Raw genomic sequence first — 57671 nt, 5'->3', positions numbered from 1 at the left:
GGGCGGTGTGGAATGCTCGGGGAATGGAATCCGGAGAGCTCATCGACCTGGACATCACCGCGGTCGCGCACGGCGGCGTCTTCGTCGGGCGCATCGACGACGAGGACGGAGGCCGGGGACGGGTCGTCTTCGTCCCGGACACCATGCCGGGAGAGCGCGTGCGCGTTCGGCTGACGGACGTCAGCAAGCCGTCGTTCTGGCGGGGTGAGGCGCTCGAGGTGCTCGATGCCTCGCCGCATCGGCGCCCGCACGTCTGGCGTGCCGCCGACATCGACATCGCGCCCGACCGTCGCCCGGGCGGAGCGGACTTCGGCCACATCGACCTCGCGCACCAGCGCGCGCTCAAGCACGACGTTCTGCGTGACGCGCTCGAGAGGATCGGCAGGCTCCAGGTGGGCAGCACCATCCAGACCGCCCGGGAGACCAGTGCCGACGACGGGTCGGCGCCCATCGAGAACTCCGACGGCACCGGCTGGCGCACGCGCCTCAGCCTGCACGTCGACGAGAACGGCGCCGTCGGCCCGTTCGCCGCTCGATCGCATCGCGTCATCCCGGTCGAAGACCACCCGCTGGCGACCGACGCGATCGCGCGCGCCGCGCGGGACCTGAGGGGCGACGGCGTGGGTCGGATCGATCTGGTGCAGCCGTCCGACGGGCGCGTGCGCGTGATCGCGCGTGCCGAGCCTCCGCGTGGCCGCGCCCGCGGGCGTCGACGCCCTGCACCCGTCGAGCCCGCGACGGCTCGCGAGGTCGTCCTCGAGACCGTCGCCGGACGCGATTTCCGCGTGGACGCGGGGGGCTTCTGGCAGGTGCACCGGCTGGCCGCCTACACGCTGAGCGAGCAGGTGAAGGCCGGCCTCCGCGCTCTCCGGCCCACAGGGCCGGCCATCGATCCGGATGCCTCGCACCTGGACCTCTACGGCGGGGTCGGGCTCTTCGCGGCCGCGCTGGGAGACCTCGCCGGTCGGTCGGCGCGCATCACGTCCGTCGAATCTGACGAACGCGCCACCGAGCACGCCGGCGAGAACCTCGCCGAGTGGGTCGGAGCGCGCGCCGAGACGGCGCGGGTCGATCGCTACCTCGCGCGCCTCCGAGCCGAGGCATCCGCCGTCGAGCGGGAACGGATCTCGCGCGGCGTCACGGTGCTCGACCCGCCGAGGGCGGGTGCAGGGCGCGAAGTCGTGGAAAGCCTGATCGAGCTGGCACCCGCGCGCGTCGTGTACGTCGCGTGCGATCCGGTGGCGCTGGCGCGCGACCTCGCGACCTTCCGTGCGGGTGGCTACGACGTCGCCGCCGACATCGCCGCCTTCGACATCTTCCCGAACTCCCACCATGTCGAAGCGGTGGCGGTACTCACGCGCGACGGTGCGCCTGACTAGGCTGACGGCATGACACGCGTGGCACTCATCGATGATCACGAATCGGTGCGGCTCGGGCTGGCCGCCGCGTGTGCCCGCGCCGAAGAAGAGGTCGTCTTCTCGGGAGCCGGTGTCGCCCAGTACCTCCAGTGGCGCAAGACCACGGACTCCGCGCCGGCTGACGTCGTGGTGCTTGACCTCACGCTCGGTGACGGGTCGACCGTCACCGAGAACGTTTCGCGCCTCGTGCGCAACGGCTCCAGCGTCATCATCCACTCCGTGGCCGATCGCCCGGCGGCGGTGCGCGAGGCGCTCTCGGCCGGGGCCGCGGGCGTGGTCAGCAAGGCCTCGCCCATCGACGACGTGATCGCCGCCGTCGGCACGGTCGCGCGCGGCGAACTCCTGAACAACGTCGAATGGGCGAGCGCCGTCGAAGGCGACCGCGCCTTCGGCGACGCGCAGCTGTCGGTGCGCGAACGGGAAGTCCTGCGCCTGTATGCCGCGGGACTTCCGCTCAAGGTCGTCGCCGATCGGCTGGGGATCGCGTTCTCCACGGCGAAGGAGAACATCACCCGTGTGCGCGTGAAGTATGTCGAGGTGGGTCGCCCGGCGCCCACGAAGGTCGATCTGCTCAAGCGCGCGATGGAGGACGGCATCGTCTCGGAATCGGGTGATGATCACGGTGGCCGCTGACGGCGACAGCACTGTCCTCGATGAGGCCTGGGGGCACATCTCGCAGTCGCGCGAGATCAACACGGGTCTGGGCTCGTTCACCCGCCAGCGGATCGAGCGGATCATCTCGCTCGCCGCGGGTGTCGGGTCACTCGCACTCGGCGTGCAGGCCTTCCTCAACGCCCTGGGCCCGGGGGACGAGAGGCCTGGATGGCATGTCTCGCTCGTCCTCATCACCTTCGTGCCCCTGGCCGCGATGATCGTCGCGTGCGCGATCGGCCGCGGTGTGCGGATCGCTGCCGGCGTGTTCGCGATCCTCTATGTCGGCGCACTCGCTCTTTGGCCCCTCGCCACCGCCGGAGTCGTCCCCGCGACGCAGAACCAGCCGTGGATCTGGTACCTCGTCAACATCGCCACGCTGGCCGCGGTGCTCGCGTTCTCGTTCCCGCTCCAGATCATCTGGACGGCGGTCGCACCCCTCCTGTTCGGCGTCGTCAGGCTCATCCAGGGCGGACTGAACGGCGACTACCGCGCCCTCATCCTCGACGTCTCGTTCGCGCTCATCCTCGGCGCGATCCTGCTCACCCTCGGCTGGCTGTTCCGCTCCGTCGCCGAGAACGTCGACGAAACCCGCGGCCGCGCGGTCGCCTCCTACGCGAACGCGGCGGCGGCGGATGCCGCCGAATCGGAGCGCATCGCGGTGGCGGCACTGATGCACGACAGCGTGCTGGCCGCCCTCATCTCGGCCGAGCGCGCGGACACCCCGAGGGAGCACACGCTGGCCGTGGCCATGGCCCGCGAAGCGCTGACCCGGTTGGCCAACGCGGAGCGCGATTCGGGCGAGGGGAGCGACGTCCCGCGCCCGGCCACGGCGATCGCCGATGAGATCGAGAACGACGCGGGAGACATGGGCGTCGACCTGAACGTCCGGCGTCGCATCGCGGACGGCACACCCGACCTCCCCGGCCGGGTCGCCCGCGCTCTCGTGCTCGCGTCGACCCAGGCCATCGCCAACGCGATCCAGCACGCCGAAGGACGAGGCCTGCGCGTCGAGGTGTCCGGATCGGCGGACCCCGCCGGCGTCCGCATCGTCGTCAGCGACACGGGGGGCGGGTTCGACATGGACCGCGTGCCCGAGGACCGCCTCGGGATCCGCGCCTCGATCATCGCCCGCATCGCCGCGGTGGGCGGCACGGCCACGGTCACGCCGGACGGGCACGGCACGACGGTCTCGCTGCAGTGGGAACACCGGGAGGCGTCATGAGCGTCCGTCAGGTGCTCAGCGGCCTCGCCATCGCGTTCATGGTGTACTTCGCCGCACGGGCGGTGCTCTGGACTCCGAGCGACGTCATGATGCCGTGGCTCATCTACCTCACTCTGGTGGTCTTCCTCGGGATCTGCGCCGTCTGCCTCTTCTGGACGCGTCAGCCCACCGAACACCATGAGCGTGAGCGGGCGTCCGATCCTGCCCGGGGTCTGCGGGGGCCGGCACCCCTGCCCGGCTGGGCGTGCGCCCTCGCTCTGTTCGCCTCGGCCGCCGTGCCCAACGCGATCGCGTACGCGGTGGGCCCGGATTCGCGCACGGCGAGCTACTCCACCTGGACCATCGGCGGCATCGGCGTGCTCATGGTGATCGTGATGGTGCGCCGCCGCGCGTGGGTGGCCTGGGTGGGCACGGCGATCATGGGTCTCTCGGCGATGTTCTGGTTCGGACCGCTGAACGCACTCGCCCTCGGCCTTGTGGGTTCGATCGTGTGGGTGGTCATCGCGCAGCTGCTGGTCCGCTCCATGGGCAAGGCGGCGCGCGACACGACACGTCTCGCAGAGCTGCAGCGGGCGGCATCCGCATGGCAGGCCTCCCAATCGGTCCGCCAACGCGAGCGCCGCGTGCAGGTGCAGCGCGCACTCCTCGTCGCCGGGCCGGTGCTGATGGCCACGGTCGCCTCGGGCGGAGCCCTCGACCCCGCTCAGCGGCTGGAGGCGCGGATCGCAGAAGGGCAGCTGCGTGACGAGATGCGCGGGCCGCGACTGATCGACGACGCGGTACGCGCCGAGATCGGCGCCGCCCGCCGTCGCGGCGCCACCGTCACGGTGCTCGACGAGGGCGGCCTCGACGAGCTCAGCGAGATCGCATTGCGCTCCATTCGCGCCGAGCTCGCCGAGACGCTGCGCAACGCCACGTCGGCGCGGCTGTACATCCGCACATCTCCGCACGAGCGCGTGGCGATCACGGTGGTGGGTCGTGCGGCGTCGTCGGCGGGACTCAGCGATGAGGATTCGGTCGATCTGTGGCGGGAGATCTCCCACCCCGACGCCCGCGAGTCCTGACGGACGCGTCGCGACGCCTCGCGTCCTGACCTTCCGGCGTGACACCTCGTCGCTCGCGCCGGGTTCGCCCAGGTCTCCGCAACGTCCCGCGGACCCGGACGATCGGGTCTTCTCCGACGAGCGGGCGCCGGTCGCCGACGTCCTCCGGCGGGGACGGAGATGAAGGAGGCGAGGGGGGCGGCTGAGCCGCACACCCCTCGCCCAGCGAAACGGTTACCCGAAAACCGCTCGCATGGTCAGAACCTGAGATCTCATCGCAGGACGACAGACCAGGCCGACCGAACGCAGAAGCGTTCCAGCAGAATCAGTATGTCGGGTTTCCGTGAGGAACGTATGTAGGTACTTTGGGGGACATTTTCCGCTCAGCTCGCCCAGTCGCTCCACGCGGAGCTTCCGCGGGTGAGGGGCTGGCGCAGACCGCGGCGCCGACGGTCCCACGCCGACCGCGATCCGCGGTCGTCGGCCACGGCATCGGCGGCCTCGCGGGCGTACGCCTCGCTCACGACGGCGATCAGCGCGGCGAGTTCCTCGGGCGTCGGATCCCCCCGCAGCACCTCGATCGACAGCGGCCTTTCCGACGCGTTCGCAGCGGCTGCGGCATCCGTCGCGCGTGCGTTCCCCCCGGTCATAGCGGGATGTTACCGTGCTTCTTCGCGGGCATGCTGGCGCGCTTCCCTCGCAGTGAGCGCAGTGCTTTCGCGATCGCGACACGGGTCTGCGCGGGCTCGATGATGCCGTCCAGCTCGCCTCTCTCGGCGGCGAGGAAAGGGGATGCCACGTTGTACGTGTATTCGTTCGCGAGGCGCATCCGCACCGCCGCGACGTCCTCGCCGGCTTCCTCCGCCTTCTTGATCTCACCCCGGTACAGGATGTTCACCGCGCCCTGACCGCCCATGACGGCGATCTCCGCGGTCGGCCACGCCAGGTTGATGTCAGCGCCGAGCTGCTTCGAGCCCATCACGATGTACGCGCCGCCGTAGGCCTTGCGGAGGATGACCGTCACGAGGGGGACGGTCGCCTCGGCGTAGGCGTAGAGCAGCTTGGCGCCGCGCCGGATGACGCCGGTCCACTCCTGGTCGGTGCCGGGAAGGTAGCCCGGGACGTCGACCAGCGTGACGATCGGAATCGAGAACGCGTCGCAGAAGCGGACGAAGCGGCTGGACTTCTCGCCCGCCTCGATGTTGAGGGTGCCCGCCATCTGCGAGGGCTGGTTCGCGATGATGCCGACGGACCGTCCGTCGATGCGGCCGAAGCCGATGACGATGTTCGGGGCGAACAACGGCTGCACCTCGAGGAAGTCCTCGTTGTCGACGAGGTGACGGATCACGCCGTGGATGTCGTAGGGCTGATTGGCCGAATCGGGGATGATCAAGTTCAGTTCGCGGTCCGCGTCTGTGGTCTCCCACTCGAACGCCGACTCGTAGACCGGGATCTCGGCCATGTTGTTGTCGGGCAGGAAGCCGACGAGCGCGCGCACGTAGTCGAGCGCGTCGTCCTCGTCCTCCGCGAGGTAGTGCGCCACGCCGGAGCGGGTGTTGTGCGTGTAGGCGCCGCCCAGCTCCTCCATCCCGACGTCCTCGCCGGTGACGGTCTTGATGACATCCGGTCCGGTGACGAACATCTGGCTCGTCTTGTCGACCATCACGACGAAGTCGGTGAGGGCGGGGGAGTAGACGGCGCCGCCCGCCGCAGGGCCCATGATGATCGAGATCTGCGGGATGACACCCGAGGCGGCGGTGTTCAGACGGAAGATCTCTCCGTACTTGCCGAGGGCGACGACACCCTCTTGGATACGGGCTCCGCCGGAGTCCAGCATCCCGATGCAGGGCATCCCGCCCCGCAGGGCGTACTCCATGATCTTGATGATCTTGTCACCGGCCACTTCGCCGAGAGAGCCCCCGAACGTCGAGAAGTCCTGGGCGTAGACCGCGACCGCCCGGCCGTGGATCGTGCCCACGCCGGTGACGACCGAGTCGCCGTACGGGCGGCTGCGGTCCATGCCGAAAGCGGTCGTGCGATGACGCACGTACTCGTCGAATTCGACGAAGGTGCCGGGGTCGACCAGCAGCGCGATGCGCTGACGTGCCGTGAGCTTGCCCTTCGCACCCTGCTTCGCGCGGGCGGTCTCCTCGGCGGCGACGACGGCTTCGTCGTAGCGCTCGCGGAGGTCGGCGATCTTGCCGGCGGTCGTGGAGAGGTCGGGCTGATCGGTCACGCCATCCACACTAGCGAGCGCCGTGATCGTCTGGTTGGAGGGTGCGTACAAGTCGACGACGGATCCGCTGTCGATACGGCGCAACGCCGCGCGGGCCGGCGGACGGCGGATGCTGCGCCCGAGCCGCACGCGTAGGGTGAGTTCATGCCGATCCCCGCCCAGGGCTATCCCCTCTCCGCCGCGGTGAGTCCGCGGGTGCACATCGTCGAGACGACGGGTTCGACCAACGCGGATCTGGTGGCCGCCGTGGCCGCCGGCGCCGGCGATTGGCCGCACCTGTCCGTGCTGCTGACCACCGACCAGCGCTCGGGCCGCGGCCGACTCGACCGTTCCTGGACGACGCCCGCGGGGACGGCGCTCGCGGTGTCGGTCGTGGTCGAGGTCGGTGAGCTCCCGACGCCGTCTCGGGGCTGGATTCCGTTGATCGCGGGGGCGGCCATGACCCGCGCCGTCTCCGCACAGCTCCTCGGCACCGGCAACATGGCGGGTCTCAAGTGGCCGAACGACGTCCTCGTGGATGGCACGAAGATCTGCGGGATCCTCGCCGAAGCCGTGCCCGGGCACCCGGAGTCGGTGGTGATCGGCGCCGGCGTGAACACACGCATGACACAGGCCGACCTGCCGGTGGCGACGGCCACCTCTTTCGCCGTGCTCGGACGGGAGGTCGACGAGGACCGGCTCCTCGCGGATTACCTCCGCGCGTTGGACGAACAGCTGACGGCGCTGGACGCGAGCGGCGGTGACGCGGCGGCGTCAGGTGTGCTCGGCGAGGTGGAGGCCCTGTGCACGACCCTGGGGTCGGATGTGCGGGTCGCCCTGCCGGACGGGTCGAGCCTGACGGGGCGCGCCCAGCGCATCGATCCCGCGGGGCGACTGGTGGTGGCGTCGGGCGACATCGAGACGCCCGTCGCGGCCGGGGATGTCGTCCACGTCCGCTGAATCGATGACCGCGTCCCTGCGCGTGGGGTGAGCTCGCTGTCCGCACTGCGCGCCACAATGGAGGGGTGACGCAGCCGACGACCTACGGGGGGCGCCCGATCATGCCCGCCCCCGGTGCGCCGACGCCCGAGATGCGCATCGCGCGCTTCCACACCCACGGGCGCCGCCTGGTGTGGTCTGCTCTCGTCCTGATCGCTGTCTCGGGAGCGGTGGGTTACTTCTACGACAACCTGCCGGCGCCTTTCGAGAACTGGATGCTGCTGGCTGCGGCATCCGTCGTCGTCTTCTTCCTCGTGCTCCTCCCGTTCCTGAGCTGGTGGAGCCACACCTACACGATCACCACGCGTCGTGCGATAGAGCGGTCGGGCGTCTTCCGGGCGCGTCGTCGCGAGCTGTCGCACGTGCGCGGCTACTCGATCGCCGAACGGCGCGGACCCATCCAGAGACTGTGGGGTGCGGGCACGCTCACGCTGTCCAACGGCGTCGATGAGCCGGTGCGCATGGCGAATGTGCCGAGCGTCGCACTGGTCCACGAAGCGCTCGTCGATCAGGTCGAGGTCAACCAGATCCTCGCCCACCGCGACGCCCAGTCGTACCCGACACCGCCGCCGCTTCCTTCCGCACGCTGACAGGCGCGCACGCTGCGGCAGGCCGGTGTCGTGCGAGAGGATGGGATCGTCGGAAGGAACGCCATGTCGTTGCGCGTCGGAATCGTCGGAGGGGGCCAACTGGCCCGCATGATGATCGCTCCTGCGGTCGAACTGGGCATCGAGGTGCGTGTGCTCGCGGAGCAGCCCGGAATGTCCGCGGCGCTCGCGGCCACCGCCGTGGGCGATTACCACGACGCCGCCACCGTGCTGCCGTTCGCGCGGGACGTGGACGTGCTCACCTTCGACCACGAGCACGTACCGCAAGAGGTTCTGGCGACACTGGTGGCCGCAGGAGTCTCGGTGCATCCCGGTCCCGACGCGCTGCGCTACGCGCAGGACAAGCTCCTCATGAGGGCGCGCCTGGAGGAGCTGGGGATGCCGCAGCCGGACTGGGCGGCCGTCGATGACGCGTCGGCCCTGCAGGACTTCATCGAAGGGCACGGCGGGCGCGCGGTCGTGAAGACCCCCCGCGGGGGCTACGACGGCAAGGGCGTCCGCGTCGTCCGCGCCGGCACCGAGGCGGACGACTGGTTCGCAGCGCTCGCCGAGGACGGACGCGGCGGGTCGCTGCTGGTGGAGGAACTCGTCGATTTCACGCGGGAGCTCGCCCAGCAGGTCGCCCGGCGACCCTCGGGCGAAATCCGGACGTACCCGGTGGTCGAGACCGTGCAGCGCGACGGTGTCTGCGCCGAGGTGCTGGCCCCGGCGCCACGCGGCGGCGAACGGCTGACGAAGGTCGCTGCGGAAATCGGCGTCGCGATCGCGGAAGGCCTCGGCGTCACGGGGATGCTGGCGGTGGAGCTGTTCGAGACGACGGACGAGCGGGTGCTGATCAACGAACTCGCCATGCGGCCGCACAACAGCGGTCACTGGACCCAGGACGGCGCCGTCACGAGCCAGTTCGAGCAGCACCTGCGTGCCGTGCTCGATCTGCCGCTCGGAGACACCTCGGCATCCGCGCCCTGGTCGGTGATGGTGAACATCCTCGGTGGGCCCGAAGACGGGGGTCTGGACGATCGTTTCGCGGCGGCGATGGCCGCGCACCCCGGCGCGAAGATCCACACGTACGGCAAGGCTCCCCGCCCGGGACGCAAGGTCGGGCACGTGACCGCGGTCGGAGACGACCTCGACGACGTCGCCTATCAGGCTCGGGCCGCGGCATCCGTCTTCCTCGGCTGAGGCGCCGGCCGGACAAGTGGGCTGCGCGCCGTTGCGGGGATCTTCCAGCCTCGCGGCCTAGCCTGGTGCAGTGACCCGGCCTGTGAATTCTTCCGACGCGCCCGTGGTCGGTGTGGTGATGGGCTCCGACTCCGACTGGCGCGTGATGAGCGACGCCTCGAAGGCGCTGACGGAATTCGGCATCGCCCATGAGGTCGAGGTCGTCTCCGCGCACCGCACGCCCGACAAGCTGCTGAGCTACGGCCGCGAGGCGCGCTCGCGGGGCCTGAAAGTGATCATCGCCGGTGCCGGCGGCGCGGCGCACCTGCCGGGCATGCTCGCCTCGCTCACCGCGCTTCCCGTCATCGGTGTGCCGGTGCCCCTCGCCACGCTGGACGGCATGGATTCGCTGCTGAGCATCGTCCAGATGCCCGCCGGGATCCCGGTCGCGACGGTCGCCATCGGAGGCGCGAAGAACGCAGGGCTGCTGGCGGCCCGCATCCTGGGTACCGCGGATGCCGCGATCGCCGACCGTGTCGAGTCCTACGCGCGCGACCTCGAGGCGCAGGTCGAAGAGAAGAATCGCCGCCTGAAGGAGTCGCTGTGAGCGTGACGAGCCCGCCCCGACCTCCGCAGCCGCGTGCGAGTCCGCGCATCACCGAGGGATGGATCCTCGAGGAGAGGCCGCTGCGCCACCCCGACCACTCGTCGCGTCAGGTCATGGCCCGCCGCGGATGGTGGCTCGTGGGCATGAACTTCCTCATCCCCGGCTCGGCCCAGATCCTCGCCGGAAGTCGCAAGCTGGGTCGGTTCGGGCTCGGTTCCACGCTGCTGCTGTGGGTGCTGGTGATTCTGACCGGCTTGTGCGCGCTGCTCTGGCAGCCGCTGCTCTTCACGCTCGCGACCAACTGGTTCGTCCTCCTCCTCGCGCAGGCACTGCTCATCGGCTACGCGGCGCTCTGGGCCTTCCTCGCCGTCGATACGATCCGTCTCGTCCGTCTGGTGAAGGTCGGTCCTGCGGCGAAGGTGGGCATCGCCGGACTGGCCGTCGTCCTGACGGTGCTCGCGAGCGGCACCGCGGCGTACGGCGCCCAGATCACCGGGGTCGTGCGCGACACGCTCGGATCGATCTTCGGCGCCAGCGCAGCGTCCGTCCCGCCCTCCGACGGGTACTACAACATCCTCCTCCTGGGCGCAGACAGCGGCGAGGGCCGCGACTCGATGCGCTACGACAGCATCTCGGTCGTCTCGGTGAACGCCACCAGCGGGGCGGTGACCATCACCGGGATCCCCCGGGACATGGTGCATGCGCCCTTCGCGGACGGAAGTCCGATGCAGGAGCTCTACCCCGACGGCTTCCAGGGCAAGAGCTCGTCGAGCTGCGGCTGGGGGAGCGGCATCAACCAGCTCACGAATGCCGTGCAGAACTGCCGCGACGACAAGGGCGCCGGCCTGTACCCCGATGCGGAGACCAACGGTTCCACCCCCGCGATCGAGGCGACGAAAGATGCCGCCGAGGGCATGCTGGGCATCAGCATCCCCTACTACGTCTTCATCGACATGGACGGCTTCGCCTCCCTCGTCGACGCACTCGGCGGAGTCGACATGAATGTCACCGAGCGTCTCCCCGAGGGGGGCGGACCCGCATACGAGGGTCAGCCCGCCGAGGATTGGGCGACCGGCTGGATCGAGGTCGGCCAACAGCACATGGACGGCGACACCGCGCAGTGGTACGCCCGTTCGCGCTACACGACCAGCGACTGGGACCGCATGAAGCGTCAGCGCGAGCTGCAGACGGCCATCCTGTCGCAGTTCACCCCCACCAATGTGCTCACCCGGTTCCAGGATGTCGCTGCTGCGGGTCGCGACCTGCTGCAGACCGATCTGCCCCAGTCCCTGCTGCCGTTCCTCTCGGACCTCGCACTCAAGGCCAAGGAGCAGCCCGTGACGACGATCGAGCTCACTCCGGAGCACGGCGTCGATCCCGATCGCCCCGATTACGCGTACGTGCACGAGATGGTCGCCGATTCGCTGCACCCGGCGACGGCGACGCCGGCGCCGGCGGGCTGAGAAGCCCGTGACCGCGACCCTGCGCGTCGTCCTCGATCAGCTCGTCCACCCGACCGAGCCCGATCTCGCGACGGCCACGCGCGAGCTCGCCCGCGCCCTCGTCGCAAGAGCGCCGTCCGATTGCGAGGTCGCGGGCATCATCCCCGCGGTGACGACCGACCGGAGGGATGCCGCGACCGACGCCGTGCCGGGGCTGGCCGAGATGCGCGCCCTCCCGCTGGCCCGGCGCGAGCTGGCCGGCGCATGGCAGCTGGGAGTGCCCTCGGGGGTGGGTGGGGGGCTCATCCACTCACCGACGCTGTTCGCCCCGCTCGTGCGGCACGATCGGGTGCACGATCACGACCAGACCGTCGTCACGGTGTGGGATCTGCGCGCGTGGGAGTCGCCCGACGAGTTGTCGCGCGGCATGATCACGTGGCAGAAGGGCATGCTGAAGCGCGCCGTGAAGTTCGCCGACGCCGTCGTCGTCCCGACGCATGGGATGGCCGACCGATTGAGTGAGCTGTCGAAGCTCGGCGACCGCATCCGGGTCATCTCGGGCGCCGCGCCCTCGGGTTTCTCGGTGCCCACCGACGAGGTGGGCCGGCGGCGCGATCTCGACCTCGTCGAAGGGTTCGTGTTGCTCTCCGGCTCCTCGGCGCCTTCGGACGCGCTCGCGGAAGGCTTCCGTGCGGTCGCGCGTCAGGGCGGCGATCTGCCCGTCGTCGTGATCGATGCGCCCGAGGGCGATGAGGCTGCGATTGTGGAACTGGCCGCTGCCGCGGGCATCCCCGAGCGGCGGATGCACGTCCGCGGGGCACTCGACGTGGGTGACCGCGGCGCTGTCTTCGGTGCCGCGGTGGCCTATCTCGCACCGTCGCGCCGGATGGTCTTTCCGTGGCGCGTCGTCGAGGCGCTCGCCGTGGGAGTGCCCGTCATCGCGGTCGACTCGCGCGTGCACCGCGACATGATCCTCGACGGGGGACTGCTCGTCGGTGGTGCCGAACGCACGGACGACGACGCCGAGGCGCTCGCTGCGGCCCTCGCGAGCGGACTCGGGTCCGCAGCATCCGTCGAGAAGCTCTCCGTGCTCGCGGCCGATCGCGGCCGGGCGTTCTCCTGGCGGGAAGCCGCCGAGCGCGTCTGGCAACTGCACGCCGACCTCTGAGTCGCGGAGATCGGCCAGGCCTTTCGTGTCTTCGGCGTGTCGTAACACGGATCTCACAAGAAACTTTGGTAATCAGCAGTAACATCCGCCACACTGGGCACATGACAGCCCTCTTCCCCAGGAGAGCTCGAACGCGGTTCGCCGCCTTCAGCAGCATCTTCCTCACCGTGGCCGCCCTGGTGATCGGTGTGGGTGTCCAACCTGCCGCGGCCGATCTGAACAGCGCGCGGCCTGTGGCGTCGTTGTCGTCGGCGGGCGTCGCGACCGACATCGTCAAGACGGCGGATCTGTCGAAGTTCCAGGCCGGCAACATCATCAGCGACGCGGTGTTCTTCAACAGCTCGACGATGAGTGCGGAACAGATCCAAGCATTCCTGCAAGCACGGGTGCCTTCGTGCCAGTCCGGTTACACGTGCCTGAAGGACTGGTACGACACCTCTCGAACGACGACCCCGGACGCGATGTGCGGCGCATACTCGGGCGGAACGCGGGAGCGCGCTTCGACGATCATCTACAAAGTGGCGCAAGCCTGCGGCATCAATCCCCAGGTCCTGATCGCAACGCTTCAGAAAGAGCAGTCGCTCATCACGGACGCGAACCCGAGCAGTCTCCAGTACAAGATCGCCATGGGGCAGGGATGCCCCGACACAGCCGCATGCGACAGCCGATACTTCGGATTCTTCAACCAGGTGTACGGCGCCGCCTGGCAGTTCAAACGCTACGCCAACCCTCCTGGCACGAGTCAGTACTTCACCTGGTACGCCCCGGGCAAGACGTGGAACATCCGGTGGAGCCCTAACGCGGCGTGCGGGTCCTCGCCCGTGTACATCCAGAATCAAGCCACGGCGAACCTGTACTACTACACCCCGTATCAGCCCAATGCATCGGCCATCCGTGCGGGCTACGGGATCGGAGACGCGTGCGGAGCGTACGGCAACCGAAACTTCTATCAGTACTTCACCGACTGGTTCGGGTCGGGTCAGGGAGAGCTGCTGGAGGTGCTGCAGGTGTCCGGGACCTCGGAGCGTTACCTCGTCAGCCAGGGCGGGCGATGGCGCCTCGGGACGCCGGAAGTCGCGGCACAGTTCACGTGGATCTCCGCGGTGCGAGACGTGAGCAGGTCGGAGATCGAGACATACCAGGACCGTGGCGCAGCCGATCGCGCCGTACGGACGAACACCGGGATCGTGTACGCCCTCGACAGTGGCCGGCGGCTGCGCCTGCGCGACGCGGCGCAGGTGTCTGACTTCGGGTGGGACTACGCAGCCCTGCCGGTAGCCAGTGATGCCCAGGTAGCACGTTACGGCGATGGCGGCTGGCTCGAGCGTGTCGTCAGCTCGAACGGAGCCTCGTGGCTCGTGCAGAGCGGTTCGCGCAGGCAGGTGGTCGATCTCGGGCTGCTCTCGCGGTACGGCATTCTCGCGCTGTCGACGAGCATCTCTGCTGCCATGGTCGCCGACTACCCGACGTCATCCCCCGTCATCGGTGCGGGGGTGTACCGGAATGGGACGAACTACCGGCTGCAGACGGACGGCGGCACCTACGTCCTGCCCGATGCAGCGAGCGGCACGGCACTTGCGCAGAACGCGTGGGAGCTCACTGCCGAATCCTTCGCCTATCTGCGAGCGAAAGCTCCGATGCCCGTGCGGATGACCGCGGGCGGCACGTCGTATGTGATGCTCGAGGGTGGCTGGCTGGAGGTGTCGGCGGCAGAGTACCCAGCCGGATTGACCTACGCGACACTCCCGGCGGGAGCGACCACGGGGCTCCCATCCGCGGGGCGGGTGACCGGACCACACTTCATCCGCGAACGATCGGACACTCAGACCTATCTTGTTTCGGGCGGCAGCATCCAGGCCGTCTCGGCCTCGGATCAGACGTGGATCACCCGGACGTTCGGAGTCAATCCGCGCGTGTGGGTCGGTCTGGACGGCACGATCGGCGACGTCACGACGCCGGAAGGTCTGGTGCGCACGAGCGCAGGACTCTTCTACCTCCTCGACGGAGCACGCGTCTATCGTCTCCGTGACTGCGCTCAGGTGTCGTCGTGGGGTGGGAACTGCGCCTCGCTCCCTCTCGTCAGCGATACGAAACTCGCCGGCTACGCGAACGCGGGCACCCTGCAGGCGCTGGTGCGAACTCCTGCCGGGACGATCTGGCTCGCTCAGGGCGGCCGGCTTCGGCAGGTGCTGGACCCCTCGATCCTCGCGGTGTACGGCATCCCGTCATCGACAAGCGCCGTCTCCGCAGCCACCGTCGCGAAGATCCCGGTAGGAGAACCCGTCCTGGGGGCCGGGGTCTACTCCGATGGGGCGTCGGCTCGCCTCGTCGGAACTCCTGCGGGAGAATACACGCTGACTGTCGAGCAGTTCGTCGGTTCGGTCGCGAGTGGCGTCCGTGCGCTCACGGCCGCCAGCTACGCGAAGGTCACCGTCGAGGGCGCCCTGCCGTCACGTCTGCGCAGCGATGGGAGGTCGTTCGTGCTCACCCGGGAGGGTTGGCTCGAAGTGTCCGCGGCGGCGTACGGCGGGGACGCGATGTTCACGCAGCTGCCATCCAAAGCGTGGTCGGGGATCACGGTGGCTGCGAACGAGCAGCGCCCGCACTTCGTGAAAGACGACGCGAGCGGGCAGGAGTACCTGGTGTCCGGCGGCGCTGCTCAGCCCGTGTCCGGTGCATCGGAGCGAGCGACCATCACATCCGTCTACGGTGTGCCGCCCAAGGTGTGGACTCTCGTCAGCGGAGCGCTGTCCGGTATCAAGATCAATCACGACATGATCGTGCGGGACGCGGTGGGCGCGGTGTACCTGATCGACGGAGCCACCCGCTTCCGCATGAGCGGGTGCGGTGCGGTGCCAGATTTCGGCAAGGACTGCGCCACGCTGCGGACGCTTTCGGCAGCGCAGCTCGGAGCACTCGCCGATGGTGGCGCTCTCGCTCCGCTCCTGCGGTCCGCTGATGGATTCGTGTGGCTGGTACAGAGCGGTACGCGGCGCGAGGTACCCGATCCCCGGGTGCTCGCGGTGTACGGCATCGGCGGTGCGGCGACATCCGTATCGACCCAGCTCCTTGCGCAGCTTCGAATCGGACCCCCGGTCGCGGTCGCCGGGGTATACGACGACCGGGCGGGTGATGTGCGCGTGGTCACCGGCGACGGGCGCGCGTTCACCGTCCCCCCGGCGAGTCGCGTCGGCGCCGTGATCTCCGCCGCCTGGGCGATCTCACCCGCGTCGGTGGACCTCCTGACGAGTCAAGGCGATCTCCCGACACGGATATCGACGGGGTCTCAGTCTTTCGTGCTGACCACCGAGGGATGGCTTGCGATCAACGCCGCCGACTATGCCCCGCGGGCCTTCGTCGCTATCGGCCCCCGGGGATCCGAAGGTCTGCCGTCTGCCGGATCGGAGTCACGACCTCACTTCGTCCGCGAGCAGTCCGACTCTCAGGTCTACCTCGTGTCGGGGGGGCTGTCTCCGGTCGCAGACGATGCCACTCGTGCATGGATCTCAGCGGCTTACGGTGTTCCGCCGAAGGTCTGGGTGGTTCCCAACGGCACACTCGGGTGAGGTGAGAGGGACCACTTCGCGGAGTACGTGCGTTCCGCCATCGGCGGCGGCCACGTTCAGGCCGACCGGCACGTTCCTCCGGTTCGAGCGAAAGGGAGTCAGGCGATCGGCGTCACATCTGCGAGACGCGGATGCTGGCGGTCCTTGTCCGAGAGATCGGCTTGGTCGAGCGGGATCGGCCACGGCACCGCGGTCGTCTCATCGGCGAGATTCAGGAACGTGTATCGCGCCTGCGGCGTCCAATGGTCGTTCACGAGGTAGGTGTATGCCGTGTCGGGTTCGAGGGTCTGGAATGAATTGCCCACACCACGGGGAACGAAGATGGCCTTCGACGGATCGATCTCCGTGGTGAACACGCGGCCGAAGCCGTCGCCCGCGCGCAGGTCCACCCAGGCGCCGAACACGCGTCCGGTCGCTACCGAGATGAACTTGTCCCACGGCTCGGCGTGAATGCCGCGAGTGGTCCCCACGTTGCGATTGAACGAGATGTTGTTCTGGACCGGCCCGAGATCTGGCAGACCGAGTGTCATCATCTTCTCCCGCTGCCAGTTCTCCTTGAACCAGCCGCGGTTGTCGCCGTGCACGGGGAGATCGAAGAGGAGGAGGCCGGGAATCGTCGTCTCATGGGCGGCGAGCGCCTTACCGTACTCCATGCTCACTGCCCCACGATCGCGTACTTGGCCTCAGCTTCGGCCTTCTGCGGCCGCCACCACGATTCGTTGTCGCGGTACCAGGCGACCGTCGCCTCCAGACCCGCGCCGAAGTCGCGGAACTCGGGCTCCCAATCCAGCTCGTCGCGCAGCTTCGTCCAGTCGATGGCATAGCGGCGATCGTGGCCGGGGCGATCCACGACGAGGTCGTACGCGTCAGACGGCTGACCCATAGTGGAGAGGATCATCTCCACGACGTCTCGGTTGGACTTCTCCCCGTCGGCGCCGATGAGGTAGGTATCTCCGATCGTCCCGCGCTCGAGGATGCGCAAGACCGCCGACGAGTGATCGTCCGCGTGGATCCAGTCGCGGACGTTGCGGCCGTCCCCGTACAACCGTGGGCGGACACCATCGATCACGTTGGTGATCTGACGCGGAATGAATTTCTCGACGTGCTGGCGCGGACCGTAGTTGTTGGAGCAGTTGCTGATCGTCGCCTGCACCCCGAACGACCGAACCCACGCGCGCACGAGGAGATCGGAGCCCGCCTTCGTCGATGAGTACGGGCTCGACGGGTTGTAGGGAGTGTGTTCCGTGAATCTTTCGGGGTCATCGAGATCGAGGTCGCCGTACACCTCATCGGTGGAGATGTGGTGGTAGCGGACGCCCGTCGCCCGGGCGGCTTCGAGCAGGGTGAAGGTGCCGACGAGGTTGGTCTGCACGAACGGCGCAGGACCGCTGAGCGAGTTGTCGTTGTGCGATTCCGCGGCGTAGTGGACCACGGCATCATGCTCAGCGAACAATGCGTTCACAAGTTCCGCGTCGCATATGTCGCCCTGGACGAAGCGGAACCGATCCTCGGGGAGGCCCTCGAGCGAAGCGAGGCTGCCGGCGTAGGTGAGTTTGTCCAGGACGGTAACGGCACTATCGGTGTTGGCGAGCACGTAGTGCACGAAGTCCGATCCGATGAAACCCGCGCCGCCGGTCACAAGAAGGTTATCCATTCCGCGGAGTTTACCCGGTGCCGCGCTCGTTTCCCGCCGGGAAGCGCGTCCGGCCCCGCGGGGCGTGCGGGCTCGCCGCGGGCGGCTGACTTGTCTCGATGCGCCCGATCGATGAGACTGGCTTCATGCGCGGCATCGTTCTTGCGGGGGGCACCGGCTCTCGCCTCCACCCGATCACACTCGGCATTTCCAAACAGCTCGTGCCGGTGTACGACAAGCCGATGATCTATTACCCGTTGACGACGCTGATGCTTGCGGGCATCCGCGACATCCTGATCATCACGACGCCGCAGGACGCGGAGCAGTTCCAGAGACTTTTGGGAGACGGCTCGCAATTCGGGATCTCGCTCACCTACACGCAGCAGCCGTCACCGGACGGATTGGCTCAGGCATTCACGCTCGGAGCCGACCACATCGGTAACGACTCGGTGGCGCTGGTCCTGGGGGACAACATCTTCTACGGCCCTGGAATGGGGTCGCATCTCAGGGAGTATTCGGATCTCAGCGGTGCTGCCGTGTTCGGATACTGGGTAGCGGATCCCACGGCGTACGGTGTGGTCGAGTTCGACGCACAGGGGAAAGCGCTGTCGATCGAGGAGAAGCCCTCTCAGCCGAAGAGCAACTACGCCATCCCCGGTCTCTACTTCTACGACAGTGACGTCGTCGAGATCGCGAAGAACCTCCGCCCCTCGGCTCGCGGTGAGTTGGAGATCACGGACCTCAACCGCGTCTACCTGGAAAGAGGCGATCTGAAGGTCCAGATCCTCCCTCGGGGAACGGCCTGGCTCGACACAGGGACGTTCGACTCCCTGAACGAGGCCACGGAGTTCGTCCGCACCGTGCAGAAGCGTCAGGGCCTTTCGATCGGATCTCCGGAGGAAGTCGCCTGGCGGATGGGGTTCCTCAGCGACGACGAGTTGCGGGAACGCGCGCGTCCGCTGGTGAAGAGCGGATACGGCAAGTACCTGCTCGAGATCGTCGAGCGCGGCGCGATCCGCTGACGAGCGGACGGGACTTCAGCCCCTCGCCATCACCTCGTCGATGACCGTTGCGTCTCCCCAAACTCCGGGAGAGTCGTAAGGACGGTCGGGAAAGGCTCCGTACTCGAGAGAGAGCGGGAGGTCGTTGTCCCTGATGAACTCCTCCACCTTGTCCGCAAGAGAGACCGGCACGCCGGAGCAGCAGTTCAGCGTGCCGACGACATCGGGGGCGTCCGTGAGCGCCGCTATCTGACGCCCCAGCTCCTCGACGCGGATGAAGTCGTACAGGTTCTTGCCGGAGGTGAACGGGAACACCGTCTTTCCCGCGTCCGCGGCTTCCAACAGCTTTCTGAAGATGGAGTTGCTCCGGCGGTCGTCGCCGTAGATGTAGTACGCCCTCGCCCAGGCGAGACTCGTGGCTGAGGGAACGGCGAGGGGCAGGGCGCGCCGAAGGGCGTCCTTGGCGATTCCGTACGAGGACGACGGGCTGGTGGGCGTGGTCGCGTCGATCGCTCCCTCCCAGTAGCCGACCTCATGCATCGTGCCCAGGGCGACGATCCGCGGGCATCCCGCCGCCGCTGCTGCGGTGAGAAATCGGTAATGAGCGGAGAGTTGGCCCAGGTGTGCCGGCGAATTGTGCACGAACCCGTCCTGCCAGGCCAGGTGGACGATCGCCTCCGCAGATCCCCACGTGCTCGCATCGAAGTCGGGGGACAGGAAGTCGATCTCGACACGTGCGGCGCGAGGATCCGTCGCTGCGGAAGAACCCGGGCGGACAACCGCGAGCACGTCGTGCCCGCGGTCGATCAGCGCCTTCACCACATGAGGACCGAGGTAGCCACCGGCGCCGGTGACCACGACGCCAGAGCGAGAGGGGTTTGTCAACGCTTCACCATTTCCATCGCGCGTCCATCGGACTGCGGACGTCGGTGCGAGGATATCCGATTCCCGGAGCGCGACCCCCATGGGCGATCTGTCAGACGCCCTGTATTAGGGTGAGCAGGTTGGCTGAAAGACGTGGGAGCGCGGTGGATACGAAACCTCGATACGAGCGGCTGGCCGCTACGCAGTTCACGCGCACGGATGCGTCCGGGCTGAAGCTGGACGTGGCCGGCGGCAAGATCAGAGAGCTGTTCCAGCGGCGTGAGCTCCTGTCTCTGCTCGTGCGCCGAGACCTTCAAGCGCGCTATCGGGATAGCGTCCTCGGTTTTCTGTGGACGGTGATCCGTCCGATCATCGTCTTCCTCATGTATTACGTGGTGTTGGGGAAGTTTCTGCGCGCGGCAGAAGGCGTGCCCAACTTCGCTGTCTACCTGTTCGCGGGGCTGACGCTCTACGGGCTGTTCGCTGAGATGGTGGTGGGTTCCACCGGCTCCATCCTCGGCAACTCCGGGCTGGTCAAGAAGATCTACCTCCCACGCGAGATCTTCCCGCTCGCCAGCATCGGTGGCGCCGGCTTCATGTTCCTGGTGCAGTGTCTCGTGCTCCTCGCCGCGGCCGCCATCTTCCGCGCGCTTCCGTCCAACCTGTGGGACATGCTGTGGTTCTTCCCGTCCGTGGCCCTGATCTTCGTCTACGGACTGGCTATCGGGCTGTTCCTCTCGGCGGTCAACGTCTATCTCCGAGACGTGCAGTACTTACTGGACCTCGTCGTGATGCTCGCCATGTGGGCCTCGCCGATCGTCTACTCATGGCAGATGGTGAAGAGCGCGTTCGCGAGCTTCGATCTGCCCGCCTGGGTATTCGAGATCTACCAGAACAACCCGATCACGCTCGGCGTTCTCGGCTTCCATCGCGCCTTCTGGTCCGGTGGCACTGTTGATGACTACCCGGCCAACCTCGGGCTCCGCATGCTCATCGCGTTTCTCATCGGGGTCGTGCTCGTCTTTCTCGCCCATCGAGTGTTCAAGCGCTTGCAGGGTAACTTCGCGCAGGAGATGTGATGGTCGTCGCCAACAAGCCGGGCCCCGTCGTCGTACGGGTGGAAGATGTGTCCAAGACGTTCCAGGTCCGCAAAGACAACACCCTCAAGGATCGCGTTGTCCACCTCGGCAGACTGGGGCGAGAGCATCGAGAGCGGTTCACCGCGGTCGATCACGTCTCGCTCGATATTCAGGCCGGTACCACGGTGGGGCTGCTCGGCGCCAACGGTTCAGGCAAGAGCACGCTGCTGAAGCTGATCGGTGGCATCCTGGCCCCGACGACGGGCACCATCTCCAGCCGCGGGCGCACGGCTGCCTTGCTGGAGCTGGGTGCTGGTTTCCATCCGGATCTCAGCGGACGCGAGAACGTGTACCTGAATGCGGCCATCCTGGGACTGAGCCGCGAACAGGTCGATCATCAATTCGATGCCATTCATGAGTTCAGCGGCATCGGCGACTTCATCGACACGCAGGTCAAGTTCTATTCGTCGGGGATGTTCGTCCGCCTCGCCTTCGCGGTCGCCATCCACACCGATCCGGACGTCTTGCTGGTCGACGAGGTGCTCGCGGTCGGTGACGAGGCGTTCCAGCGGAAATGCATGGAGCGTATCGCCCAGTTCAGGTCTGAAGGGCGCACGATCATCCTGGTCTCACATTCCGCATCACAGGTGCAGGAACTCTGTGACCGGGCCGTGGTGCTCAAGGACGGTCATATCGTGTTCGACGGCGATGTCAATCAGGGCGTCGCGGCGCTCCGCGATGTTCTCGAGGGCCGAAGGCTCGGAGAACTGCACGAGCGCGCAGCCGAGAGGATGATCGAGGTGACGGCCATCACCTTGCACGACGACCGAGGGCACGAGGTCGTTGGAGTCGGCGTGGGGGAGCCGCTGACGCTGCGGATCCACGTGCATGCTCACCAGGCGATGCCACGCTGGGCGGCGGGGTTCAGCATCGATACGGTGACGGGTCAGATGACCATCGCCTCGAATACGGAGCGACTCGGCATCAGCTTGCCGGCAATCGATGAAGGCGACTCCCACGTCGACTTCAGGATAGAGAACGTCTATCTGGGTGCAGGTCAGTACTACATCAATGCCAACGTGTCCGAGGTCATCGACATCAACTCGCACGTCCTCATGCAGGGGCGGATGTTCACGGTCCATTCCGACACGACCACCCTCGGCTCCGTCGCGGCCCGGATCACCGCCGCGAGCTGAAGTTCAGCGGCCGCGGCGCACTCGCGATCTGAGCCGTCCGACGATCCGCACCGGTGCCGACAGCCGCCATGACGTGCTCTCGCGGACGCTGTCCAACTCGTCGCGGGTGCTCACGAGTTTGTCGCGCACAGCCCCGAGCCTGTCGCGCACGGTTCCCAGTTGCCTGTCGAGCTCGAGGGTCTTCGCCTCGAGCATCTCGATGTGCTGGACCCGTCCCACCTCCAGCGGGTCGACACCTGACGTCGGATGGTCCGCGGCGCGCTTCGGATCCACGCAGAACCTGATCAGCGGCTCAAGCGCGACATCCCACTGATAGCGCTCCCCGAACGCTCTCACGTTCGCGCGGAGCTTCTCGGTGTCGCTGTTGAACAGGGTCCGTTCCAAAGCCGCGGCGAGTGCATCCACGTCTTCCGCAGCGACGACTTCGCCGAGGTTGTTGTCGCGGATGAGCGGCGCGAATCCATCGCCGTCGGTCGCGACGATGGGCAGACCAGCCCAGAGATAATCGAGGATTCGCGTGCGGAAGCTCAGAGCGGTTTCCACGTGACTGAAATGAGTACTGACGCCCACGTCGGCGTCCAGCAGGTAGTTGATCCGGTCGTCGTAGTCCGTCCAGCCCATGTTGAAGAAGACATGGGTGTCTGTGAGGCCGAGCTCCTCCGAAAGACTCAATGCCTGTGCCGCCATCTTCGAATCCTGCACAGCCGCGTTGGGATAGGTCATCCCCAGGAAATACAGCTTCACCTCGGGGTGGGACTGCGAAAGCTGGCGCACCGCTCTGATCAGGGTCAGCGGGTCGAACCAGTTGTAGACGCCACCGCCCCAGAGGATGATCTTGTCGTCGGGGCCGATTCCGTCCACCGCCCCGCGGATGCCGTGTCGAGTCTGGCTCGGGACATCGTCCGATACACCGAACGGCACGACATCGATCAGGGTGCGCAGGCTGTGGTCCGCATCGTAGACAGCCGGATTGATCCGCTCGATAGCGCCGAGATGTCCGAGCCAGAAATCGCGCTGCTTCTCAGAGGCGCACATCACGAAGTCCGCGCGGCGCAACTGGGTCGTCAGCATATCCACGCAGTACTTGGTGAGGAAGCTGCGTCCCTCCGGAGTTTCGTCTTTGGCGGACTCCAGCACCTCGAGGTGGAGCGGGTCGTAGACATCGGCGACGATCACGACGTCGGTTTCCGCCAGCCAGGGATTCAGCGCGAACACCTCGCCCTGGGCGATGACGACGTCGGCCCACTCCACCTGTCGACGCAACTCGTCGCCGTCGACGGCGAGCACCTCGAAGTCATCGTTTGACAGAGACGCCTCTCTGATCGAGACGAGTCGGACTTCGGTGACCGCTGAAAGCCGCTTCGCCATCTCCCAGGCGCGGATCGCGGGCCCACCCATCTTGCGACCGAAGGTATCGGGACTGACGATCAGGATGCGTCGGGGCCCGTTCGAGGGGGAGGGCTGAGTGGGCACATGCATGGACGATTCTCCCGGTTCGAGGTGGCATGACACGACTGTGTGCCGGGGTGCGGGAGACGCGTTCCGGGACAAGCCACAGGCGAACACGATCCTATCCGGCGCTGTGGCGCCAGGCACGAGGGCGCGCGTGTCGGGGAGTCGAGCAGACGGGGTGCCTGCAGGTGCGACGGTTATACTCGTGCGGAATGTCCAGGCCGTGAGGAGCCCCGTGAAGCGCATCGCCTTTTACCTGTTCTGGGAAAAGGAAGGGGTCGTCGACCGCTACATCCCATACTGCCTGGAAAAGCTCCGCGAGCACGTCGAGCAAGTGATCGTCATCTCCAACGGACCCGTATCGCCGAGCGGCCGTGTCGAGTTGGAGCGAGTAGCCGACGAGGTATGGGAACGGGAGAACATCGGCTTCGATGTCTGGGGTTACAAAGAAGCCCTGGAGCGCTTCGGTTTCGAGCGGCTCGAGGAGTATGACGAGGTCATCCTCCTGAACTACACACTGTTCGGGCCGGTCTACCCCTTCTCCGAGATGTTCGAGAAGACGGATTCCTGGGACGTCGACTTCTGGGGTATCACCGAGCACGGCGAGGTCGATCCGCACTACTTCGCGACGGGAGGTGTGCTGCCTCGTCACATCCAATCGCACTGGCTCGCGGTACGCAGGTCGCTCCTGGTCTCGCCCGCATTCCGCCACTATTGGGCGACGATGCCGATGATCACGAGCTACGAGCAGTCCGTCGACCGGCACGAAGCACGCTTTGCGAAGTACTTCGAGGAACGCGGATTCAGCTGGGATGTGGTGTACCGCTGGACCGATTTCCCTGGTGACAATCCGGTCCTGGACGACGTCGTGCAACTGACTGCGGAACGATGCCCCATCGTGAAGCGGCGCACATTTTTCCACGACCCGCTCTACATGTCCGACCATGCGATCATCGGTCGGGACGTCATCGACATCCTGGAGAAGACCTCGGATTACCCGCTGGAGCTGATCTGGGAGAACGTCGCTCGCACGATGGAGCCGCGAGTCGCCGCGACCAACTTCTCTCTGCATCGGATCTACTCCGACGCCCTCGAGGTCACAGAGGAACAGCACGCACGCACCCGCGAAATGCACGCGCTGGTTGCGATCCACTGTTTCTACGCGGACATGATCGACGAGCTCATGGACTACGCGGAGCGACTGCCGTGTCGGCGTCATGTCGTCGTCACGACGGATACGGAGCAGAAGCGCGCGCTGCTGGAGACGGCGCTCTCTGCGCGTGAGGTGCCGTCTTTCGAAGTCCGAGTGACGGAGTCCAACGCCGGTCGGGATGTGTCCGCCTTCCTGCTCGGCTGCGCGGACCTCCTGCGCAGCGACGACTACGACATCGTCGTGAAGTTGCATTCCAAACGCTCTCCGCAGGACGGCGCAGTCGTAGGCGGATGGTTCAAGCGCCACCTGTTCGGCAACCTCCTGCACTCGGAGAACTATGCCGTCAACGTCGTGAATCTGCTCGCGGAGCGGCCCGAGATCGGGATGCTCATCCCTCCGATCATCCATATCGGCTTCCCCACGATGGGTCAGGGATGGTTCCTGAACAAGCAGCCTGCCGCCGCATTGTGCGAGCGACTCGGCATCAGTACCCCTCTTGACGAGTCGACGCCGTTGTCCGCCCTCGGTTCCATGTTCATCGCACGGCCTCGGGCGCTTCGCACACTCGTCGACGCCGGCCTGACCTGGTCGGACTTCGAGAATCAGCCATATGGGGATGGGTCGATCGCCCACGTCATCGAGCGTCTCTTCACATACTCCTCTCTGAGCACGGGCATGCCCGTGTACACGGTGCAGAGCACCGACCTCGCATCGATCAACTACCCGTTCCTCGAATTCAAACTTCAGAATCTCAGCCAGGGCCTCCCGGGTACCGTCATGGAGCAACGCGCCTACCAGGAGCGGCTCCTCGTACCGCCGACCATCGTGGGCATGGGCAAGCGCGTCGTGCAGATGAGGTTCCCCCGTCTCACGCATGCGTTCTACCCCGCCTTCGACGCCAGCCGGAGGACTTATCGGCGGGTGTGGGCGGCTCGGCGTGCGCCGAAGCGGAGCGGGACGTGAGTGGTGCGCGCAACGGCCCGTTGACGCTCGCGCTGGCATTCGACCCACGGTCGAACTCGCTTGATTTCCTCCGATGGTTCATGGCGTTCCTCGTGATCTTCTCGCACGCCGGGCCGGTCGCCGGGTTGTACGGCGGGGAAGATCTGGGAGTCCAGATCTCAGACGAGCAGTCGTTGGGTGGCGTCGCCGTCGCGGGATTCTTCTTCTTCTCGGGCTTCCTCATCACCAAATCGCGCCAGGGGCGCTCGACGATCTGGCGATACTTCTGGCGTCGCATTCTGCGCATCATGCCCGGGTTCTGGGCGGCGCTGATCCTCACCGTTCTCGTCATGGCACCCCTCGCGTGGCGCGTCGTGTACGGGACCTTCGACGGTTACTGGTCAACGGTCGTCGAGTCGCCGAAAACCTACTTCTCCGAGAACATGTTCCTGACACTCAGCCAGCGGAACATCGCCGGTCTCGGAGAAACGGTGCCGTACTTCACGCTCCACGGCGCACGGGACTGGAACGGCTCGGCGTGGACCCTGTCGTACGAGTTCCTCTGCTACATCGTCGTAGGGCTCCTGGGTCTGTTCGGCGCGCTGGCTTCGAAGCGGTTCGGTACGGCTTTCGCGGTCACCGTGATCGGCCTGAACGCCCTGCAGTGGCTGGGCGCAGGCGACATCGCGGGACTGAACAGAGTCTTCGCCGATCCGTTCATGCTGATGTTCTTCGCGCCGTTCGCGTTCGGCATGCTCTTCGCGCTGCACGGCGACAAGATCCCGATTGACGACCGGGCCGCGATCGGGATGCTCGGTCTCGGTCTTTTCACTTATGCCTTCGGCGGGTGGAACGTCCTCGGACAGTTCGGGTTCCTCTATTTCCTCATGTGGTGCGGTGTACGTCTGCCGCTGACGCGGTGGGCGCGGTTCGGCGACTTCTCGTATGGGATCTACATCTACGCCTGGCCGATCATGACTCTCGCGACCTACTTCGGTCTGCAGAAGCATGGCGGTGTGATCTACCTCCTGACGGTCGTCGTCGTCGTGCACATCGTGGCGATCGCCTCATGGCATCTCATCGAGAAGCCTGCGATGTCGTTGAAGGACTGGACGCCGAAATGGCTCGCCGCCTTCCTGCGACTACTCTCGCCCCTCACCCTCAGCGCGAAGCGAAAGATCGTGAACCCTGACTTCTCGTCGACCCGATTCGCGGATTCGCTCCGCGCGAGCGACGGACCGGGCTCGTGAGTGCCAGTTCTCCGCTGCATTCGCTGCACAGCGTGGAGCAGGAGAAGCCGCGTTCCCGGGGGCGACGCGTCCTCTACTTCGTGCCGCTGTCCCTCCTCATGATCGCGGTCGTCGTGATGACGGGCATCGGCGTCGGCACGCAACAGGCATCGCTGGCGCAAGCGGACCAATTACGCGAAGAGGTCCTCACGCAGTCATCGCAGCAGAGTTCTCTGCCCGAGACGTGCGTGGCGGAGGACTTCGCGGCGCACCCCGCCGACATCTGGGCGGGGGATCGGACCGCTGCGTCCGAGCAGGTGTTCGCCGAGCATCCTGAGACCGGGGGCATGCGCGTCGAGGGACGAGACGGATTCGAGTTCTGGGGCGACCAGCAGTCGTACAACATCTCGCAGGCGCTGGGACGAGCTCCCTGGCTCGACGAGCAACTGTCGCAATGGCTCGCGTATTTCAGTGCCCTCGACGAGGATCTGCAGAGGGACGGCCGTGACCTGGTGATCGTGGTCGCCCCCGCGAAGTGGGAGCTCTATCGGGAGAAGCTGCCCGAGTGGGCGGATGACATCCAGGGCTTCACCCATCTGGAGCAGTTTCTCGCACTGTCGGGGGATCTGCCCGTCGTCGACGCGCGCGGGGCGATGAAGGAGGCGAAGAGCGAAGGTCCCGTCTACTCAAAGGTGAACACCCACTGGACTCCGTACGGTGCATACGCGGCGTGGCAACAGACGGTGGCTTGCGCCGCGTCCCTCTATCCAGATTCGGTGTGGTCGCAGGTGAAGGTCCCCGAGATGAGCGGTATCGCGCTCGGCGTGGCGCCGAACGAGTTCACGCCTTACGGGAACACCTCGACGGCGAACGACTGGGCGACGCCCATCCTCCCTCCTGCGGCGCCGGTCCGCTCCACCATCACGGGGACCGACGGCGTGCCCAAGGACGGCCCCTCGGACGGCACGGTCGGCCTCCTCGATATGCCCGCTCAGACGTCATCGGCGTCCGGCGTCGGGCGGGCGCTGATCATGCGCGACTCGATGGGTGAGGCGCTCGCCCCGACGTGGTCGCAGGCGTTCGAGCAGACCTGTCAGCTGCGCCACAACCTGGATTACCCTGAGCAGCGCCCCGATGTCGTCGCCGAGGCGGCGAGATGTGACGCGGACACTGTCCTCTACGTCTTCGCGGAGCGCTACTTCGCCCAGGTTCCTCCGGCTCTGCCCGGCGGGTCTTGAGGACTCAAGGAGTCTCGGGAGTCGGTTGAGACCGCCGGATCGTGCGTGTCTCGCCGAGGTCGGCGCGATCGCCGTCCCCTGTTGGTTTGCCTGAGAGATGGTCCGGCGCCGTCTGCGTGCGGCTCAAGACGCCGGCGACGACCATGAGCAATGCGGCGAACGCCGCCGAGCCCAGGACCCAGATCACGTCGGGCGACACCGGCACATTGCTCCACCACCACTCGACTCCCTGGTTGAGATCGAAACCGGGCGCGTCCGTGCCGGTGAGATAGCGGCGCATCGTCGTGTGCAGGGCCAACGCGTTGGCGCCGGCGAGCCCGATGACGATGATCCATCGCTGCGCGCGAGACGTCTCGAAGCGAGGATCGCCGGCGCCGAAAAGCAGCACACCGATCATGAGCACTTGCAGAGGCAGAACATATCGCGGTTGCACGAGGGTGCCGACCTCGACGCCGTTCTGAACGATGACCCAGCTGGGCACCATCACGAGCGCGACACCGGCGAGGATGACGACCAGGTTGGCCCGGACGTCACGGGGCCGTGACAGACTCCAGAACGCGACGGCACCGCAGAGGACCAGCGTGGTGAACCACACCACGGCTGGCATCTTCGTGTCACCCCAGCCGAGCGCTTGAACGCCGAAGTTGCCGACCCACAGCTGGGGAATGTCGATGATGGTGCGGATCAGGCCGCTGACGATGTCTACGCGCTCGGGGCGCACACCTGCCATTTCCCCTTCAAGCGCTGAACCGACCTGATTGGAGCCCAGGTAGAAGGCTGCACCCATGGCCACCGCCGTGAGGGGCAAGAGGAGCAAGAGGAGATATCGCCGAGTGCGTTCGAAAGAAATGATGGCCGCGAGAACAGCGCCGAATGCCACGTAGACGGCCGAGTCCCCACGGGAGCCTGCGCCCATCAACGCGGCGACGAGCGCAAGGCCGCCGAGCGCAACGCGTCGTTGCCACGTCGGCGCTCGGAAGTACCCGGCCATCGCCACCCAGAGCGTGCCGGCGGACACGATCGCCCAGCCGCTCGGATTGACGCTCGCGATGAGGAAGATCCCGGTGGGGATCGTCGTGAGCAGGAGCCCCCACAGCATCGGGGCGCGCAACCTCCTGTCGACGAGGAGGTAGACGCCGGTGGCGAGTGCGACGGCGAGAAACGAGTTGAACACACGCATGATGAGAACGGATGTCTGCACGTCGGCCGAGGAGAAGATGCTCATCGTCGCGTAGTAGATCGGCGGGTAGAGACCCTCGAAGTTCCCGTGTGCCGTGGTGACGAGACCGGACGGCTGCGTGTCGCAACGACCGCTGTGCTCCGGCACGAACGCGAAGCAGACAGACGAGTTCACGACCTCGTCCAAAACCACGCGTTGACCGGGATCGTCCGAGTTCTCGCACAGGCCGGGGCGCTCGCCCTGGGCGCACCAGATGCTCGTCATGTGGAAGTTGTCGTCTGGGCTCGCACCGACAGGCGACGCGAAGCTCCAGCCGATCAGCGCGATGAAGCCCAACAGTGCGACGACGAGCACTCTGCCGACGGGGACGTGATTCGCGAGCCTGTCGGTTTCCGCATGATCGAAGCGCGCGCTGACAGGACCCGTCGAGAAAGGCATGGGGGCCAGTTTATGCGGCAGATCCTGAGGATCCGTCGTGCTCGTTCTCCGAGTCGACAGGAGAGTCGGGCTCCTCGAGGAAGCGTACCCGGTCGTCGAGAAGCGCCACCCGCTCGGCGAGCGTGCGTGTCCTCTCCTCGCTGCGCGTGAGCTCGGTGGACTGCTGGATGCACACCAAGAACAGCACGACGATGCCGACGAAGAAGACGAGATTGATCGGCACGTCGATGCCGAGCGCCGACGCGAGCGCTTCCAGGATCGACGGGAAGACAGCGACGAGCAAGCTCAGCGTGCCGGCGATCAGCCACCAGAACGTGTGTCGCTCGCGTAGCTTGCCTCTTCGGAGAAGTTCGACGACGACGACGAGGATCAGCAGCGCACCGACGATCCCGAGGAGATAGCGGGTCAGAATCATGACGTGAGCGTCGACGTGCGCGGACGGAGGAACGCGATCACAAGAGCGAAGAAGGCACGACCGAGATAGATCGCAGACTTCAGCTGGTTATGCGAGGGTCTTCCGCCCGCGCGCTCCCGCATCGCCACTCCCACCTGGGTGAAGCGAAGGCCCTCGCGGTGACCGATGACGAGTGACTCGATGGTGTCACCGAGATACTCCGCGGGAAAATCCTGCGCATAGAGAGCGATAGCCCGGGGCCCGTGCGCCTTGAACCCCGAGGTCGTGTCGGTGAGTTCCGTTCCGAGCGCGCGGCTGAGGGTGCCGGAGAGGAATCGCATGGCCCATCTGCGCGGCCCACGCACCGCATAGTCGCCCTCGCCGGCAAACCGGGCGCCGATGGCCACGTCGTACGATGCGAGCTGACCGATCAGCGCCGGGACGTCGGCAGGGTTGTGCTGCCCGTCGGAATCGAGCTGGACGGCAGCCGGGATGCCGTTTTCCAGGGCGTAACGGAAGCCGAGTCGCATCGCGCCACCCACACCGAGATTGAACGGAAGCTCGAGCACCCGGGCGCCGGCCGCGCGAGCCTGCTCGACGGTCGTGTCCGTCGAGCCGTCGTTCACAACGAGCACGTGGACCCCGGGGAGGGTCTCACGGACCTCGTTGATCACCTGCGCGATCACCTCCGCCTCGTTGAAGGCGGGCATGACGACCAGAACCTGGTCTAGGGAATACACCATGGGTGCCAGTATATGGTTGGCCGTTCAGGGCAACCGATGCGCGTCACGCCGCGAATACATGGCTCAGCAGGACCGTGGCGGCAGACCAATGGCCACGTCCGATCGCACTCGGGATCTTCGACAGCGCGTTGAGCCGGGAGGTGATTCGCAGCCGTGCAGCGCGGGCTGCCCGCTGCCACCCGACATCGCGCAGACGCGTCACTGCCGTCCGATAGAAGTCACGCTCTTCGACGAATCTCGTGCCGTCGCTGGCCGTGTACGAGGATGCGCTCGCCGAATGCCGTCGGTATTCGAATGCGGGGACAGACGATGCCACAAGACGCCCACCCGCGAGCAGAATGTCCATCTGCAGCGCGAGGTCCATCACTATTTCGTATCTGTCGGTGAAGCGGAACCGGCGAAGCACATCGGCTCGCCAGCAGATGGCCGGGAAGTACGTCCAGTTGCCTCGCATCAGGGTCGTTGCGAGGAGGTCTCCGCTCAGCGGTGTCGGTCCCGATATCCGGGGCCGCACCAGCGCCTTGACGCGGTCCGCCAACGGGCGGGCCTCGTGGCCGTTCTCATCGATGACGACCACAGCAGGTTGCACGTATTCCGGCCGGCCCCCGTCGCCGATGAGTGACCGCACTTCCGTCACGTAGGTGGGGAGGAGGCGGTCGTCGCACCCTGGGATGGCGAGGTACTCGTTACGGGCGAGTTCGATGCAACGGTCGAACGTCCTGCTCACCCCGAGGTTCTCCGGGTTGCGCTCCAGGCTGATCCGCGCGTCCCCGAGCCCTTGCACCCACTCGGACGGATCCCATTGCGGATAGCAGTCGTCGACGATGACGAGGCGCCAATCGGGATCATCTTGGGCGAGGACGCTCAGCACTGCTTCCTTGAACTGTGCGGGGTCCCCGTAGAAGGGCATGATGATGTCGATCGTGCCTGCCTTCACTCCCCGGCCCCTTCTGAATCCCTGGCATACTTGCCGAACCGCTCCAGCATCATGGTAGGCCAGACGTGTGGACGGCCGCGCTGGGGCGCTAGCGAGGAAGCAGGGTCTATGGCATCGGGAGTTGAGCCGGCTTCGGGTCGCAGACCAGGTCGCGGACTCCTTCTCGTGCTCACCGCGACTGCCATCTCCGCAGCCAGCAGTTTCGTGGTTCTGCTCGTGGTCGCTCCGGCGCTCGGGCCAGCCGGTTACGCATCTTTCTCGGTGTACTGGGCGGCGTTGTTCATGGCGGTGGGCATCCTCTTCGGCGTGCAGCAGGAGGCGACGCGTGCCGTGTCGGACGCTCGCCCGGCGACGTCGGAGAACATCAGGGGTGCGTCTGTGCTCCGGTTCGCGGGGGTGCTGAGCGCCGCGCTTCTCATACCCCTGCTGGCCGCCGGCCTCCTCTTGGCGGGTCCGCTGTTCGGTGCGGCGAACAGCGCGTGGGCCTACCCTCTCGCGATCGCCGTCGCCGCTTACGTCGGCGTTGCCGCGGTGAACGGGGTGCTCGCGGGAAGCGGGAGGTGGGGAGCGTTCGCGGCGATTCCCTTGATCGACGGAATCCTGCGTCTCATCCTGGTCGCCGGTGTGCTGTGGACGGGGGCCGATGGGACGGCGCTGGCGTGGGCGGTCGCGGTCCCGTTCCCCGTTTCGCTCCTGCTCGTCGGTACCGCGCGCTGGCGTTCATTGCGTGCTCACTCGGTCGTCGACGAGTCGTATCGCTCCCTCGGCATGAACGTCAGCCGCACGGTCATCGCCTCGACCGCGAATGCGGTCCTCGTGAACGGTTTCCCGGTCGTCCTCTCCATCGTCGCCGGCGACGACCGCGTCGCGCTCGGAATCGTCATCCTCGCGCTCACGCTGACCCGCGCGCCGATCCTTGTGCCCCTGACGGCGCTTCAGAGCATGCTCATCGCGCAATTCAGTGCGTCACCCCAGCGCGCCCGCCGCCTCATGATGACCGTTCTTTGCGGCCTGGCAGTTCTCACACCACTCCTCGCCGCAGTCGCGGGCCTGTGGGGTCCTGACGCACTCGTCTGGCTGTTCGACGGCTTCGACGCCCCCGGAGCGCTCCTCGCGTGGCTGGTCGTGGCATCGGGATGTCTGGGGGTACTGACTGTCACAGGTGCTCGTGTGCTCGCCGCGGGCCGACATGGAGTGTTCGCTACCGGGTGGGTTCTGGCGTGCGCGCTCGCGATCGTCGCCGTCGCCATCACGCCCGGCGACGTCGGAACGCGCGCAGTCGTCGGCCTGATCGCGGGACCCCTCGTGGGAGCCGGCTACCACCTCGTCGTCGGCCGTCGGCGCTGATCAGCGCCGACGGTGCACGGTGCGGTCGTAGACCAAGACCTCGGCGCGCCGAAGCAGGCTCAACCCCGCGCAGTGCGCCCGCTGACGTGCGCTCAACCGCGATTTCAGCATGCAGACCAGGGCGCGATCCTCTCGATACATCGCTGCGTCGGATGCTGTGCGCACGCTCTGCCGTTCGCGACGCAGCGCCGTCAGTCCGAAATACGCCCGCGCAGGGACGATCCCGTGATCGAGTGCCGCGGTGAAGGAGTGCGCGTGGGCACGAAGGATGTCGTGGAAATACGACGCAGATCGCAGCGAATGCGAGACGCTGTCACCGCGTTGCAGCCAGAAATACAGTCGATCACTGCAGGATGCCACGCGCCGTGCACGGAGGTACAGATCCATCGCGACACTGACGTCTTGGGCATAGCGTCCGGCAGGGAAGCGGATTCCGTCGAACATGGACGCGCGGTACAGCTTGCCCCAGTTCGCTTCGCTGAAGTAGCGAAGCTCATCGCGCCGTAAACGTCTGAGCGCAGAGCTGAACACCGTCTGGTAGCTTCGCGCCGCATCGTCGAACGCCAGGACTTCGCCGGGCGGGTCGTCGGTGTGCGCAGCGAGCGACGCGGCGGCCGTGCTCGCACCGACGTTCCACCACCGGCAGCAGCTGATGTCGGCATCCGTTTCGACGAGGACGTCCAACAGCCGCTTCACGAGATGCGGGCTCATCAGGTCGTCGTTGTCGCAGAACGTGATGAAGGAGCCGCTGGCAACATCGAGGCCGGCATTCTGCGCCGCACCGATACCACCGTTGCGCTGGTGGATCACACGCAGGCGTGCGTCCGCCGCTCCGAGCTCGTCGCAGAGCTCACCCGATCCGTCGGTTGAGCCGTCGTCGACGAGAATCACTTCGAGATCCCGGTGCGTCTGAGCGAGGATCGACGCGACGCACGCTCTCAAGTGCGCAACCGCGTTGTAGACGGGAACGATCACGGACACCGCGCGCGCAGAACCGAGGTGGTCAGTGGACACCAGTGGATTGTATCCGCCAGGCTTTTCGACCCTTCGGACGTGGCCGGGCCGCATCTGCCGGACGACTCGACGCGGGATAGACTCTGCCCTGGTCCACACGCGGACTGAGCTCGGATGCGAAGCCTCGCTTCCGATCCCGATGACTGGAGTCTCCTCTTCCCATGGCTGAACACGTTCTCATCACCGGCGGAGCAGGCTTCATCGGAACGCGTCTCGCGAAGCGGCTCGTCAGCGCCGGCCACACAGTGACCGTGCTGGATGCGCTCATTCCCCAGGTCCATGGTGCCGACCCGGCCGAGTCTTCTCCGCTCCTGAGATCGCTGGTCGGGGTCGCCGACGTCATCCATGGGAGCGTGACGAGCACCGACGATATCCGCCGCGCACTCGCACAGGCGACGGTCGTCGTTCACCTCGCCGCCGAGACGGGGACGGGCCAGTCGATGTACGAGATCGACCGTTACGTCGAGGCGAATGTCGGCGGCACCGCCAAGCTTCTGGACCTCCTCACCAACGAGCCCCACACCGTGCGGCGCTTGGTCGTAGCCTCCTCGCGCTCGATCTATGGCGAAGGCTCGTACGAGACACGCGACGGAAGTGTGGTCTACCCACCGCACCGCGCCGACGCGGACCTGGCAGAGGGAGACTTCCGTGTGCTGGGCGCTGACGGTGAGGAGCTCATCCTCATCCCCACGGACGAGGAGGCCAAGCTTCATCCGTCCTCCGTCTACGGCATCACGAAGCAGATGCAGGAATCTCTGATCATGACGGTCGCTCCCGTGATCGGGATCGAGCCGGTGTCGCTCAGGTACCAGAACGTGTACGGACCGGGGCAGTCTCTGAAGAACCCCTACACAGGAATCCTGTCGATCTTCTCCACGCTCATCCGGCAGGGCAAGTCGATCAACATCTTCGAAGACGGGCTCGAAAGCCGAGACTTCGTCTACATCGACGACGTCGTCGAGGCGACCTATCTCGCCGTGACGCATCCGGCTGCTGCGGGAGGGACGTTCAACGTCGGGTCGGGCGTCGCGACGACGGTGAACGATGTCGTGGCAGCTCTGTTCTCGGCGTTCGGCACCGATGTGCCGACGCGCATCTCGGGCAACTATCGACTGGGGGACATCCGCCACAACGTCGCCGACACCTCACGCCTACGGGACGTCCTCGGTTTCACCGCGGCGACGTCCTTCGACGACGGCGTGCGCCAGTTCGTCCGGTGGGTTCTCACGGAACCCGTCGAGGGCGACACGTACCAGCGCTCGCTAGATGAATTGGCCTCGCGGAATCTCCTCAAATGACCGTCCGCGTCGCACCCGGGCATGGCGGTCGTGACCGCAGCCGCTCCGCGCTGGAAGGGCCTCCGTGGATCTGCTGATCGTCGGCTCGGGCTTCTTCGGCCTCACGATCGCAGAGCGTGCCGCAGCATCCGGCCGCAAAGTCACCGTCATCGATCGTCGCCACCACATCGGCGGGAACGCCTACAGCGAGGACGAGCCCGAGACCGGGATCGAGGTGCACCGTTACGGTGCGCACCTCTTCCACACGTCGAATCCGACGGTGTGGGAGTACGTCAACCGCTTCACCACGTTCACCGACTATGTGCACCGCGTCTACACGAACCACAGGGGCGTGGTGTTCCCGTTGCCGATCAACCTCGGCACCATCAACCAATTCTTCCAAGCCGCGCATTCGCCGGACGAGGCGAAAGCCCTGATCCACGAACTCGCCGGCGAGATCGACGTCAAGGATGCCGCGAACCTCGAGGAGAAGGGGATCGCCCTGATCGGTCGTCCGCTGTACGAGGCGTTCATCCGCGACTACACCGCAAAGCAGTGGCAGACCGATCCGAAGGACCTGCCCGCCGAGATCATCAGCCGCCTCCCGGTGCGCTACACCTACGACAACCGCTACTTCAACGACATGTGGGAGGGCCTTCCCACCGACGGCTACACCGCGTGGATCGAGCGCATGGCGGACCACCCGAACATCGAGGTCACACTCGGCGTCGACTTCTTCGACGAGTCGCAGCCTCTGCACAAGAAGGCCACCGTCGGCCAGCTCCCGATCGTCTACACCGGGCCCGTCGATCGCTACTTCGACTACACGGAGGGTGCGCTCAGCTGGCGCACGATCGACCTGGAGCAGGAAGTGCTCCCGGTCGGCGACTTCCAGGGCACGAGCGTCATGAACTACGCGGACGCCGACGTCCCCTACACGCGCATCCACGAGTTCCGGCACTTCCACCCGGAGCGCGCCGACCGCTACCCGACAGACAAGACCGTGATCATGCGGGAGTTCTCGCGCTTCGCCACACGCGACGACGAGCCCTACTACCCGGTGAACACGCCGGATGACCGAGCCGGCCTGCTCGCCTACCGCGAGCTGACGAAGGGGGAGCAGGACGTCTTCTTCGGAGGACGCCTCGGCACGTACCAGTACCTCGACATGCACATGGCGATCGGTGCCGCGCTGTCGATGTGGCACAACCAGCTCGCCTGATGGGTGGTGCGGGTCGGCGGGTCGCGGTGAGCACGGCGCTCATCGGACTGTCGCTGGCGATGGGAGGCTGCGCGACCGCCGGAGCATCCTCGGGGGCCACGCCGTCATCGGATGCAGCATCCCCCTCGCGCGGTTCGACATCTCCTCCAGCGCAAACGCCGTCGCCGTCGCTGTCGATCGTCGTGGTCGGGGACTCCAACTCCACGGGATTCAACGGCACGCTGGAGCGGGGCATGGCGGACGGCACGGCGTGGGCGGCTCTCCTGCCGGTACCCGAGGACACAACGGTCGGAGGCTGGGCGATGGACGGGGCCACCACTGCGGCGATGCTGCAAGGGATCGTCGCGGCACCCGCCACGGACGCCGACGCCCTCGTGGTCATGGGTGGCACGAACGACCTCGGCCAGGGCGTCGCACCGGAGGCGGTCCTGCAGAACATCGAGCAGATCGTCGCCCAGGTGAACGCATCCTGTGTCGTCCTCAGCGCCATCGCGCCCTTCGATCCACTGGCGATGCAGGCGGTGGACCTCAACGCTTCGTTCGCAGATCTGGCGAATGCGCGCGGGTGGGTGTTCGTCGACCCGTGGTCTGCCGCTCGGCAGAGCGACGGGACCTGGCTGCCCGCACTGAGGACCGATGGTATACACACGTCACCCGAGGGGTACGCGCTTGCCGCCACTGCCATCGGCACAGCCCTTTCGGAGTGCTGACCGCGCCGCGGGGACACGGCGCGCACGCGAGCTCGGCGTCTCGAACGCCCGCGCCTAGACTCGATGCCGTGACCACCACCGCCGTCGGAGCCCCGGGTTCCCCTCGGCGTTACATCCACTCGCTGTGGCTGCTGTCGGCCCGCGATCTGCGCGTGCGATACGCCACGAGCGCGCTCGGCTACCTCTGGTCGGTGCTCGACCCGCTGGTGATGAGCCTCATCTACTGGTTCATCTTCACGCAGGTCTTCCAACGCACCGTGGGTGAAGTCCCCTACATCGTCTTCCTCATCACCGGACTCCTGCCGTGGGTCTGGTTCAACGCCGCGGTCACCGACTTCACGAGGGCGTTCAACAAAGACGCGAGGCTCGTGCGCTCCACGGCCATCCCGAGATCGATCTGGGTGCTGCGCATCGTGCTGAGCAAGGGCATCGAGTTCCTCTTCTCGCTGCCGGTGCTGGTCGCCTTCGCGATCTTCTCGGGCGCCACGGTCGGTTGGGGGTTGCTGTGGTTCCCGGTCGCGGTCGTGCTGCAGGTCGTGCTGCTGGTCGGTCTCGGGCTGCTCGTCGCTCCGCTCTGCGTCCTCTACGGTGATCTCGAGCGGACGACCCGGCTCATCCTGCGCGCGCTGTTCTACGCGTCGCCGATCATCTACGGGGTCGCAGATCTTCCCGGAGTATTCCCACAGCTGGCGGCCTTCAATCCGCTTTCCGGCATATTCACGTTGATGCGCGTCGGGTTCTTCCCCGACCAGTGGGACACCTTCTCGATCCTCACGGGTGCCGTCATGTCGTTCGCTTTCCTCGGTCTCGGTCTGTTCGTCTTCGGGCGGCTCGAGCGCGCCGTGCTGAAGGAACTGTGATGCCCGACCACGCCATCAGCGTCGAGAACCTCGGGGTCCGATTCCGGCGCAACAGGCGCGGACGGCGCAGTATCAAAGACCTGTTCGCCGGGGCGTCGAGACGTTCACGGCCCAACCAGTTCTGGCCGCTGCGAGACGTCACCTTCCACGTCACGCCGGGGGAGTCGATCGGCGTCGTGGGCCGAAACGGTCAGGGGAAGTCGACCCTGCTGAAGCTGGTCGCGGGTGTGCTGCTGCCTGACGAGGGGCGGGTCGCCGTCCACGGCGGTGTCGCGCCCTTGATCGAGATCACCGGCGGATTCGTCGGCGACCTGACCGTGCGCGAGAACGTCCGGCTGACATCGGGATTGCACGGGATGTCCCGCAGGGAGGTCGATCGACGCTTCGACGGGATCATCGACTTCGCCGAGCTCCACGATTTCGTGGACACGCCCTACAAGCACCTGTCGAACGGTATGAAGGTGCGTCTCGCCTTCTCCGTCGTCTCCCAGCTCGAAGAGCCGATCCTCCTCGTCGACGAGGTGCTCGCCGTGGGCGACAAGGCGTTCCGGGAGAAGTGCTACCGGCGCATCGACGAGCTCCTCGCAGAGGGCCGCACCCTGTTCTTCGTCTCCCACAACGAGAAGGACCTCCGTCGCTTCTGTACTCGGGGCCTCTACCTCGACAAGGGCGGATTGGTGATGGATGCCCCGATCCGCGAGGTCCTGGATCGCTACAACGCCGACTACAACGCCGGTTGACCGGCGTCCGCCGTCCCCGCATGTTCCCGCGCGGGTATGGAGCATGCCGGTCCGCGGGTGCGCTTTCGGTGAGGTTAGGATCAGCCCACAAGGTGCGGGGAGTTCTCTGCCGCGGAGGTGTGCGAAGACCGTGCGCATCACGCGATGATCTGCCGCACGTCAAAGGGGGAAGAATGCGTCACCGTTCGCGCGCTGTACTCACCATCGCCGCTGTCATGATCTTCGCGATGGTGGCGCCGGCTCCTGCCGGTGCGACAGCGGGGATGCCCGCGTCCGCTGCCGAGATGGCTCCGGCAGCCGCAACGCAGGCCGCCGAAGGGGCTGTGCCCGTATACCGCTTCTACAGCACGACGTTCCGTGGGCACTTCTACACGATCGACCCGACCGAGCGAGACAAGGTCGTCACCGAAATGGCTCGGGACTGGACCTACGAGGGTGCGCGCTTCTTCGCGTACACCTCGCAGGTCCCCGGGACGGTTCCGCTCTACCGGTTCTGGAGCGCGTCACTGCGCGGCCACTTCTATACGGCGGAGAAGTCCGAGCGCGACTTCGTGGTGGCGACGTGGCCGTCGACGTGGACGGAGGAAGGGGTCGCGTACTACGTCTACCCGGCGGGCTCACCGGTGGCGAACACGAACGCCGTCTATCGATTCTGGGGTCCCGGTGTGGCGCACCACTTCTATACGGCCAGCACGGCCGAGCGCGACGTCGTACGCTCACGCTGGCCGTCGGAGTGGTCCTACGAGTCGGAGCGTTTCCGGGTTCCGGCCGGGCCCGCAGCAACGCCGGCGGCGGCGCCGACGTCACCGCAGGACGGAGATGGTCGCTTCACGATCGCGACCTACCCCGACACGCAGCAGGAGGTGTGGGGCACACGATTCGCAGACCGGTCGACGTGGCTGGTGTCTCAGCGCTCGGTGCTGGATCTGCGGTTCGTCGCTCACACCGGAGACGTCGTCAACTGGGACACGGATGAACATGAGCAGTACGTCAATGCCAAGGCAGGGATGGCGCCGATCGCCGCTGCAGGCATCCCCTACCAGCTGAGCATCGGCAACCACGACACGATGGCGACCGGCGTGGGAGGGGGAGCACGCGACAGCAAGCGCACCCGCGAGTTCCAGCGGACGACGACCACCTTCAACCAGTTCTGGAAACCTTCGGACTACTCGGCGCTGGCCGGGACGTTCGAGGCGGGCAAAGTCGACAACACCTTCTCGACGTTCGCGGCGGAGGGCGCCGACTGGCTCGTGCTCAATCTCGAGCTCTGGCCACGGGCGACCGTCGTGGATTGGGCCGAATCGGTCATCGCCTCGCACCCCGATCACAACGTCGTCCTTCAGACGCACTCGTTCTTGGACGCGGCCGGCAACATCGACGGCGCAGGTCAGTCCCAGACCCGCTGGAGCTACGGCGACTCCTCCCCGCAGTACGTGTACGACCGCCTCGTCGGCCCGTACGCGAACGTCAAAGTGGCGATGAGCGGGCACACCGGCCAAGCCGTGTCGAAGGTCGTCACCACGGCGGCGGGCAACAACGTCGCCTACCTGCTGCAGGCCATCCACTCGAACACGGGGAACCCCGTTCGTCTGTCGCAGGTGGACGTTTCCGGTGGCACCATCAGTACGAACGTCTACTCGCCGGCGGATGGTGCGACGTGGGATGTCAACGTTCTGACAGGTCTGAACTTCATCCTGCCGTGATCACTCGGCCGTGGTCATCCCCAGCGGCGGCATCGGCTGCCACGAGGCATCCCGTGCGATCTTCCGACCGTCGCGGATGCCGCGGATCAGGTTGCTCGTGCCCCGGACCTTGCGCTCCACGAAGACCAGGCGGAGGATCTCCTTCGCGAACGTCAGGAACGAGCCCACGGCGAAGTAGACCGGCCGGTAGGTTCCCTGCGTCTTGAAGTAGTGCTGCATATGACCACGGTTGCGCATGATGTAGTACCGGTAGGCGTCGCTCGAGGCGTTGAAGTGCCGGATCCCCATGTCCCACTGGCGGATCTCGCGGGTGCGGCGCAGGACGAATTCGTCCACGATGACCGCGCGCGTCTTTCGTGAGGCGAGCCAGCCGTACACCGAGTCGTCCCAGTAGATGAAGAATCGGGGATCGGGCAGCCCGATCTGCTGCACGACGTCGCGGTGGATGAACATCCCCTCGAAGCATCCGCTGTTCATCGGCCGATAGCCGCGCTCGTCGAACGCGGCAGGAGCGAAGGGGATCGGGATGCCCAGCGGGATCGACAGACGATACTGCCAGTAGAACTCGCTGCCGTCGTAGTCGTAGCGGCGTCCCTGGATGCTCTTGTAGTGCGGCGCCCACCGGCCCATCCGGGCGAGACCGTCCGGGAGCACCTCGACGTCGTCGTCCATGAGCCACATCCAGGTCGACCCCAGATCGTAGGCCGTGCGCATACCCTCGCTGAAGCCTCCCGACCCTCCGGTGTTGGTGGGGAGCCGGCGATAGACGAGCTTCGTGCCGAGGGATGCGCGGTACGAATCGACGACGTCCGTGGTGTCGTCCGTGGAGGCGTTGTCGATCACGACGACGTGGCCGGGCTTCGGGTCCATGCGTGTGATGCTCTCGAGGAGTCCGCGGAGCAGATGCGACCGGTTGAAGGTCACGATCGCGATCGTGGCTGAGGCCGGGTCGAAGGTGCTGCTGGATGACATGGATGTTGTTTCTGCTGCGAGTGTCATGGGCGTGTGGATCCTATCGCGGCGAGGTGAGCGGACCCTCGATCGGCGGCGGCTCCGCCCCGGGGGCGATCGCGTCGATCCGGTCGCGCCAGGAGCGGGACTGGCCGGCACGCAGAGCGCACAGGACGAGCACCACCCAGCCGAAGCCGGTCAGGGTGAAGCTCTCGAAGAGGGAGTCCACCAGGAGCGCGACCAGGATGAGCGGCGTCCACGCGTAGACGATCGACCGGCGCTCGCTCGCGACCAGCCACGAGCGGACGAGGGCCACGCCGCAGAAGGCGAGGAAGAGCAGGAGCCCCACCCATCCGAGCTGCAGGAGGACGTCCATGTAGGCATTCAGGGCCGACGCGTGCCGCGCACCGAGGATGGAGTTGATCGTGTTGAAGGGGAACTCGTTCTGATCCCACGGGCCGAACCAGCCCCACCCCAGCACGGGCTTGAACCGCACGTACGACGACATCGTCGCCCAGAGAGTGGACCGGGTGGAGAAGTCGGACCCCGCGCCGATCCAGGCGATGATGCGCGAGCGCATGAGATAGCCCGCGACGACACCGACCACGACCACGACGCCGAGCGTCCACTGCAGAGCCCGGCGCTGCTCGGGACGCGTGCGACGGACCAGAGTGAGAGCGCCCGCGGCGATGACGACGGCGAGAGCGAGGACGAACACGGTCGGCGAGTCCGACATCGCCGCCAGAACACCACCGAGAACGACGGAGAAGATCGCCACCCCGGTGCGGACGGACTGCGTGCGGTACTCCACGAAGAAGGTGATGAGACCGATGACGGTGGCGAAACCGAGGAGATTGCGGGTGCCGAAGATCCCCTGGACCGGGCCGAACGCCGCGATGTTGCCCTGGATGCCGAGGAACGACAGCGGCGTGTCGATCAGCACCCCCGAGACGATCTCGAGGATCAGGGACAGCGACAGCAACCACCGCATGACGTCGCCCAACGCGCGCACGGTCTGCAGCGTGTCGCGCACGTGGGCGATGACGATCGCGATCAGTGCCAGACCCGAGAGCGTCACCCACCCGAGGAGGGTGCTCGGGCGATCCGATGTCCACGCCACGCTCACCAGCGCCCACAGGGCGAACGCCACGAGGGTCATGGGCACCAGGCGGATCAGGGAATACTCCCGCCGTCGCGCGAACAGCATCGCCGCGCCGATCACGCAGAGGGCGACGATGATCGTGATGTACGTCGTGCGCCCGGCCGTGCGCTGGATGAGCACCGCGCTGAACACCGCGCCCAGCGACGCGATCGTGAACGCGCGCGCGAGCTCGGCCGAGGCCAGGCCCTCGATCACCCAGCGACCGGACGCAGCGGCCGGCGCGGCCTCGCTCACGTCTCGCTCAGGGTCGGCTCGCCGCGCTCGATCGCCAGTCGCTGCTCGGCCGGACCGACGCCGACGTGCGGCGACTGCTTGATCTTGAAGGCGAACATCACGACGAACATCCAGCCCCAGAGCAGGAGCGGTCCCGACTCGGCGAACCCCTGCACGAGCAGCACGGTGACGAGGAGAGTCGGGAGGAGGCTGAGGTGCGAATACGGTCGGTCCGCCCGCAGGTCCCACCGCGGTCGGTCCACGGCGAAGAACCAGGCGCGCCAGAGGAACGCCAGATAGAGGCCGATCAGGATGAGCAGCCCGACGGCACCCAGCTGCAGGAAGACGTCGATCCACATGTTGTGCGCCTGCATCACCGTCTGACCGTGATCGACGATCCAGCCGTCGAACGCGGGATCGCCCGCCAGCCAGGGCGTCGCGAAGCCCCATCCGGTCAGGGGTCTTTCGGTCGCCCGCGCCAGGACGGCATCCCAGATGCGCTCCCGGCCGGTCAGGTCGGCGCTGCGCCCGAACACCGTGAAGATCGCGTCGCGCCACAGCCACAGGGCGATCCCGCCGCCGATGCCGACCGCGGCGTACGCCACGTAGAACTTGGTGCGCTGGCCCGGTCGCACGGCGCTGCGCATCAGCAGGACGGTGACGAGCACCACCGCCACGGCGGCTGCGGCGAGGTAGGTGGTCGCCGAGCTCGCCCGGACCAGAAAGTATGCCGCCAGCAGCATCCACCCGATGAGGAACCCGCGACGCTTCGCGCCGGCGGCGTACCGGACCGCGAAGACGATGATCGCGACGAGGGCGACAGCCCCCAGCAGGTTCGCATTCCCCCAGATCCCCTGAATGCGGCCGCCGTCGAACAGGTTGTCCCGCGACCAGTAGACGATCGGGTCCATCTTCTCGTCGGGGATCACGAACTCCGGAAGCAGGGGGCCCTGAACGAAGATCGACACGGCGAGTTCGAACGCCAGCGAGAGGGCCAGTGCCCACTTGAGCGCGGAGGCGATCGCGCTGACCAGCTCACGCCAGGTGAGGATGCTCGCCACGAAGAGTGCCTGGACGCTCGTGATGACCAGCAGAAGCCACGTGAGGACGGAAGTCTGCAGCCATGCCGACCACAGCATGGACGTTCCGGCCCACGCGACGTAGGCCACGACGAACCAGGGGAGCCGACGCCACTGCACCGGGGGACGCACCGTGAACCAGAGGATGACCGAGAGCACCCCGCCCGCGACCGTGAGCGCCGACGTCGGCAGATCTCCGATCGCGTTGATCAAGCCCACTCCGGCGACGGCGGTGAAGAGCACGAACGTGCACCAGCCCCGCAGCAGCAGGTGGCCGGTCTTCTCGCGCACGGGAGCCGCCGGCGGAGCCGCAACCGGATGCTTCGAATAGACGGCCATCGTGCACTCAGGGTACCCCGGACGCGCTCGTAGGCTGGTGGCATGCTGACGCCCATCTCGAACCGCCCGATTCCGAACGCATGGGGCTCGCGGACGCTCATCGCCGACCTGGAGGGGCGCGCCCCGAGTGGTGACCCCGAGGCGGAGGTGTGGTTCGGAGATCACCCCGGGTCGCCCGCGCGGGTGGAGGACGGTTCGGGACGCACACTGGACGCCGTGACCGCCGCCGAAGGCGCGCCTCTGCCCTACCTGTTGAAGCTTCTGGCCGCGGCTTCCACCCTCTCGATCCAGGTGCACCCCTCGAAGACGCAGGCCGAAGAAGGTTTCGCGCGAGAGGACGCTGCGGGCCTCGACCGGAACGCCGGGGCGCGCAATTACCGCGATGAGAACCACAAGCCCGAGCTGATCGTCGCGCTCAGCGATCGCTTCGAGGCGCTCGCGGGCCTGCGCGACCTCGCCGCGACGCAGCGTCTCGTGGCGGCGCTGGGCGATTCCGCGGGACCGCGGGCGCTCGCCGGACACCTCGGCGCAGGGGCGGATGCCGATGCCCTCGCCGACACGGTCGCGTGGGTGCTGTCGGGCGCACCCGAGGTCGCCGACATCATCGCCGCCGCGCGCTCCGCCCACTCGAGGGAGTTCGCCGGCGAGTTGGCGGTGGCGCGCCGGCTGTCGGACGCCTATCCCGGCGATCCCGGTGTGGTCGTCGCCCTGCTGATGAACCTCGTGGTGCTCCACCGAGGTGAGGCCCTCTTCGTGCGGGCCGGGGCGCTGCACGCCTACCTCTCGGGTCTCGGCGTCGAACTGATGGCGGCGAGCGACAATGTGCTGCGCGGGGGATTGACGCCGAAGCACATCGATGTGGACGAGCTGCGCCTCATCCTCGACGCGACGCCGGGACCCGCACCCGTGCTCGCGCCCGCAGTGATCGCGGAGGGCGTCGAAGCGTTCGCGCCCGTCGGAATCCCGGATTTCCTGCTGCTCCGCGTCACGATGCCGACGGGTGCTTCGGCTCCGTCCGCCGTCGCGCGGAGCGGTGCGGAGAAGGGCGGCGCCGCTTCGCCGGAAGACGCGACCGCGCGGCGGGTGACGATCACGGGCCCCGCGATCGTGCTCGTGACCGGCGGTGCGGTCACCGTGCGGGCTTCGGCATCCGGAACCACGGTGGATCTGACCCCGGGGGCAGCGGTCTTCGCGACGGCCGATGAAGGCGAACTCGTCTTCACCGGGAGCGGTGAGGCGTTCGTGGCGCAGCCGGGGGTCGCTGCAGGCTGACGGGGGGCTGCCGCCGCCCGTCAGGAGCCCGTCGCGGGGAGTACGGTGGCCGTGGCCGGCTGATCACGGTCCCCAGCTTCTGCAGAGTGAATGACCCACCGTGCGCGAGCGCCGAGATCACGGGGCACTCGTTCCGGGCCGAAGCAGAACTGCAGAAGTTCGGGACGAGCAGCCCGTGCACCTGTCGACGCGGTGGCCGTCCGCAACCCACGTGCGACACGCCGATGGCGCGTCGTGAAGCTTCAAGCGCGGAGTGAGGCTTTAATATCTGCGACTTGACCGGAGCGAACTACACCTGTGTAATTATCCCTAAGCGCGAACCAGCGCGGGGGGTTATAGCAGGGTGGAGAACGATATGACGGGTTACCGTTCCGGCGTTCCCGATAATTGGTTCGTCGATCCGGTGCAGTTGGGTGTGCCGGGTGTACGTCGACCGGTCGAGGGTCTCGAAGACAATCCGCTCTCGTGGCAGACGGATGCGCTGTGCGCGCAGACCGATCCCGAGGCCTTCTTTCCGGAGAAGGGCGGTTCGACGCGCGACGCCAAGCGGGTGTGCACGACATGCGACGTCCGCGACCGATGCCTCGAATACGCGCTCCAGAACGACGAGCGTTTCGGCATCTGGGGCGGACTCAGCGAGCGCGAACGCCGCAAGCTGAAGCGACGCGCCAGCTGAGAGGAGGGCGGATGCCGCGGCGTCCGTTCTCCTCCGCGCGGCGCGTGCACCCCGCACGGCCGGGATGCGGCCTTTAGGCTGACGAAGTCATGCCCGCCAGTGTCCACGCCGTCCTCGTTCTGCGCCCCGACGGGCGCACCCCTGCGGCGCTTCACCTCACCCGGACCCTGGCCGCACTCGACGGGCAACAGCGTCGGATCGATGCCCTCACCATCATCCTCTGCGGGACGGATCCAGCACTGACGGAGCTGGCCGCTCGGTCCGGCGCGGAGTCGGTCATCACCGCGCCGGCTTCCACACGGTTCGCCGCCGCCGTGGCGCTCGCAGGACCACGGCTCACCGGCGACGCCGTCTGGCTGCTCGCCCAGGACACGGCGCCGGAGCCCGACGCACTGTCGCGTCTCGCCGGCGCGCTCGAACTCTCCCCCTCGGTGGCCCTCGTCGGTCCGAAGCTCGTGCGCTGGGACGACCGTTCGCAGATCGTCTCGCTGGGCGTCAGCATGACTCCGCTCGGCCGGACGGTCGGTCTGGCCGACAACGAGCTCGACCAGGGTCAGCACGACGCCCAGGAGGACGCCCTCGGTGTCGACGTGAGAGGGATCCTCGTGCGCACCGAGGTGTGGCGGGCGCTCGGCGGCCTCGACCCCGCCCTCGTCGGCGCCGACGAGGGGCTGGATCTCGGCATCCGGGCGCGGCTGGCCGGTCACCGCGTGGCGACCGTGCCGCAGGCCCTCGTGGCCGCCGCCGGCGACGGCGTGGCGGGTGCGCCGAGCCCTCTCAGTGCTCAGCGGATCCGTCGGCGAGCCTACGCCGAGCGCACGGCCCAGCTCCATCGCCGCCTGGTATACGCCGCCGGCCCCGCGTGGGTCTTCGTCTGGCTGGCGATCCTTCCCACCGCGGTGTGGCGGACCGTGCTTCACCTGTTGGCGAAGCATCCGTCCCTCGTCGGCATCGAGTGGGCGGCCTCGGCCGTCGCCTTCGTGCGGGTCGGAGCCGTCGCCCGTGCACGCGGACGTATCCGCCGCAGCAGGACGACGTCGTGGGCCCAGCTCGCGTCGTTGCGCGTGGGCTACGGTCAGCTGCGCCGACGGTTCGACAGCGAATCGGACGACATCCCGCAGGCCGGGGCCGACCGCCCGCGCGACGAGTTGCGGTTCTTCTCCGGAGGCGGTGCATGGCTCGTACTGGCGGGTGCCGTCCTCGCCGTGGTCGCGTTCCCGGCGCTTCTCGCCTGGCCCGTGCTCGGCGGTGGCGCCCTCGAACCGCTCCGCGCCACGGTCGGGCAGCTGTGGGCTGATGCCGCGTACGGAATGCGTGCGACGGGTCTGGACACCACAGGTCCCGCCGACCCGTTCGCCGCGGTCATCGCCGTCGTGGGCAGCCTGTGGCCGGGTAATCCCTCCCGTGCCCTCGTGCTGCTGTGGATCTGCGCTCTTCCCCTCGCCGCGCTCGGCGGCTGGTTCCTCGCCACGCGCCTGACCGAGCGTCCACTCCTGCGCATCGTCGGTGGAGCTTCGTGGATGCTGGCACCCACGTTCCTCGTCGCACTCACCGACGGACGACCCACCGGTGTCCTCGTTCATCTGCTCCTGCCCTGGCTGTTCTACGCGGGAAGCGTTGCTCATCGCTCCTGGTCGGCGGCCGGGGTCGCGTCCTTGCTGTTCGCTGCGGTCGCCGCCTGCGCGCCGTCGCTCGCGCCCGCTCTGCTGGTGCTCTGGGCGGTGGCGATCATCCTGGTGATCGTGTCCCGCAGAGGGGACGGCGTCACCCGTCTGATCTGGGTGATCGTGCCTGCCCTCGCCGCCTTCGGGCCACTCGTGTGGCATCGCATCCGGGAGGGCGACCTGCTGGCTCTGCTGGCCGATCCCGGAGTGGTGTGGGCGGGTCCTCAGGTCGCCGCGGACTCGGTGGGACGCAGCCTCCTGGCGGCGGGGTTCCCCACGAGCGACCCGGCCGGCTGGTCGGCCTTCCTGGGCGGCGCCCCGACGTGGTGGGTGCCGCTGCTGTCGGTGCCCCTCGCACTCCTCGCCCTGATCGCACCGCTCACCCCGCGATGGATGTCGGGCGTCGTCCTCCTGCTCGTCGCGGTGCTCGGAATCGGCACCGCCGTCGGCGCCGTGGGGATATCGGTGTCATCAGCGCAGTCCGAGGTCGTCGCCCTCTGGACGGGGTCCGCGCTCAGCCTGGCCTGGCTCGGGGCCACCGGCGGGGCGATCGTCGCACTCGACGCGCGGATCGTGCCCCGACTGCGCCCGCTCCGCGTGCTGAGCGCGACGATCGTCATCGCGGCGGTGGTGGTGCTCGCCATCCCCGCCCTCACGGCTTCCGCGCGGGACGCGACGACCCTCACGAACGGTCCGCAGTCCACTCTTCCCGCGTATGTGGCCGCCGAGGGACGCGACGACGCCGATGTCGGGACGATCGCGCTCACTCCGCAGAACAGCGGGGGCGTCTCCACACAGATCATCTGGGGCGGCAGCGAGACGATCGGCGGTCAATCGACCATCGACGCCACCCGCGCCGTGCCAGGGCCGCAGGACCAGCAGATCGCCGACCTCACGGCCGACCTGGTCACCTCCAGCGGCGACGATGTCGTGCAGCGCCTCTCCTCCGCGGGGGTCAGCTTCGTGCTGCTCGGGACCGCGGCCGACCCGGAGTCCGAAGCGGCCCGCGCGCTGCGGCTCTCCGCGGTGACGGCGCTCGATCAGCGAGACGGGCTCGACGCCGTGGGCCTGACGGCGAAGGGACAGCTGTGGCGGGTCGTCGACGAGACCCAGCCGCGCGCCCGGGCCGACGCATCCGTCCGCGCCGTGTCGCAGTGGGTCACAGCCCTGCAGCTCATCGTGGTCGCGGCAGCACTGCTGCTCGCCGTGCCCACGCGCTCCACCCGCCGCGAGGCGCGCCGCTCTTCCCGGATCGTCGGGCCGTCGTGGCAGGAGACCTCATGAGCGATCGGAGAGGACTCCGCTGGACGGGCGCCGGCACGCGCGTTGCGATCGGCACCGTCGTCTCGGTGGCCTTCGTCGTCGCGGTCGCGACCGCGGTCGCCGCCCCCTGGCCTCAGATCGCCCGCGAACCGGTGGCGCTCGAGGCGACTCCCGCGGCCGCGGAGAGCGTCGTCTCGTGCACCGGAGGGATCCTCGCCCTCGGTCGCGACGCGGCCAGCGCCGGGAGCCTGTCGGTCGCGGCCGAGCAGAGCGTCACGTCGGGCACGGTCGACCCGGCGATCGTGCCGAGCGAAAATGCACTCGTGGTACCCGGCGTCAGCGGCGGGAGTCCGCTCGCCTTTGCGGCCGCGCCCGTCGACGGCGTTCGGACGGACATCGCTGCGTCGGGCTCCGCATCCGTGGACGCCGACGATCTGCGAGGGCTGGCGGCCACCGCGTGCCAGCCGCCCATGATGGAGTCCTGGCTCGTCGCGGGAGCCACGACGACCGGCTACTCCGACCTGGTGCTGCTCGCGAACCCCGGATCGGTTCCGGCCACCGTGCAGTTGACTGTCTACGGGGCAGGCGACCCGGTCGTCCCGCCGGGCGGCAGCGACCTCGTCGTGCCTCCCGGGACCCAGATCGTCGTTCCGCTCGCGGGACTCATCGTCGGCGAATCGAGCCCCGTGGTGAGGGTCTCGGCCTCCGGGGGGCCCGTCCGCGCGGCACTCCAATCGTCCTTGACCGACACCCTCGTCCCCATCGGTCTCGATCAGGTGGGTGCTGTCGCCGCCCCGGGGCAGACCGCGGTGATCCCCGGCGTCGACGTGACGACCGCGCCCTCCGGCGGTGACCCCGCGACGGTGGTGCGGGTGCTCGCACCCACGGCGGACGCCACCGCCACGATCACGGTCGCATCCGCCGATGCGGCGACGGCGTCCCTGCCCCCCTCCACGGTGCCGCTCACCGCCGGTCACCCCGCCGAGGTCGAACTGCCGGGCCTCGCGCTGGGCAGCTATACGGTGACGGTGACGGCGGAGACGCCCGTGGTTGCGGCCGTCCGGCAGGTGGCGGGCTCGGGGGAGGCCGCCGATTACGGCTGGTACTCCGTCGCACCCGAGGTCACCCTGCCCAGCCTGTTCGCGACCACGTCGGGACCGGACGCCGTGTTGACGATCGCGAACTCGGGAGACGTGGACGCGACCGTCATCGTGAGCCCCCGGAGCGGGAGCGGGGCGCTATCGACGGTCACGGTGCCCGCACGCGGCAGCAGCGCCGTGCCCCTCGCGGGTCGCACCGTCTACCTGCTCGACGCCGGGGGAGCGCCGGGCGTCCACGCCGAGGTGTCGATGGCCGGCGACGGCGCACTCGCCGCTTTCCCGGTGTGGTCGGCGGATGCTGCGGCCCGATCCATCTCGGTGTACCCGTGACGGATCGCCCGGCGTGGATTCAGAAGTAGCGGAACCGCTCCGGACCAAGGTCCCACGGGTCGCGATCGAGGTACTCCGCCGCCGCGCGGAAGACACAGCTCTCGATCATCATGCGGCGGTGCAGGTCGTCGTTGCGGTGGAGGTGCGACAGGCGTTCGATCGGCAGCCGGTAGACGATGATGCGCTTCTCGTCGGTCAGCACCTTCCAGCGCGGGATGCCGTCGTCATCGCTCGAGGCCGGCATGTCGCCGATCTCGAAGCTGACGCCCTGCAGTTCGCTCCATGCCGATCTCAGGAACTCCGCAGCCGTGCCGACAGCGAGGTCGAATCGCTCGGCGCGCGTGTCGAGCGGCGGAAGCGGGGGGCGGACCACCGGGCTGCGGTCCTCGCGGCCGTGCCGGCCGTGTCGCGCGGGACGTCGCGGCGGCGGGGTCGTCGCTTTCCGCCAGGCCATGCGCCCCATCTTACGCGCGCTGAGCGATGCGGCCGCTGAGGCGTGAGCCGTACCTCGCGGCGCGGCACATCCGCGCCGTCGGAAGACGCGGATACCATGACGACGATGCGCGAAAGACTCTGCTCGAAGGTCGCCTGTGCCCGCGAGGCCGTGACGACCCTGACGTTCGACTACGGCGACCAGATGGCGGCCCTCGGCCCCCTGGGCGGCGGCGACGACCCGCACGCCCACGACCTGTGCGCGATCCACACCGACCGTCTGTCCGTGCCGAAAGGCTGGATCGTCGTCCGTCACGAGTCGCTCCGGGTCTGATCCACCGGCGCGCGTGATCCCGCGCCCGCCTCCGGGCGCCGTGGGAAGATGGCGGCATGTCGACGCCCACCCCGTTCTTCACCGGCACCGAGATCTTCGACGACGCGTCTTCCGGGGCATCCGCCCGCTCCCTCGATCACGCGATCGCGGACCTGACCCTGGCCGAGGCGGGCCGCCATCAGATCCGGCTCGCCGAGAACGAGATGCCCGGGCTCATGGCCCTGCGCGAGGAGTTCGGTCCGGCGCAGCCGCTGGCGGGCGCTCGCATCGCCGGCTCGCTGCACATGACGGTGCAGACCGCGGTGCTGATCGAGACCCTCGTGGCGCTGGGCGCGCGCGTCCGCTGGGCGAGCTGCAACATCTTCTCCACGCAGGATGAGGCGGCCGCCGCTGTCGTGGTCGGTCGCACCGGAACCGTGACCGAACCTCAGGGTGTGCCGGTCTTCGCCTGGAAGGGCGAGACCCTCGAGGAGTACTGGGAGTGCGCCGACCGCATCTTCGACTGGTCCGCCGAGGGTGCGGACGGCCCCAACCTCATCCTCGACGACGGGGGCGACGCCACCCTGCTCGTCCATCGTGGTGTGGAGTTCGAGGCGAAGGGGGCGGTGCCGGATGCCGCGCCCGGAGACCCGCACGAGTACACCGTGGTCCTCGACACGCTGCGCCGGAGTCTGGCGGCCGACCCGCAGCGCTGGACGCGCATGGCCGCGGGCATCCTCGGAGTGACGGAGGAGACCACGACGGGCGTGCACCGCCTGTACGAGCTCGCGGCCGCCGGGGACCTGCTCTTCCCCGCGATCAACGTCAACGACTCGGTCACCAAGTCGAAGTTCGACAACAAGTACGGCATCCGCCATTCGCTTCCCGACGGCCTCAACCGGGCGACGGACGTGCTGATCGGCGGCAAGACCGTGTTCGTGTGCGGCTACGGCGATGTCGGCAAGGGGGCGGCGCAGGCGCTTCGCGGTCAGGGTGCACGCGTCATCGTCGGCGAGGTCGATCCGATCTGTGCGCTCCAGGCCGCAATGGACGGCTTCCAGGTGACGCCTCTGCGCGCTGTCGTCGGCGACGTCGACATCGTGGTGACCGGCACCGGCAACAGGGATGTCGTCGGCGTCGACGACCTCCTCGGCCTCAAGCATCTGGCGATCGTCGCAAACGTCGGGCACTTCGACAATGAGATCGACATGGCGGGTCTCTCCGCTCTGGCCGGAGCCGAGTCCGTCGAGATCAAGCCGCAGGTGCACGAGTGGCGGATGCCGAACGGTCGCAGCGTGCTGATCCTCAGCGAGGGGCGCTTGATGAACCTCGGCAACGCGACGGGACATCCGTCCTTCGTCATGAGTGCGTCCTTCACCAATCAGGTCCTCGCGCAGCTCGAGCTGTTCATGCGCATCGAGCAGTACCCGGTCGGCGTGTACACGTTGCCCAAGGAGCTGGACGAGAAGGTGGCCCGACTGCATCTGCCCGCGCTCGGCGTCGAATTGACGGTGCTCACCCCTGCTCAGGCGGCCTATATCGGCGTTCCCGTCGACGGACCGTACAAGCTCGACCAGTACCGCTACTGACGCCGGGTCGCAGCGCCCGGAGCCCGCGTCGGTGGGTTCAGCGGTCGGGGAAGCCGCGGGTGGCGCCGGAGGTCAGGGCCTCCACGCGCTGGTTCTGGAGCAGAAGCGCGTGCAGCTCGCGGTCGCGTCGCACCGCCATGACCGCGATCAGCAGCGTCTCGGCGTCGACGTCGGGACGCGGCGACACGAAGGCGGCGGCCTCGGAGGCGAGGGACGTCGCGATCCGCGCCCGCGCGGGCGGCTGCAGATGCCCCGCCTGCTGTGAGAACTGCGCGATGCGACGGGCCAGAGGGTCCGGGAGTCGAGCGACGTCGGCCGTCATCGCCCATCCCGCCAACGCGGGCGGAACGGGCAGCGGCGGCGCAGGCAGCTCGGGCGCGCGCGTGCGCTCGGAGTAGGTGCCCGCCAGCAGGTCGCCCAGCCGCTGAGACCGCGGGGTGAAGGCCCCGACGAGCGCTGCCACGGCTCCGACGGTGAACCAGAGCTCGAACACGCCGGTGAGTGCGCGGATGAACGACTGGCGGAAGCCCGAGGCGCCACCGTCGGCGCGGACGATCCGGGCACCCACCGCGAGCTTGCCGAGGCTGCGTCCGCGCGTCGCCGTCTCCACGGCCGTCGGGACGATCACCGTCACGGTGACGAGCATGGCGATGGAGAGGATGGGCAGCACGGTCTCGTCGATCGCCCCCTGCGCGAGCAGGGCGGTGAGCACGGGAACGAACAGCAGGAACAGCGCGGCGGCCACGACCATGTCGATCAGCGTGCCGAGTGCGCGGAGGAAGAAGCCCACGGGCTGGACGTCCAGGGCCACGGCCTCACCGGTGAGCACCTCGTCCTGCTGGACATCGATGAGCTGCGGCCGCGTCGGGGCCGACGGGGCGGGAGGTGCGGTGTCCTCGGGCATGGGTACAGTAAAGCAAATGGACCTCGACGCCCTCACCGCTGCGCGTCGGGAGGAGTGGGCTCGCCTCGATGCGCTCGGGCGATCCCGGCGGCTGTCCGGCGCCGATGTCGACGAGCTCGTGACCCGGTATCAGGCCGCGTCCGCCGATCTCGCCGACATCAAGTCGTCGGCCGGGCGCACCACCCAGGGAGATCACGTCTCGACCCTGCTCTCGCGGGCGCGACTGCGGCTGACGGGCAGTCCCGACAACGTCCTCCGGCAGGTTCCCCGCTTCTTCGTCCTGCAATTGCCCGCCGCCTTGTACCGCGTGCGATACACCACCCTCGTGATCGCCGTGGTCTTCGTGCTGACCGCCGCGCTCGTCGCCTTCTGGGTCTCGGGCGACCCGGCGCTGGTCGCGTCGCTCGGCAGTCAGGCGCAGCTCGAGGAGTACGCCGAAGACAGCTTCACCTCGTACTACAACCCCGCCGCGGTCTTCGCGGGCACGGTGTGGACGAACAACGCCTGGATCGCCGCGCAGTGCGTCCTGTTCGGCATCACCGGCATCTGGCCGCTCATGGTGCTGATGCAGAACGCCGTGGGTGTCGGTCAAGCGGCGGCCATCCTGATCGCCTTCGATCGCGGCGATGTGTTCCTGCTCTACATCCTCCCGCACGGGATGCTCGAGCTCACGTGCATCTTCGTCGCCGCCGCGGCCGGGCTGCACGTGTTCTGGTCGTGGGTGGCGCCCGGCCCGCAATCCCGAGGGGCGTCGCTCGCTGCGGCCGGAAGATCGCTCGTGACCGTCGCGATCGGCCTGGTCTTCGCCCTCGGGCTGTCGGGGCTGGTCGAGGGGTTCGTCACGGGCCAGCCCTGGCCGTGGCCGGTCAAGATCGGCATCGGCGCCGCGGCCCTCGCGGTCTTCCTGTTCTACATGTTGGTCGTCGGCCGCACGGCGGCGCGGCGCGGGGAGACCGGTGATCTCACCGAGTACGAGACGGGCACGCCGCGCCTCGTGGCAGGGTGAGCGCGACCCCCGGAACGAGACCCTCTCTTTTGAAACGCTCAAAACAGGGCTAGTCTGAGAAGATGATCGATACTCCGTGGGCACCCCGCGCCGCGGACGATCTGCGCGCGGCCGGGCTGCGTGTCACGCGATCGCGTGAGGCCGTGTACGAGGCTCTCCGTGATCGGCCGCATGCCAGCGCCGACGACATCCACACGCTCGTGATGAAGCGGATGCCGCACACCAGCCTTCAGTCGGTCTACAACGCCCTGGGCGACTTCGTGACCGCCGACCTGGCGCGGCGGATCGAACCCGCCGGCCGGCCGATGCTGTTCGAACTGCATCTGCGTGACAACCACCACCACGCGGTGTGCACCTCCTGCGGCGCGGTGGCCGACGTGGAGTGCGCCACGGGCGCCGCCCCCTGTCTGCATCCCGCCGATCCGCACGGCTTCTCCATTCAGGAGGCTGAGATCACCTTCTGGGGTCTGTGTGCCGACTGCGCGGCATCCGACCCGACCATCCCCACCCCGCCACCCCACATGGAAGGAAAACCATGACCGCACACGACGACACCGTCGCTCCCATCGGGGAGCAGGTCGACCAGATCGACCAGTCCGTCACCGACACGACGCCCGAGGCCGAGAACGAGGCCGCCTCGTGCCCCGTCATCCACGCCCAGCCGCACCCGACGTCGGGCTCGGCCAACCGCGTGTGGTGGCCGAACCAGTTGAACCTGAAGATCCTCGCGAAGAACCCCGCGGTGTCCAACCCGCTGGGCGACGACTTCGATTACAAGGCCGCCTTCGAGAGCCTCGACCTCGCCGCGGTGAAGGCCGATATCGAGCAGACGCTCACCACCTCGCAGGCGTGGTGGCCCGCCGACTTCGGCAACTACGGTCCGCTGATGATCCGCATGGCGTGGCACAGCGCGGGCACCTATCGCGTGATGGACGGCCGTGGCGGCGGCGGCGCCGGTCAGCAGCGCTTCGCCCCGCTCAACAGCTGGCCCGACAACGTGGGGCTCGACAAGGCCCGCCGACTGCTCTGGCCCATCAAGAAGAAGTACGGGCAGAACCTGTCGTGGGCCGACCTCATGATCCTCGCCGGCAACGTGGCCCTCGAATCGATGGGCTTCCGAACGTTCGGCTTCGGTGGTGGGCGTGCCGACGTCTGGGAACCCGACGAGGACGTTTATTGGGGTCCCGAGACGGTCTGGCTCGGCGATGATCGCTATTCGGGGGACCGCGATCTGCAGAAGCCGCTCGCGGCCGTGCAGATGGGGCTCATCTACGTGAACCCGGAGGGACCGAACGGCAACCCCGACCCGCTCGCCTCGGCGCGCGACATCCGTGAGACCTTCGCGCGCATGGCGATGAACGACGAGGAGACGGTCGCGCTGATCGCCGGCGGTCACACGTTCGGCAAGACGCACGGCGCAGCCCCCGACACCAACCTCGAGGACAACCCCGAGGCCGCCGGCCTCGAACGCCAGGGCCTCGGATGGAAGAACAACTTCGCGTCCGGCAAGGGTGACGACCAGATCACCAGCGGGCTCGAGGTCACGTGGACCTACCACCCGACCCGCTGGGACAACGAGTACTTCCACATCCTGTTCGCGTACGACTGGGAGCTGATGAAGAGCCCGGCCGGGGCGAACCAGTGGCGGCCCGTCGGCGGCGCGGGCTCCGACATGGTGCCGCTGGCGCACGACGCGTCCACGCGCCGTGAGCCGCGCATGCTCACGAGCGACCTCGCCCTGCGCTTCGACCCGATCTACGGGCCCATCTCGGAGCGCTTCGCGAAAGACCCCGATGCCTTCGCCGACGCCTTCGCGCGAGCCTGGTTCAAGCTGACACATCGCGACATGGGTCCGATCGACCGCTATCTGGGTTCCGAGGTCCCTGCCGAGGAGCTCATCTGGCAGGACCCGGTGCCCGCGGTCGATCACGTGCTGATCGACGCATCCGACGCCGGCGAGCTGAAGCGTCGCATCCTCGAGACGGGTCTCTCGGTCTCGGAGCTCGTCGCGACCACCTGGGCCGCAGCATCCACTTTCCGCGGCAGCGACAAGAGGGGCGGCGTCAACGGCGCCCGCATCCGACTGCTGCCGCAGAAGGACTGGGCCGTCAACAAGCCCGCCCAGCTGGCGAAGGTCCTCGACGCGCTCGAGGGCGTGCAGTCGTCCTTCAACGAGGGCCGCGGCGACGGTAAGAAGGTCTCGTTGGCCGACCTGATCGTGCTGGCGGGCAATGCCGGTGTCGAGCAGGCCGCTCGGGCCGCCGGCGTCGAGGCCGAGGTGCCGTTCCGACCGGGTCGGACCGACGCGACCCAGGATCAGACCGACCTCGAGTCGTTCGGATACCTCGAGCCTGCCGCCGACGGATTCCGCAACTACCTGGGGCCGCTCGCCATGGCCTCCGCGCTGCCGGAAGAGCACCTGCTCATCGACAAGGCCAATCTGCTGACGCTCAGCGCGCCGGAGATGACGGTGCTGATCGGCGGTCTGCGCGTGCTCGGCACCAACTGGGACGAGTCGTCCTACGGCGTGCTCACGGAGCGCGTGGGCGTGCTGACGAACGACTTCTTCGTGAACCTGCTCGGCCTCGGCACGACCTGGAAGGCGCTCGACCCGGGTCAGCATGCGTTCCAAGCGACGGATGACGCCACGGGCGACCGCACGTGGACGGGCACCCGCGTCGACCTGCTGTTCGGGTCGAACTCCGAGCTGCGCGCGCTCGCCGAGGTCTATGCGAGCGACGACGCCTCGGAGAAGTTCGTCCGCGACTTCGTCGCGGCGTGGGGCAAGGTCACCGAGCTCGATCGGTTCGATCTGGTCTGATCCTCGACACGGAAGCGGGGGGGGGGGGCGGGGGGGGGGGGGGGTTGGGGGGGGGGGGGGGGGGAGGGAGGGGGTTGGGGGGGGGGGGGGGGGGGGGGGGGG

The 57671-nt window shown here is 67.6% G+C and carries 48 protein-coding genes and 1 pseudogene; 33 read left to right on the top strand and 16 right to left on the bottom strand.

Annotation, left to right across the window (positions count from 1 at the left end):
- Positions 1 to 23: 23 nt before the first annotated feature.
- Genes ACFM35_RS08885 through ACFM35_RS08870 form a run of 4 tightly spaced genes read left to right on the top strand, consistent with a single transcriptional unit; the run spans position 24 to position 4358 of the window.
- Entirely contained in the window at positions 24 to 1379 is a 1356-nt protein-coding gene (locus ACFM35_RS08885) for a class I SAM-dependent RNA methyltransferase (protein WP_378841084.1), read from the top strand.
- A 9-nt stretch (positions 1380 to 1388) separates the two neighbouring features.
- Complete coding sequence (locus tag ACFM35_RS08880; protein ID WP_378841083.1) at positions 1389 to 2051, top strand: response regulator; 663 nt, start codon at positions 1389 to 1391, stop codon at positions 2049 to 2051.
- Complete coding sequence (locus ACFM35_RS08875; protein ID WP_378841080.1) at positions 2032 to 3294, top strand: sensor histidine kinase; 1263 nt, start codon at positions 2032 to 2034, stop codon at positions 3292 to 3294. The genes ACFM35_RS08880 and ACFM35_RS08875 overlap by 20 nt, the downstream gene beginning before the upstream one ends.
- Positions 3291 to 4358, top strand: coding sequence for an MFS transporter (locus ACFM35_RS08870; RefSeq protein ID WP_378841078.1), 1068 nt, complete (start codon positions 3291 to 3293; stop codon positions 4356 to 4358). Before ACFM35_RS08875 ends, ACFM35_RS08870 begins: the two co-directional genes overlap by 4 nt.
- Before the next feature lie 362 nt (positions 4359 to 4720).
- Here the strand turns inward: ACFM35_RS08870 and ACFM35_RS08865 are convergent, their stop codons facing one another.
- Both ACFM35_RS08865 and ACFM35_RS08860 read right to left on the bottom strand, forming a co-directional pair.
- The gene (locus tag ACFM35_RS08865; RefSeq protein WP_378841075.1) at positions 4721 to 4987 is read right to left on the bottom strand and encodes an acyl-CoA carboxylase subunit epsilon; all 267 of its coding nucleotides are present in this window, start codon (positions 4985 to 4987) and stop codon (positions 4721 to 4723) included.
- On the bottom strand, positions 4984 to 6573 hold the full coding sequence (locus tag ACFM35_RS08860; RefSeq protein ID WP_378841072.1) for an acyl-CoA carboxylase subunit beta: 1590 nt from the start codon (positions 6571 to 6573) through the stop codon (positions 4984 to 4986). The genes ACFM35_RS08865 and ACFM35_RS08860 overlap by 4 nt, the downstream gene beginning before the upstream one ends.
- Positions 6574 to 6717: 144 nt before the next feature.
- Here ACFM35_RS08860 and ACFM35_RS08855 point away from each other — a divergent pair, with 144 nt between their 5' ends.
- The 7 genes from ACFM35_RS08855 to ACFM35_RS08825 all read left to right on the top strand — a co-directional run bounded on the left by ACFM35_RS08855 (position 6718) and on the right by ACFM35_RS08825 (position 16103).
- Positions 6718 to 7512 carry a biotin--[acetyl-CoA-carboxylase] ligase gene (locus ACFM35_RS08855; protein ID WP_378841070.1) on the top strand — a complete coding sequence of 265 codons (795 nt, stop codon included), beginning with the start codon at positions 6718 to 6720 and terminating at the stop codon, positions 7510 to 7512.
- A gap of 65 nt (positions 7513 to 7577) precedes the next feature.
- Positions 7578 to 8141 (top strand): PH domain-containing protein, encoded by a 564-nt coding sequence (locus ACFM35_RS08850; protein WP_378841067.1) that lies wholly within the window; start codon positions 7578 to 7580, stop codon positions 8139 to 8141.
- 63 nt (positions 8142 to 8204) lie between these two features.
- A complete protein-coding gene (locus ACFM35_RS08845; RefSeq protein ID WP_378841064.1) occupies positions 8205 to 9341 on the top strand; it encodes a 5-(carboxyamino)imidazole ribonucleotide synthase in 1137 nt (378 codons plus the stop codon).
- A 118-nt stretch (positions 9342 to 9459) separates the two neighbouring features.
- A complete protein-coding gene (gene purE / locus ACFM35_RS08840) occupies positions 9460 to 9927 on the top strand; it encodes a 5-(carboxyamino)imidazole ribonucleotide mutase (RefSeq protein ID WP_378841477.1) in 468 nt (155 codons plus the stop codon).
- Entirely contained in the window at positions 9924 to 11390 is a 1467-nt protein-coding gene (locus ACFM35_RS08835; RefSeq protein WP_378841061.1) for an LCP family protein, read from the top strand. Before purE ends, ACFM35_RS08835 begins: the two co-directional genes overlap by 4 nt.
- Before the next feature lie 7 nt (positions 11391 to 11397).
- Entirely contained in the window at positions 11398 to 12537 is a 1140-nt protein-coding gene (locus tag ACFM35_RS08830) for a glycosyltransferase (protein WP_378841058.1), read from the top strand.
- Between the two features lie 101 nt (positions 12538 to 12638).
- The gene (locus tag ACFM35_RS08825) at positions 12639 to 16103 is read left to right on the top strand and encodes a hypothetical protein (protein WP_378841055.1); all 3465 of its coding nucleotides are present in this window, start codon (positions 12639 to 12641) and stop codon (positions 16101 to 16103) included.
- A gap of 104 nt (positions 16104 to 16207) precedes the next feature.
- Here ACFM35_RS08825 and ACFM35_RS08820 read toward each other — a convergent pair.
- Both ACFM35_RS08820 and rfbB read right to left on the bottom strand, forming a co-directional pair.
- Positions 16208 to 16762: pseudogene (locus ACFM35_RS08820) on the bottom strand (dTDP-4-dehydrorhamnose 3,5-epimerase family protein); the annotation flags it as partial.
- On the bottom strand, positions 16759 to 17757 hold the full coding sequence (rfbB, locus tag ACFM35_RS08815; RefSeq protein WP_378841053.1) for a dTDP-glucose 4,6-dehydratase: 999 nt from the start codon (positions 17755 to 17757) through the stop codon (positions 16759 to 16761). The pseudogene ACFM35_RS08820 and the gene rfbB, both read right to left, overlap by 4 nt.
- 125 nt (positions 17758 to 17882) lie before the next feature.
- On the opposite strand from rfbB, the gene rfbA reads away from it, so the two are divergent.
- On the top strand, positions 17883 to 18758 hold the full coding sequence (gene rfbA / locus ACFM35_RS08810; protein WP_378841050.1) for a glucose-1-phosphate thymidylyltransferase RfbA: 876 nt from the start codon (positions 17883 to 17885) through the stop codon (positions 18756 to 18758).
- A gap of 15 nt (positions 18759 to 18773) precedes the next feature.
- Here the strand turns inward: rfbA and ACFM35_RS08805 are convergent, their stop codons facing one another.
- The gene (locus ACFM35_RS08805; RefSeq protein ID WP_378841048.1) at positions 18774 to 19622 is read right to left on the bottom strand and encodes an NAD-dependent epimerase/dehydratase family protein; all 849 of its coding nucleotides are present in this window, start codon (positions 19620 to 19622) and stop codon (positions 18774 to 18776) included.
- 143 nt (positions 19623 to 19765) lie between these two features.
- On the opposite strand from ACFM35_RS08805, the gene ACFM35_RS08800 reads away from it, so the two are divergent.
- Both ACFM35_RS08800 and ACFM35_RS08795 read left to right on the top strand, forming a co-directional pair.
- Entirely contained in the window at positions 19766 to 20680 is a 915-nt protein-coding gene (locus ACFM35_RS08800) for an ABC transporter permease (protein WP_378841045.1), read from the top strand.
- Positions 20680 to 21876, top strand: a complete 1197-nt coding sequence (locus ACFM35_RS08795; RefSeq protein WP_378841043.1) for an ABC transporter ATP-binding protein — start codon at positions 20680 to 20682, stop codon at positions 21874 to 21876. The genes ACFM35_RS08800 and ACFM35_RS08795 overlap by 1 nt, the downstream gene beginning before the upstream one ends.
- Positions 21877 to 21879: 3 nt before the next feature.
- On the opposite strand, the gene ACFM35_RS08790 is transcribed toward ACFM35_RS08795, so the two are convergent.
- A complete protein-coding gene (locus ACFM35_RS08790) occupies positions 21880 to 23355 on the bottom strand; it encodes a glycosyltransferase family 4 protein (RefSeq protein WP_378841040.1) in 1476 nt (491 codons plus the stop codon).
- A gap of 208 nt (positions 23356 to 23563) precedes the next feature.
- Here ACFM35_RS08790 and ACFM35_RS08785 point away from each other — a divergent pair, with 208 nt between their 5' ends.
- Genes ACFM35_RS08785 through ACFM35_RS08775 form a run of 3 tightly spaced genes read left to right on the top strand, consistent with a single transcriptional unit; the run spans position 23564 to position 27890 of the window.
- Positions 23564 to 25444 carry a rhamnan synthesis F family protein gene (locus ACFM35_RS08785; RefSeq protein WP_378841038.1) on the top strand — a complete coding sequence of 627 codons (1881 nt, stop codon included), beginning with the start codon at positions 23564 to 23566 and terminating at the stop codon, positions 25442 to 25444.
- Entirely contained in the window at positions 25441 to 26673 is a 1233-nt protein-coding gene (locus ACFM35_RS08780) for an acyltransferase family protein (protein WP_378841035.1), read from the top strand. The genes ACFM35_RS08785 and ACFM35_RS08780 overlap by 4 nt, the downstream gene beginning before the upstream one ends.
- Entirely contained in the window at positions 26670 to 27890 is a 1221-nt protein-coding gene (locus tag ACFM35_RS08775) for an alginate O-acetyltransferase AlgX-related protein (protein ID WP_378841033.1), read from the top strand. The genes ACFM35_RS08780 and ACFM35_RS08775 overlap by 4 nt, the downstream gene beginning before the upstream one ends.
- Positions 27891 to 27894: 4 nt before the next feature.
- Here ACFM35_RS08775 and ACFM35_RS08770 read toward each other — a convergent pair whose 3' ends face one another.
- Genes ACFM35_RS08770 through ACFM35_RS08755 form a run of 4 tightly spaced genes read right to left on the bottom strand, consistent with a single transcriptional unit; the run spans position 27895 to position 31582 of the window.
- On the bottom strand, positions 27895 to 29508 hold the full coding sequence (locus ACFM35_RS08770) for a DUF2142 domain-containing protein (protein ID WP_378841030.1): 1614 nt from the start codon (positions 29506 to 29508) through the stop codon (positions 27895 to 27897).
- A 10-nt stretch (positions 29509 to 29518) separates the two neighbouring features.
- Entirely contained in the window at positions 29519 to 29923 is a 405-nt protein-coding gene (locus tag ACFM35_RS08765; RefSeq protein ID WP_378841027.1) for a DUF2304 domain-containing protein, read from the bottom strand.
- Positions 29920 to 30645, bottom strand: coding sequence for a glycosyltransferase family 2 protein (locus tag ACFM35_RS08760; RefSeq protein WP_378841025.1), 726 nt, complete (start codon positions 30643 to 30645; stop codon positions 29920 to 29922). Before ACFM35_RS08760 ends, ACFM35_RS08765 begins: the two co-directional genes overlap by 4 nt.
- 43 nt (positions 30646 to 30688) lie before the next feature.
- A complete protein-coding gene (locus ACFM35_RS08755) occupies positions 30689 to 31582 on the bottom strand; it encodes a glycosyltransferase family 2 protein (protein ID WP_378841022.1) in 894 nt (297 codons plus the stop codon).
- A 165-nt stretch (positions 31583 to 31747) separates the two neighbouring features.
- On the opposite strand from ACFM35_RS08755, the gene ACFM35_RS08750 reads away from it, so the two are divergent.
- Entirely contained in the window at positions 31748 to 32929 is a 1182-nt protein-coding gene (locus ACFM35_RS08750; protein WP_378841020.1) for a polysaccharide biosynthesis protein, read from the top strand.
- On the opposite strand, the gene ACFM35_RS08745 is transcribed toward ACFM35_RS08750, so the two are convergent.
- Positions 32930 to 33943, bottom strand: coding sequence for a glycosyltransferase family 2 protein (locus ACFM35_RS08745; protein WP_378841018.1), 1014 nt, complete (start codon positions 33941 to 33943; stop codon positions 32930 to 32932).
- Positions 33944 to 34104: 161 nt separating this feature from the next.
- Between ACFM35_RS08745 and ACFM35_RS08740 the strand changes: the two genes are divergently transcribed.
- The 6 genes from ACFM35_RS08740 (at position 34105) to ACFM35_RS08715 (ending at position 40455) form a co-directional block, all read left to right on the top strand.
- Positions 34105 to 35241 (top strand): NAD-dependent epimerase/dehydratase family protein, encoded by a 1137-nt coding sequence (locus ACFM35_RS08740; RefSeq protein WP_378841016.1) that lies wholly within the window; start codon positions 34105 to 34107, stop codon positions 35239 to 35241.
- Between the two features lie 64 nt (positions 35242 to 35305).
- Complete coding sequence (gene glf, locus ACFM35_RS08735) at positions 35306 to 36442, top strand: UDP-galactopyranose mutase (protein ID WP_378841014.1); 1137 nt, start codon at positions 35306 to 35308, stop codon at positions 36440 to 36442.
- Positions 36421 to 37152, top strand: a complete 732-nt coding sequence (locus ACFM35_RS08730) for an SGNH/GDSL hydrolase family protein (RefSeq protein WP_378841011.1) — start codon at positions 36421 to 36423, stop codon at positions 37150 to 37152. Before glf ends, ACFM35_RS08730 begins: the two co-directional genes overlap by 22 nt.
- A 68-nt stretch (positions 37153 to 37220) precedes the next feature.
- A complete protein-coding gene (locus ACFM35_RS08725) occupies positions 37221 to 38012 on the top strand; it encodes an ABC transporter permease (protein ID WP_378841009.1) in 792 nt (263 codons plus the stop codon).
- Positions 38012 to 38752, top strand: a complete 741-nt coding sequence (locus tag ACFM35_RS08720; protein WP_378841006.1) for an ABC transporter ATP-binding protein — start codon at positions 38012 to 38014, stop codon at positions 38750 to 38752. Before ACFM35_RS08725 ends, ACFM35_RS08720 begins: the two co-directional genes overlap by 1 nt.
- A 173-nt stretch (positions 38753 to 38925) precedes the next feature.
- On the top strand, positions 38926 to 40455 hold the full coding sequence (locus tag ACFM35_RS08715) for a metallophosphoesterase (RefSeq protein ID WP_378841004.1): 1530 nt from the start codon (positions 38926 to 38928) through the stop codon (positions 40453 to 40455).
- Here ACFM35_RS08715 and ACFM35_RS08710 read toward each other — a convergent pair whose 3' ends face one another.
- From ACFM35_RS08710 to ACFM35_RS08700, 3 genes are read right to left on the bottom strand one after another with little or no spacing between them, the layout of a single operon-like run.
- Complete coding sequence (locus ACFM35_RS08710; protein WP_378841002.1) at positions 40456 to 41427, bottom strand: glycosyltransferase; 972 nt, start codon at positions 41425 to 41427, stop codon at positions 40456 to 40458.
- Between the two features lie 40 nt (positions 41428 to 41467).
- Positions 41468 to 42802 carry an O-antigen ligase family protein gene (locus tag ACFM35_RS08705; RefSeq protein ID WP_378841000.1) on the bottom strand — a complete coding sequence of 445 codons (1335 nt, stop codon included), beginning with the start codon at positions 42800 to 42802 and terminating at the stop codon, positions 41468 to 41470.
- Positions 42799 to 44199 (bottom strand): O-antigen ligase family protein, encoded by a 1401-nt coding sequence (locus ACFM35_RS08700; RefSeq protein ID WP_378840997.1) that lies wholly within the window; start codon positions 44197 to 44199, stop codon positions 42799 to 42801. Before ACFM35_RS08700 ends, ACFM35_RS08705 begins: the two co-directional genes overlap by 4 nt.
- Before the next feature lie 42 nt (positions 44200 to 44241).
- Here ACFM35_RS08700 and manA point away from each other — a divergent pair, with 42 nt between their 5' ends.
- The 4 genes from manA to ACFM35_RS08680 all read left to right on the top strand — a co-directional run bounded on the left by manA (position 44242) and on the right by ACFM35_RS08680 (position 50504).
- Positions 44242 to 45471, top strand: coding sequence for a mannose-6-phosphate isomerase, class I (gene manA / locus ACFM35_RS08695; protein WP_378840995.1), 1230 nt, complete (start codon positions 44242 to 44244; stop codon positions 45469 to 45471).
- A 355-nt stretch (positions 45472 to 45826) separates the two neighbouring features.
- Entirely contained in the window at positions 45827 to 46147 is a 321-nt protein-coding gene (locus ACFM35_RS08690; RefSeq protein ID WP_378840993.1) for a WhiB family transcriptional regulator, read from the top strand.
- A gap of 89 nt (positions 46148 to 46236) precedes the next feature.
- Positions 46237 to 49095 carry a glycosyltransferase gene (locus ACFM35_RS08685; RefSeq protein ID WP_378840991.1) on the top strand — a complete coding sequence of 953 codons (2859 nt, stop codon included), beginning with the start codon at positions 46237 to 46239 and terminating at the stop codon, positions 49093 to 49095.
- Entirely contained in the window at positions 49092 to 50504 is a 1413-nt protein-coding gene (locus ACFM35_RS08680) for a DUF5719 family protein (protein WP_378840990.1), read from the top strand. The genes ACFM35_RS08685 and ACFM35_RS08680 overlap by 4 nt, the downstream gene beginning before the upstream one ends.
- A gap of 19 nt (positions 50505 to 50523) precedes the next feature.
- Here the strand turns inward: ACFM35_RS08680 and ACFM35_RS08675 are convergent, their stop codons facing one another.
- Entirely contained in the window at positions 50524 to 50958 is a 435-nt protein-coding gene (locus tag ACFM35_RS08675; RefSeq protein WP_378840987.1) for a metallopeptidase family protein, read from the bottom strand.
- Positions 50959 to 51063: 105 nt separating this feature from the next.
- On the opposite strand from ACFM35_RS08675, the gene ACFM35_RS08670 reads away from it, so the two are divergent.
- Positions 51064 to 51270, top strand: a complete 207-nt coding sequence (locus ACFM35_RS08670; protein ID WP_378840985.1) for a DUF3499 family protein — start codon at positions 51064 to 51066, stop codon at positions 51268 to 51270.
- A gap of 56 nt (positions 51271 to 51326) precedes the next feature.
- Positions 51327 to 52838 (top strand): adenosylhomocysteinase, encoded by a 1512-nt coding sequence (gene ahcY, locus ACFM35_RS08665; protein WP_378840983.1) that lies wholly within the window; start codon positions 51327 to 51329, stop codon positions 52836 to 52838.
- Between the two features lie 37 nt (positions 52839 to 52875).
- On the opposite strand, the gene ACFM35_RS08660 is transcribed toward ahcY, so the two are convergent.
- On the bottom strand, positions 52876 to 53742 hold the full coding sequence (locus ACFM35_RS08660; RefSeq protein ID WP_378840981.1) for an RDD family protein: 867 nt from the start codon (positions 53740 to 53742) through the stop codon (positions 52876 to 52878).
- A gap of 16 nt (positions 53743 to 53758) precedes the next feature.
- On the opposite strand from ACFM35_RS08660, the gene ACFM35_RS08655 reads away from it, so the two are divergent.
- The 3 genes from ACFM35_RS08655 to katG all read left to right on the top strand — a co-directional run bounded on the left by ACFM35_RS08655 (position 53759) and on the right by katG (position 57569).
- On the top strand, positions 53759 to 54748 hold the full coding sequence (locus ACFM35_RS08655) for a stage II sporulation protein M (RefSeq protein WP_378840978.1): 990 nt from the start codon (positions 53759 to 53761) through the stop codon (positions 54746 to 54748).
- A 62-nt stretch (positions 54749 to 54810) separates the two neighbouring features.
- Entirely contained in the window at positions 54811 to 55287 is a 477-nt protein-coding gene (locus ACFM35_RS08650) for a Fur family transcriptional regulator (RefSeq protein ID WP_378840976.1), read from the top strand.
- A complete protein-coding gene (gene katG, locus ACFM35_RS08645) occupies positions 55284 to 57569 on the top strand; it encodes a catalase/peroxidase HPI (RefSeq protein ID WP_378840973.1) in 2286 nt (761 codons plus the stop codon). The genes ACFM35_RS08650 and katG overlap by 4 nt, the downstream gene beginning before the upstream one ends.
- The last annotated feature ends 102 nt before the right edge of the window (positions 57570 to 57671 follow it).

The organism is Microbacterium songi (genome assembly GCF_042747925.1).
Classification (GTDB): domain Bacteria; phylum Actinomycetota; class Actinomycetes; order Actinomycetales; family Microbacteriaceae; genus Microbacterium.
The sequence above is the reverse complement of the archived record's forward strand: the minus strand, read 5'-3'. Positions and strand labels throughout refer to the sequence as shown.

Coding starts and splice junctions, on each gene's coding strand:
- ACFM35_RS08680 (WP_378840990.1), top strand. CDS start 49,092: ATGAGCGATCGGAGAGGACTCCGCTGGACGGGCGCCGGCACGCGCGTT.
- ACFM35_RS08720 (WP_378841006.1), top strand. CDS start 38,012: ATGCCCGACCACGCCATCAGCGTCGAGAACCTCGGGGTCCGATTCCGG.
- ACFM35_RS08875 (WP_378841080.1), top strand. CDS start 2,032: ATGATCACGGTGGCCGCTGACGGCGACAGCACTGTCCTCGATGAGGCC.
- rfbB (WP_378841053.1), bottom strand. CDS start 17,757: ATGGATAACCTTCTTGTGACCGGCGGCGCGGGTTTCATCGGATCGGAC.
- ahcY (WP_378840983.1), top strand. CDS start 51,327: ATGTCGACGCCCACCCCGTTCTTCACCGGCACCGAGATCTTCGACGAC.
- ACFM35_RS08685 (WP_378840991.1), top strand. CDS start 46,237: ATGCCCGCCAGTGTCCACGCCGTCCTCGTTCTGCGCCCCGACGGGCGC.
- manA (WP_378840995.1), top strand. CDS start 44,242: ATGCTGACGCCCATCTCGAACCGCCCGATTCCGAACGCATGGGGCTCG.
- ACFM35_RS08790 (WP_378841040.1), bottom strand. CDS start 23,355: ATGCATGTGCCCACTCAGCCCTCCCCCTCGAACGGGCCCCGACGCATC.
- ACFM35_RS08670 (WP_378840985.1), top strand. CDS start 51,064: ATGCGCGAAAGACTCTGCTCGAAGGTCGCCTGTGCCCGCGAGGCCGTG.
- ACFM35_RS08865 (WP_378841075.1), bottom strand. CDS start 4,987: ATGACCGGGGGGAACGCACGCGCGACGGATGCCGCAGCCGCTGCGAAC.
- ACFM35_RS08660 (WP_378840981.1), bottom strand. CDS start 53,742: ATGCCCGAGGACACCGCACCTCCCGCCCCGTCGGCCCCGACGCGGCCG.
- ACFM35_RS08855 (WP_378841070.1), top strand. CDS start 6,718: ATGCCGATCCCCGCCCAGGGCTATCCCCTCTCCGCCGCGGTGAGTCCG.
- ACFM35_RS08870 (WP_378841078.1), top strand. CDS start 3,291: ATGAGCGTCCGTCAGGTGCTCAGCGGCCTCGCCATCGCGTTCATGGTG.
- ACFM35_RS08845 (WP_378841064.1), top strand. CDS start 8,205: ATGTCGTTGCGCGTCGGAATCGTCGGAGGGGGCCAACTGGCCCGCATG.
- ACFM35_RS08760 (WP_378841025.1), bottom strand. CDS start 30,645: ATGGTGTATTCCCTAGACCAGGTTCTGGTCGTCATGCCCGCCTTCAAC.
- katG (WP_378840973.1), top strand. CDS start 55,284: ATGACCGCACACGACGACACCGTCGCTCCCATCGGGGAGCAGGTCGAC.
- purE (WP_378841477.1), top strand. CDS start 9,460: ATGGGCTCCGACTCCGACTGGCGCGTGATGAGCGACGCCTCGAAGGCG.
- ACFM35_RS08700 (WP_378840997.1), bottom strand. CDS start 44,199: ATGGCCGTCTATTCGAAGCATCCGGTTGCGGCTCCGCCGGCGGCTCCC.
- ACFM35_RS08885 (WP_378841084.1), top strand. CDS start 24: ATGGAATCCGGAGAGCTCATCGACCTGGACATCACCGCGGTCGCGCAC.
- ACFM35_RS08740 (WP_378841016.1), top strand. CDS start 34,105: ATGGCTGAACACGTTCTCATCACCGGCGGAGCAGGCTTCATCGGAACG.
- ACFM35_RS08770 (WP_378841030.1), bottom strand. CDS start 29,508: ATGCCTTTCTCGACGGGTCCTGTCAGCGCGCGCTTCGATCATGCGGAA.
- ACFM35_RS08795 (WP_378841043.1), top strand. CDS start 20,680: ATGGTCGTCGCCAACAAGCCGGGCCCCGTCGTCGTACGGGTGGAAGAT.
- ACFM35_RS08880 (WP_378841083.1), top strand. CDS start 1,389: ATGACACGCGTGGCACTCATCGATGATCACGAATCGGTGCGGCTCGGG.
- ACFM35_RS08690 (WP_378840993.1), top strand. CDS start 45,827: ATGACGGGTTACCGTTCCGGCGTTCCCGATAATTGGTTCGTCGATCCG.
- ACFM35_RS08825 (WP_378841055.1), top strand. CDS start 12,639: ATGACAGCCCTCTTCCCCAGGAGAGCTCGAACGCGGTTCGCCGCCTTC.
- ACFM35_RS08715 (WP_378841004.1), top strand. CDS start 38,926: ATGCGTCACCGTTCGCGCGCTGTACTCACCATCGCCGCTGTCATGATC.
- ACFM35_RS08765 (WP_378841027.1), bottom strand. CDS start 29,923: ATGATTCTGACCCGCTATCTCCTCGGGATCGTCGGTGCGCTGCTGATC.
- rfbA (WP_378841050.1), top strand. CDS start 17,883: ATGCGCGGCATCGTTCTTGCGGGGGGCACCGGCTCTCGCCTCCACCCG.
- ACFM35_RS08710 (WP_378841002.1), bottom strand. CDS start 41,427: ATGTCATCCAGCAGCACCTTCGACCCGGCCTCAGCCACGATCGCGATC.
- ACFM35_RS08650 (WP_378840976.1), top strand. CDS start 54,811: ATGATCGATACTCCGTGGGCACCCCGCGCCGCGGACGATCTGCGCGCG.
- ACFM35_RS08675 (WP_378840987.1), bottom strand. CDS start 50,958: ATGGCCTGGCGGAAAGCGACGACCCCGCCGCCGCGACGTCCCGCGCGA.
- ACFM35_RS08655 (WP_378840978.1), top strand. CDS start 53,759: ATGGACCTCGACGCCCTCACCGCTGCGCGTCGGGAGGAGTGGGCTCGC.